Origin of the sequence: Actinoplanes hulinensis (assembly GCF_019429605.1) — a bacterium.
Classification (GTDB): domain Bacteria; phylum Actinomycetota; class Actinomycetes; order Mycobacteriales; family Micromonosporaceae; genus Actinoplanes; species Actinoplanes campanulatus.
On the sequence record NZ_JAHXZI010000009.1, the window covers coordinates 1 to 54,602 of the forward strand.

Here is a 54,602-nt window from a genome sequence, read left to right on the forward strand (position 1 = left end):
GCGTCGACGGCCAACGGTGCCCTGTTGCAGCAGTGGGGTTGCACCGTCAACTCCACGTGGCAGCAGTTCACGCTGGTCGCTTCGGGTTCGAATTACTTGATCAAGAACGTCAACAGTGGCAAGTGTGTTGACGTGCCGGGCTGGTCGACGACGTCCGGCACTCAACTGCAGCAGTACACGTGTGTATCCAGTCAAGCCAATCAACAGTGGCGTCTGGTGTTGAGTGGATCCAACACGTATCAGGTCGTCAATGTGAACAGTGGCCTGTGCATGTCGGACAAGGACGCCTCCACCTCGTCGGGTGGGGCGATCATCCAGGAGACGTGCACCGCCAACACCAACAAGCAGTGGGGCTTCGTCACCACCAGCACGGCCGGTGCGACGGTCGCGGCCGACGGCAGCGGTCAATACACGACCGTGCAGGCCGCCGTCGACGCCGTCCCGGCCAACAACACCACCCGTCGCGTCATCACGATCGCCCCGGGCACCTACCGCGAGATCGTCACCGTCCCGTCGAACAAGCCCTACGTCACCCTCCAGGGCCTCGGCGGCGCCCCCGGCCAGACGGTGATCGTCAACAACCACAGCTCGGCCGGCGGCTGGGGCACCTCGGGCAGCGCCACCGTCTTCGTCAACGGCGCGAACTTCGCCGCCATCAACCTGACCATCTCCAACGACTACGGTGAGGGCAGCCAGGCCGTCGCCGCCAACCTCAACGGCGACCGGTCGGTCTTCGACAACGTCCGCTTCCTCGGCGCCCAGGACACGCTGCTGGTCAACAACTACCGGCACTACGTGAGGAACAGTTACGTCGAGGGCACCGTCGACTTCATCTTCGGCAGCGGCACGGCCGTCTTCCAGAACACCGCCGTCTACCAGAAACGCAGCACCGGCGGCCCGATCACGGCGGCCCGGACCGACGCCGCCAACGCCTACGGATTCCTCTTCTACCGGTGCACGGTCACCGGCGCGACCAGCAACACCACGCAGCTCGGCCGCCCGTGGGGGCCGGACGCCCAGGTCCTCTACCGGGAGACCAGCCTGAGCGCCACCATCGCCACCGCCCAGCCGTGGATCAACATGTCCTCCAACGTGTGGACCAACGCCCGGTTCTTCGAATACAAGAACACCGGATCCGGCGCCACGGTCAACGGCAACCGGCCGCAGATGAGCGACGCCACCGCGGCCAACTACACCCCGCAGAAATACCTGGCCGGCACCGACGGCTGGAACCCGGTCGGATGAGAAGGGAGTGATCATGCGCAGGTTCTTCGCGACCGTGTTGATGGCGGCGTCCGTACTGATCGGTCTCGGCCCCTCGCCGGCCCAGGCCGCCCCGGCAACGGGTGTCGTCTACCAGCTCAAGGTGACCAAATCCGGCATGTGCCTGGATGTGCCGGGCGCGTCGACGGCCAACGGTGCCCTGTTGCAGCAGTGGGGTTGCACCGTCAACTCCACGTGGCAGCAGTTCACGCTGGTCGCTTCGGGTTCGAATTACTTGATCAAGAACGTCAACAGTGGCAAGTGTGTTGACGTGCCGGGCTGGTCGACGACGTCCGGCACTCAACTGCAGCAGTACACGTGTGTATCCAGTCAAGCCAATCAACAGTGGCGTCTGGTGTTGAGTGGATCCAACACGTATCAGGTCGTCAATGTGAACAGTGGCCTGTGCATGTCGGACAAGGACGCCTCCACCTCGTCGGGTGGGGCGATCATCCAGGAGACGTGCACCGCCAACACCAACAAGCAGTGGGGCTTCGTCTCCACGAGCGCACGCACCTGGCCGTCGGCCCCGGACGGCTTCGCCTCGACCGGCGGCGGCACCACCGGGGGAGCGGGCGGCACCACGGTCACCGTCTCCACCCAGGCCGACCTGAGCCGATATGCCGCCGCGTCCGGCTCCTACGTGATCCGGGTCGCCGCGGCCATCACTATCAGCCCGATCGGCACCGAGATCCCGGTGACCTCCGACAAGACGATCGTCGGCGTCGGCACGAGCGGACAGATCGTCGGCGGCGGCTTCTTCCTCGGCGCCGGCACCCGCAACGTGATCATCCGGAACCTGACCATCCGCGACACCCGGATGGCCGACGACGACCCGGGCGACGACGTCTACGACTACGACGGCATCCAGATGGACACCGCCGACCACATCTGGATCGACCACAACCTCATCACCCGCATGAACGACGGCCTGATCGACTCCCGCAAGGACACCAGCTACCTGACCGTGTCCTGGAACGTCCTCGCCGACGGCAACAAGGCCTTCGGCATCGGCTGGACCGACAACGTCACGGCCCGGATGACGATCCACCACAACTGGATCCACCACACCGGCCAGCGCAACCCCAGCACCGACAACGTCGCCTACGCCCACCTCTACAACAACTACCTGCAGACCGTCAGCGGCTACGGCAACTACTCACGCGGCGCCACCAAGATGGTCCTGGAGAACAGCTACTTCGAGGGGGTGAAGGACCCCTTCTACCCGGACTCCACGGCACAACTGCGCCAGTCCGGCAGCATCCTGGTCAACTGCACCGGCAAGCAGACCACCCTCGGGTCGGCCTTCACCCCGGCGAGCTTCTACTCCTACACCCTCGACGCCGCCGCCGACGTGCCCACCATGCTGCGGACCTACGCCGGCCCGCAGCCCAACATCGGAACCTGAACGACCCGGTCACCCGACCCTGGCCTACGGTCCCGCAGGTCCAGGTAGACCCCGGCCCTGGCCCGCGGACCTACGGTCCCGCTGGTCCAGGTAGACCCCGGCCCTGGCCCGCGGACCTACGGTCCCGCTGGTCCAGGTAGACCCCGGCCCTGGCCCGCGGACCTACGGTCCCGCTGGTCCAGGTAGACCCCGGCCCTGGCCCGCGGACCTACGGTCCCGCTGGTCCAGGTAGACCCCGGCCCTGGCCCGCGGACCTACGGTCCCGCTGGTCCAGGTAGACCCCGGCCCTGGCCCGCGGACCTACGGTCCCGCTGGTCCAGGTAGACCCCGGCCCTGGCCCGCGGACCTACGGTCCCGCTGGCCCAGGTAGACCCCGAGCCGGCCCACGGACCTACGAGCCATGGGCCGGCTCGTTCCAGAGCCGGCCCGTGGAACCCACGATCCGCGGGCCGGCTCGCTAATGCCGGGGCCCGTGGATCTCGCGATGCAGCCGCTCCATGCGCAGATCGAGCCGGGCCGCGTCCTCAGCCGCCGCGGTCAGCTCGTCACGCAGCCGCGGCGGCACCACGTCCGGATCGTGCTTGTAGTAGATCTTGTGTTCCAGGGTGGCCCAGAAATCCATCGCCACGGTCCGTAGCTGCACCTCGACCGGCACCGCCACCACCCGGTCCGACATGAAGACCGGGACCTCCACGATCAGGTGCAGGCTGCGGTACCCGTTGGGTTTCGGGTTGGCGATGTAGTCCTTCTCGACGACCAGGTGGACGTCCGGCTGACGGGTCAACATCTTCGCCACCGTGTAGACGTCCGACACGAAACTGCACACGATCCGGATTCCGGCGATGTCCCGGATCTTGTCACGTAGGTCGTCGAAGGTGAGCGAGCAGCCCAGCCGCCGGGCCTTCGCCGTGATGCTGGCCGGCGTCTTCAGCCGCGGCAGCACGTGCTCGATCGGGTTGCTGCTGCCGCGATGGGTGAGTTCCTCGGCCAGGATGGTGATCTTCGTGTTGATCTCGGCCAGCCCGAACTTGTACACCATGAGGAAGTGGTTGAGATCGGTGAGCTGCTCGTGCCACGTCTCGGGATGATGGACCCGGTGGGCGATCTGTCCGGGATGATCGGTCATCACGTCGCATCTCTCTCTACCGATAGCGGCACGTCAGCGCTGCCGCGCCACGGACTTCGCCCGGTACATGGCGGCGTCCGCCTCGCGGAGCAGATGGTCGGGGTCCGAGGTGCCGTCGCCGGAGATCGCCGCCCCGATGCTCAGACCCACCTCGACGACGTGCCCGTCGAGGGTGAACGGTTCTGTCACGGTGGCCTTGATCGCGGCGATGACCTCGTGAGTCCCACCCGACCCGGACACCCCGTCGATCAGTACGACGAACTCGTCCCCACCCAGCCGGGCCACCGTATCGGTGCGCCGCAACCGCCCGGTCAGCCGCCGCGCGACCTGTATCAGCAGCTGGTCGCCGATCGCGTGACCGTGGGTGTCGTTCACCGCCTTGAACCCGTCCAGGTCGAGCAGCAGGATAGCGAACCGGTATCCCGCCTCCCGGGCCGCCCGCCGTTCCGCCTGCGCCATCCGGTCCTCCAGCAGCACCCGGTTCGGCAGCCCGGTCAGATGATCACGCAGCGCCGCCTGCCGCAGCTTCTCCTGCATCACCCCGTAGTCCAGCGCCTTGGCCAGCAACGATCCGGAGTGGTTCATCATCTCCCGGCCCGGCGGGGTGGTCGACTGGATCCGGCCGACCGCCGCCAGCATGCCCCAGTCCTGTGCCGGGGTCCGGACCGGCACCACGAACACGATCTCCCCATTCGCGCCGTAGGCCCGTTCGAACAGGTCCGCGGGCGGGAATTCATCCACCGGGAGGACGCCGCCGGCCGGGAACCGGAATCCGCCTCGCACATGCAGCGTGTCCGGAAGGTCCGGATGCCACAGGCCGAGGCATCCGGCCGTCGCCGGGGTCAGTTCCAGCCAGGCCAGGTCCCGCGGGTCCCGGTCCTGGGGGCCGAGCAGCGCCACACCCAGCTCGTACTGGATGTTCAACGTCTCCTGGAGGTAGCTGACCTGCTGGAACAGTGCCCGGGTGTGGGCCTCGGACACCTGCAGACCGTCACCCGAGCAGCCGCACGACTCCCGCTTCACGAAAACCGTCGGCACTTCGCGGCGGGAGACCGGCTGATCCATCAGCTCGTACACCGCCCCGCCCAGCTCGTCGAGCGGCTGCCGCACGCTGCACAGCGCCGGCCGCAGGTAGGCCGCGTCGGCGATGTCGTCGAACCCGATCACCGACAGGTCACCGGGCACGGCGTATCCGGCCGCCCGCATCCGCCCGATCAACCCGATCGCGTTCCGGTCGGTGCCCAGCACGATCGCCGACACCGGCATCCCGGCCCGGATCAGCAGGTCGGCGACGGCCTCCCCGCCGCTCTCGTGGTTGTCGCCGGTGTCCATCACCAGCGGCTCCAGACCGTGTGCGGTGAGCGCCTCCGCGTACCCGGCATGCCGTTCCCGCAGGTCGAAGTGCGCCAGATAGCCGGCGAACGCGATCCGCTCGTGACCGTGTTCGATCAGATGCGTGACGGCGTCCCGTACCCCGCTGCGGTTATCGGCCAGGACCACCGACGACGCCGGCGCGTCCTGTGCCACGAAGACCACCGGAAGCCCGGCCTGCTGGGCGCGCTTGGCGTAGCCGGTCGCGACAGCGCCCGGCAGGACCACCAGCCCGGACAGGTGCCGCCACGCCAGCGGCCGATCGAAATCGGGCAGACCGCTGCGGTCGGCGCTGTGCGAACCCGGGTTGAGGGTCTGTATCGCCATCACCCGGTCGCCGGCGGCCACCGCAGCCGTGTTGACCCCCTCGATGATCGCACCGTAGTAGTCGCCGCCGACGAACGGCGAGAGAATCCCGAACACACGCCCACTCACACCGCCCATGATTCCGCAAACCGCGCGGGCTCATGACCAGGTCAGGACGATGGTCAGCGCAGACCGAGCGCCGACAGCACGGAACGCACCGCCGCACCCGCGGGTCGCAGGATCTCGTCGCGCACCCAGCGCCCGGCCGGGGCCACGATGGCGCGCCACACCCACGCCACGCCCTGGAACAGCAGCCCGAACGTCCAGCGCCAGACGAACCGGATCACGATCCCGATCGGTCGCAGCACGAATCGGTAGGCCCCGTCCCAGCCGGTCTTGAGGAACCACAGCAGCGCCCGGCCCACCGGGGCCAGCACCCACCGCCACACGAATTGCAGGCTCACCGTGATCGCGATCCCGATGGGCCGCAGCACCCAGCGGTAGAACGCCTCCGCGACCGGCACGATCACGGTGCGCCACAGCCACCGCAGCGGCACGGCCAGCACCGCGAGGATCCACGCGAAAACGGTCATCAGGCCGTTGCCCACCCAGCGCAGCACCGGCGCGAGCACGGCCCGCCACAGCCATGCCAGCGGAATCACCACGAGATGACGCCACAGCCACGCGAGCGGGATGACCACGAGATGACGCCACAGCCAGACGACCGGCGTCATCAGGTAGGCGAGCGCTTCGAACAGCAGGCGGAACGGCAGCACCACGATGATGGCGACCGCCCGGATCGGCCAGAGGAACCACGGAAGGTCGGACTCGCGGGACTGATCGACGTTCGGCACGTGCTCAAGGTAGCCGATGCCGCAAACGATTACGGTGTTCAAGTGATCAAGATCGAACAGCATGCCGTCACGGCCTGGCCCGCCATCGACACCGAGCGGACCGGCGGTTGGCTGCTGCGGCACACCCCCGGCGTGACCAGGCGCCGCAACAACGCCGCTCTTCCGCCGGCCGCCGACCGTCACCCGGAACGGTCCATCGACGCGGTCGAGTCCTACTACCGCTCCCGCGGCGCGGCGGTCACCGTCCAGGTGAGCCCCGCCGAGGAACACGCCGCGCTGGATGCCGCACTGGCGGATCGCGGTTACCGCCACGACGCGCCCACGCTGGTCATGACCGCCTCAGCGGCCACGATCACCGACCGCCTCACACCGGTGACACCGGTGGAGATCACGCCGGAACTGACCCCCGCGTGGCGCGCCGCCTACGGCTCCGCCGAGGTCAGCGACCTCGTCCTGTCCCGCATCACGGCCCCCACCGGCTTCGCGAGCATCACCGTCGATGGCGAGATCGCGGCGTTCGGCCTCTTCGTCGCCGGCGACGGCCTCACCGGCGTGTTCTGCATGGCCACCGCCCCGGCCCATCGCCGCCGCGGCTACGCCGCCGCCATCCTCCACGCCGGCGCCGCCTGGTCCACGACCCGCGGCGCCCGCACCCTCTACCTACAGGTCGAAACCGACAACGACCTGGCAAGACGCCTCTACGAGGCCGCCGGTTTCACACACTCCCACAGCTATCACTACCGCATCCTTTGAACCCTGTTTCGTACGGGCTACGCGAACCCGATCCGCAATACCCGCGAGCCCCTGCCACACCGGACCGTGCCGCGCCCGCCGGGCGTGAGTGGGTGGCCGGCCGAACAGCTGATCTCATCCAGCCGGTCCTCAGATTTGTGGGCTCAGGGCGGCCGCTTCGATGACGTCGCGGATCTCCCGGATACCGACCTCCACCCGGGGGCGGACGTGCGCGGCCATGGCGTGCGGCAGCACGTCGGTCTGCCACACCAGGCGGCTGCCGGCCTCGTCCTCGAACACCTGGAACGACGCGTGATGGTAGGTGAGCGGCATCCGCTGGCCCTCGACCACGGTGTACGCCATCCGCCGTAACTCGTGGTCGACGGCGACGATCAGCTCGCGGACCTCCACACCGTCCGGCATGGTCAGAATCCGATGGTCGCCGTCGAGCCGCGTGTTCAGCACCCGGCCCGGCAGCATCCGCCGGTGCACCGCACCGACGTCGGCGACCGCCTCCCACACCTGCTGAACCGGAACGGAAAGGACGGTGTCGACGCGTACGGTAGCCACCGGCCAACCCTAATCGGGCCGGGCGGCCGTCACAGCAACGCGTAGAGGCTCTTCGGCGCCCGCCCCGCATTGATCTTCCCGGGCACCGTGGTGGATCCGAAGCCGGAGTACTCCACCCGGTAGACGACACCGTCCGGCAGCGTCACGGTCATCCCGGACGCCACACCGCCGGTGACGGTCACCTCGAACGGCACCTCGGCGGCCCGCTCGCCCAGCCGGTCGACGACGTCACGCGGCACGATCGAGTCGGTGCGGTCCACGGTGCGCAGATCGACGGTGCCCGTGAACCGGCCCGGCGCCGCCTCCCGGACATCGGTCGCGAACTTCACCGTGTCCCGGATCTCCGCGACGTCTCCGCCGTCACTGTCCACCAGCACCGGGAAGAGCTTCTCGGCCGGCAGCCGGTTCTGGTCGATCGCCGTCCAGCCGGTGGGCACGCCGAGCCGGCGGTGCCACGACGCCGGCTCCAGCGCCACCCGCACCCACACCGGGGAGCCGACCCGGCGCGCGGTCACGGTCATCCGCAGGTCGCGTCCCGGTACGGTCCGCTGCTGCGTGACCTGCATGACGCTGTCCAGGTCGGAGAGCACCCCGGACACCGGAGCGCCGGGCCCACTGATCCGGAAGGCGTAGGCGCCGTCGGCCATGTCGGGGATCGCCGCCAGCAGTTCCTGGCGGACGGCCGGGTCCGGAACCGGCGAGGCGCCCACCCGCGGCTCGGGCGGGACCTGCGCCGTGCATCCGGCCAGCAGACCCACCATGGAAAGCGCGATCCCGATCCGCACGAGCACCCCCAGGCCCATCGGCAAAATCAAGATCATAATTGGGTACGGGGTGCAGCGCGCGAACCGGCCCGCGTCTCGACGGCGTGCTCGGCCGGCGACCACCGGCCCCGTATCGGTCTGGTCGCCGAACAGCCGGCGCGGCAGCCGACCGCCGCAGCCAGGAAGAGCGGGATCAGCGTGACCGCGAACGGTCAGCCGGGCGGCCTCACGAGCGCGCGGCCGGCTCCGGCTCGGTGCGCCGGGCACGGCGCAGGACCACCAGCGACCACACCGACGGCAGCAGGAACGTGACGGCGAACGGCACCCCGAACAGGAAGGTCAGGCCGACGCCGATGTTGGCGCCGATCACCCCGGCCGTCCAGATCCGCTCGGCCCAGCCGAGGTAGGCGCCGATCGCGAGGATCGACACCGCGACACCCCACCAGGCGTGGTGCATCCGCCCGGTGACCGTGCCGTGGATCAGGACGCCGAGCGCGGCCAGCGCCGTCAGGAACGCCACGACGCCGAGGATCACGTCGCCGGCCTCACCGAACGTGACCGGCTGGTAGGCGTAGTCCAGGACGATGTCGCCGGCGGTTTCGGTCAGGTCGCCGACCAGCCACCAGGTGGCGACGGGCACGGCGGGGACCAGTGGGACGAGAGCGAGCGGGTACGCCTTCAACAGTGTTCAGCCTCGATTTCGTGCACGTCAGGACGGTCAATGCTGCCCATGATCAACTCAACCGTCAAGTACGCTCAACACGTACGATCAAGCCTGGAACCAGAGATGGGGCCGCGGCTCCAAGGCCGGGGACAGCACCCGCCCGCGCAGTCCGAGCCCCGCGAGGGCGACGCGCGAGGCGTGCTCGCCCGGCAGGATCCGGAAGACGTGCGCCGGAAACGGCCACGCGGTGAGCAACCAGTCGTGGACCGCGCGGGCGACCGTCGCGGTGAGATCCTCGCGGTCCTGCCGGATCCAGAACGTGACCATCGGCGCGCCCTCCGGGAAACAGTCCCGCAGGCGCTCGCGCATCGGGTTCAGATAGAGGCAGCCCAGTGACACGGCGTGTGCCGGATCGAGCAGCGCGAACGCGTGCGCCCGCCCGGCCCGGTGATCCTCCTCGTGCCGGGCGAGCTGCGCGAGGTCCTGTTCGAGGGTGAACCCGTCGACCGGCCAGCGACCGTCACTGTGCCCACGGATCACGTCCGGGCTGGCCATGTAGGCGGCATAGTCCAGCTCCACCAGCGCCGTGGTCAGCGGCACCGCGTGAAAGTCGTCGTGCCGCAGCTCCATGGTCTACTCCCTACGTGACATTGCTGCTGGTGGATCTCGACAACACCCTGATCGACCGGGACGCCGCTTTCCGGGAGGCGGCTGGCGCGTTCCTGGCGGCACATGGGCTTCCCGCCGGTGATCTTTCCTGGCTGATGGGTGTGGACGCCAGCGGATACACGCCCCGCGGCGAGGTCGGCACCGCCATGGTCAACCGGTACGGCGTCCCCGGCGCCGCGGTCCGCGCCCTGCTGGACACCGGCGGCGCCGACCGTGTCGTTCTCGTCCCGGCCATCGCCGATGCCCTCACGGCCGTCCGGCCGCCGGCTGGACCTGCGTGATCGTCACCAACGGCCGCACCGGCCAGCAGGCGGCCAAGATCCGCAACGCCGGTCTGGACCGGCTGGTCGACGGCTGGGTCGTCTCCGAGGCGGCCGGCCACAAGAAGCCCGCCCCAGAGATCTTCCACGCCGCGGCCGCCGTCGCCGGGCTCCCGCTGGGCGACGCCTGGGTGATCGGCGATTCCCCGCACGCCGACATCGCCGGCGCCGCCGCCTGCGGCCTGCCCAGTGTCTGGATCTCGGCGGGCCGCCTGTGGACGGCGCCCGGCCACCGCCCCACCCACGTCGCCCACGACGCGGCGGGTGCTTTGAATCGGTTCACCGCCAAGAAGTGGCCAGCCACGCCGTGACCGCCCACGACGCGGCCGCCGCCCTCGATCGGTTCACCGCCAGGCGGTGGCCAGCCAGGCCGTGGCCACCGACGACGCCAGCAGGCCGATGTTCAGGCCGATCAGCCGGGCCTCACCCCGGCGCAGATGCGTGATGATCGCACCCACCTGCAAAAGCGTCAGCCCGACGGCCGCCGCCATGGCGAGGTACGGCGGCAGCAGCAGCCCGGCCGCCCCCAGCAGCTCCAGCGCCCCGATCACCCGGACCAGCCGCATCGGGATCTGATCCACCCACCCCATCATCGGCCGTAGCTGATCCTGACTCTGCGTGACCTTCTTGCCGCCCGAGTAGGCGTAGAACACCGCGAGCAGAACAGCGACGACCCAGTACGCGATACGCATGAGAGTTACCTTTCGTAAGTAGCCACATCATGCGGTACTAAAGTGAGGCGTACAAAAGGCACACGCATGTGCCCAAGGCACAGAGAGTTGTCACCGGTGGACTACGAACACACCTGCAAGATCCGCGGCGACGGCGGCCGCACGCTGCGCACCATCCTCGACCAGATCTGCAACAAGTGGACGCTGCTGGTCGTCGCCACCCTCGACCAGGGCACGCTCCGCTTCGGCGACCTCCACCAGCAGGTCCCCGGCATCTCCCAGCGCATGCTCACCCTCACCCTGCGCAACCTGGAACGCGACGGCCTGGTCACCCGCACCGTCTACGCCGAGGTGCCGCCGCGCGTCGAGTACGCCCTCACCCCGGTCGGCAGGAGCCTCATCCCACCGGCTCTCGCCCTGGCCGCGTGGGCCATCGAGCACGTGCCGGGCATCGAGGCCCGAAGAGCCGATCAAAACCCTTCGAGGGGTACGCCGTGAGCGCGCCCCTTCTCGCCGCGCCGTGCCGGTTACCTGCTCAGGGCAGGCCCGGACGCCGTGGCGGATCCGGTCGCAGCGCGTGGTCGAGGGCGGCCTCGCAGTGCAGCCGGGTGGTCGGGAAGACCGGGACCGCGCTGTCGTCCTCGCCGACCAGCAGCTCGATCTCGGTGCAGCCGTAGATGACGCCCTCGGCCCCGTCGTCGACCAGCCGGCCGATGATCCGGCGGTAGGCGTCGCGGGACTCCGGCTTGACGATGCCCAGGCAGAGCTCGTCGTAGATGATGTCGTTCACGATCCGCTGGTCCTCGGTGGACGGCACCACCACCGTGAGACCGTGCCCGGCCAGCCGGCCCCGGTAGAAGTCCTCTGCCATGGTGAAGCGGGTGCCCAGCAGCCCCACCGTGGTCACGCCCCGCCGCTTCACCGCCTCGGCCGTGGTGTCACCCAGGTGCAGCAGGGGGATGTCGACGGCGGCCGCCACCCGGTCGGCGACCTTGTGCATCGTGTTGGTGCACAGCACGACGAAGTCCGCCCCGGCCGCCTCCAGGGCGCGGGCCGCCTCGCCCAGCGCCGCCCCCGCCTCGTCCCAGCGGCCCTCGGCCTGCATGACCTCGATGGCGGCGAAGTCCACCGAGTACAGCACGCAGCGCGCCGAGTGCAGGCCACCGAGCCGCTCGTGGGTCAGCTCGTTGAGCAGCCGGTAGTACTCGGCGGTGGACTGCCAGCTCATGCCACCGAGGAGCCCGATCAGACGCATCCGCCGACCCTATCCGAGCACGTGCGTCTCCTCCGGCTCGGTCGTTGGTATCGGCCGCACCACATCTCCCGAAGCGACCTCCTGGCGCGTGACCTGGACCAGAACACCCCGGCCTGGGTCCATCGCGTCCTGACCGGCGGCCGCCAGGTCACCGGCATCGCCACCGAGATCATCACCTTGACCGGCTGGGCGACCGCTCAGGTGTAGAGGCAGAACGGATGCCCGGCCGGGTCCAGGAGAACCCGGACGTTCTCCTGTGGCTGATGCCCGGGGAGCTCGGCGCCGAGGCCGACGGCGTGCGCCACGGCCGCCTCCAGGTCGGTGACCTCGAAGTCGAGGTGCAGCATCATCTGCTGCCGGCCCGCAGCCGCCGGCCAGGTGGGCCGCACATGGTCCGGGTTGTACTGGATGCTCAGGTAGGCGACGCCCTCACCCAGGTCGAGGGCCGCCCCGGTGGCGTCCTGTTTCCAGATCGCCCAACCGCGCAGCTCGGAGTAGAAGCGGGCGAGGACGGCCACATCGGGCGCATCCAGCACGACGCCCCACCAGTCGTGACGGGCCCAGCGGTCGGCGGGCGGATTCTCCGGCATGCGGTCACGCTACCGATGATTCGGCGGCCCAGCGGAGCAGCCGATCCACATGCGGCCCGGTGTCGCCGGCGACCGTCGCGGCGACCCCGAGAACGATCTCACCCCCGGTCCCGTCGATGGTGATGACGGCCCCCTCCGGAATGGACCACCCGCCCACGACGACCTGATCATCATGGGGAGTGGGTTGCCGGTCCGTAGCCGTCTGGTCGGCGTCGGTGCCGTCCGGAATCGATCGCCCGCTCACGACCACGTCGTGGATGCGGACGGCGAGGCCCGCCGCGCCCACCACGGCTGGTTTGCCCATCGACCGGGCGACGACGGCGGCGTGGCTGGTCAGGCCGCCGGTCGTGGTGACGATCCCGGCGGCGGCGGCAAGCCCGTGCAGGTCGAGCGGCGACGTGTGCGGCCGCACCAGGATGACCGGCCCGCCGGCCGCCATCCGGACGGCACTGTCCGCGGTGACCGCCACCCGGCCGGTCGCGACCCCCGGCCCGGCCCCCAGCCCGCGAGCGAGAATCTCCGGCCCCGCACCGCACGATGGGGAATCCGCGGAAGGCGGTGGCGAGGCGGCGGCGCGGATTCGTGGGACGGCGGCCGCCCGCAGATGACCCGGTGTGATCCGGCGGACGGCCGTGGCCCGGTCGATCAACCCCTCGTCCACGAGGTCGACGGCGACCCGGACGGCCGCGCGCCCGCTCAACCCACCGGGCCGGACCTGCAGCAACCACAGGCGGCCGGACTCGACGGTGAACTCGACATGGCACACGTCCCGGTAGTGGCGTTCCACCCGGTCCAGCGCATCCATCAGCCCCGCCCACACCGTCGGCTCGCGGGTGGCCAGGGCGTCCAGCGGCAGGGTCGGAACCGTCCCGGAGACCACGGCGTCGCCCTGACTCCGGAACAGCACGTCACCGTAGGGCCGCCGCTCCCCGGTACTCGGATCACGGCTGAACGCCACCCCACTGCCGCTGTGCTCGTCCCGGTCGCCGAGGACCATCGCCTGCACCACCACCGCGGTTCCCTGATCGTGCGGGATGTCGTGCAGCTCCCGGTAGGTGACGGCGCGCGGCGCGTTCCACGAGGCGAACACCTCCCGCACCGCCCCGCGCAGGTCGCCGGTGGAACTCACGTCGAGCAGGGTGTCCATCATCCCGGGCATGGACACGGCGGCCCCGGAACGGACCGAGACCAGCAACGGCCGGGCCGGATCGCCGAGGCGGCGGCCGGTGACAGCCTCCAGGTCACGGACGGCTCCGGCCAGCTCCCCACGGGGGAGGTCGCCGTTCTCCAGGAAGACGCGGCAGGCGGCCGTGGGGATGACGAAGCCGGGCGGCACGGGCAGCCCGAGCCGCATCAGGGTGACCAGGCCGTGAGCCTTTCCGCCGATCACCGAGGCGTCCAGGGCCAGGTCCGGAGAGAGGACGTGGATCTCGCTCATCGGGGGATCCCGAGGGTGACCAGCAGATTCTCGTGGAGCTGGAACCACACGTTGTGGTACGACTCGGTGCTCTCCGCCAGATCGCCGCGGGCCAGGGCAGTGCTGAGCCGGGTCCGGTAGGAGCCGAACCGGGGCAGCGCCGCCGTCAGCGCCGCGCACACGGGGGAGACCCGCCGGTCCAGGTCGGCGAAGCGGGCCAGGACCCGGGCGTCATAGGCCGCGTCCGTGTGGTCGTTGACCGCCGCGACCCCGTCGACGGTTCGCAGGTGCCAGGCCGTGGACAGGTCCATCAACTCCGGATTCAGGACCATGAAATCGGTGTACGCGCTGGTCACAGCCGCATGAGCACCCGCCTTGTCCAGCTCCTCGGCGACCAGCCGGGCGTCCTCGGTCTTGCCGGCCTCGGTCAGGCCCCACCCACCGAAGGCCCCCGGCGTACGGGTGACGAGCCCTTCGACCGCAAGGTCGATCAACCGTGACTCGGCCTCCTCCGGCGGCAGCCCGGCGGCCGACGCCACCCGGGCGAGGTCGGTGAATCCCATGCACCGCAGCGTGTGCAGCACCGTCAGATCGGTCATGCCGTCACCGCCGCGTGCCCGGCGCCGCGGCCATCGGCGCGCGCGATGATGCGCCCGTCCCGGATCCGCACCGCGGCCTCCGTGTCGTCGGCCACCGGAACCCCGATGGCGTGGGCGAACCCCTCCGCCCCGTCGACGATGATCCGGACGGGTGGTCGCACCCCACCGGGGAAGATCTGCCGCAGCATGGCCATGATCCCGCTGACCCGCAGCCGCACGAGCGCCCCGATCTCGGCGGGATCGCTGGTCACGGCCGCGATGGTGACGTTGTCGGCGGCGGCGGAGGCGGCGTCCGCATCGGAGGAAGCGGCCCGGGACACGGCCCGCACCGCCTCCTCGGCCGCACCGAGCCGCCGGGCGCCGAGCACCACGAGCACCCCGTCGTCGACCTCCTCGGGTGGCTCCCACCGGTCGTCGCAGGCCCGCGCCGCCGGGATGAACGGCAGGTGCGGCGGATCCCACTCATCGTGCAGCGAGATCGATGTGAGGTGACCGCAGGCGCGCGCCAGGTCGAACGGGTCCCCGAACCCGGGCGCGGACTCGGCCAGGTGGTCGGCCCCGTGCAGCAGGGTGAGGATCATCTCGGCGAGCCGCACCCGCCGCCCTCCCGGCGGCAGGCAGGACTCCAGCGCCAGCCCGAGGAGGAGCCCCTCCAGGCGGGTGAGCTCACCGAGCACCCGTCGCCCCGGCTCGTCGTCGAACACCCCGGCCACCGATCGCGCCCGCAACCGCGCCCCGGCGGCCGTGTCCCCGGTCATCGGCAACCGCTCCAGCCAGACCCGTGCGAAAGCCTCAGCCGCCGCGGCGACACCGAATGCCGGTGCGGAGGACGGCGAGGCGCCGGTGATCGGCCGATGCGGCCACTCGTCGAGCAGCACCGCCAGATAGAGCGACCGCTTGCTGGCAAAGTTCGAATACACCGCCCCGCGGGTCAACTCGGCCCGCTCCGCGATCCGGTCGACCTTCGCCTCCGCATAACCGTGCTCCTCGAACTCCGACACCGCGGCGCTCAGCACCGCGGCCCGGGTGCGTGCCTGCTGCTGCGCCCGCGTCAACCGAACCATGCCATCAGCATACTCACGCCATCCCGATGATGGGAGCATCCGAAAAATGGTTGGCGGCCGGGCCCGGCGCCCCGCTAGCCTGGCCGCATGCACACAGGGATCGCTTTCATGAGGTTGCGGATCCGCCGCTGACGGCGGCGCGACCTGCACCATGCCCGCCGTCTCGGCGTCCTGCCGGGCGGCCCTCTCCGGCTACCCGGCTCCTCTTCGAGAGCTGCGGAGCAACCCCGTGTCCCTGGAAACCCGCACGGCCGCCCAACTGCGCGCCGGCGACATCACCGTCACCCTCGGCGCCCGCCGGATCCTCGACCACGTCTCGGTCACCGTCTCCACCCGGTCCCGCCTGGCGATCGTCGGCGAGAACGGCCGCGGCAAGACCACCCTGCTGCACGTCCTGGCCGGCCTGCTCACCCCGGACGCCGGCACCGTGCACCGGGTCGGCGCCATCGGCCTCGCGGCGCAGGCGCTGGCGTCCGGCCCCGGCCGGACGGTCGGCACCCTCACCGGCGAGGCCCTGCACGCGTCGCACGCCGCCCTGACCGCTCTCGATCAAGCCACCGACGCCCTGAGCGCGGGCCGCCCGGGCGCCGGCGACCGCTACGCGGCAGCGCTGGAGGCGGCCACCCGGCTGGACGCGTGGGACGCCGACCGCCGCGTCGACGTCGCACTGGAGGCGCTGAACGCCTGCGCCGACCGCGACCGCGAGCTGTCCACGCTCTCGGTGGGCCAGCGCTACCGGGTGCGGCTGGCCTGCCTGCTCGGCGTACACCACGACCTGCTGCTGCTGGACGAGCCGACCAACCACCTGGACGCCGGCGGCCTGGCCTTCCTGACCACCCGCCTGCGCGAGCACCCCGGCGGCCTGGCGCTCGTGAGCCACGACCGCCAGCTGCTGCGCGACGTGGCCCGGGAGTTCCTCGACCTGGACCCGGGCAGCGACGGCCGGCCACGGTGGTACGCCGGGGGCTACGACGCCTGGCAGGACGGCCGCCGCCGCGACCGGCAGCGCTGGGAGCAGGAGCACGAGGAGCAGCAGGCCGAGCACCGCCGTCTGGAGCAGGCGGTGGACCGGGCCCGGGCCCGGCTGACCACCGGCTGGCGCCCCGACAAGGGCGTCGACAAGCACAAACGCCAGTCCCACACACCCGGCGTGGTGCAGGCGCTGAACCGCGATCGCGCGGCCCTGGCCGCGCACCGGATCACCGTGCCGCCACCCCCGCCGGCTCTGCGGTGGCCCGAGCCGGAGACGCGGCCCGGCCTTCCGATCATTCACACCCGGGTGGTACGGGTGGGCGCCCGCCTGACGAAGCCGGTGACCCTGGAGCTCGCGGGCGGCCAACGGCTCGTGGTCACCGGCGCGAACGGCGCCGGCAAGTCCACCCTCCTGGCCGTCCTGGCCGGCCGCCTCGCCCCGACCGCCGGCACGGTCCACCGGTCGCCCGCCGCGAGCATCGCCCTGGTCGCACAGGAGGTCCCGGACTGGCCACCGGGCGCCACGGCCCGCCAGATCTGCCCCACCGACGCGACCGGCCTGCTCGACGCCGAGGCCTGGCGGACCCCGGTGTCGCGTCTGTCGCTGGGCCAGCAGCGCCGCCTCGACCTGGCGGCGAGACTGACCCCACGACCGGATCTGATCATCTTCGACGAGCCGACCAACCACCTGTCCGCGGCCCTGGTCGACGAACTCACCGCGGCACTACAGCGCACCTCGGCCGCGGTCGTGGTCGCCACCCACGACCGCCGCCTGCTCGCCGACCTGTCCGGCTGGCCAAGGTTGAGCCTCGATTGAATTGCGGTGAGACACCCGGGGTCAGCCGATCAGATGCAGCCCGGCGGCCGCGTACCGGGCCAGGAGGAAGCCCACGATTCCGACCACCCAGCCCATCATGTCGCTGCGGGCCAGCCACTCACTGAACCTGGTCAGCACCGGCAGGAGCCGCTTGCCGGTGGCCAGGCGCAACCCCAGCAGCGCCACCGCCGGCATGATCATCACGAGGCAGTAGCCGGCCATCGTCAGCGTGATCTGCGCGGCGTTCATCGACGACGTGGTGATCAGGCCGATCGCCGCGATGTACGGCAGCATCGTCGTCACCTCGGCGGCGGCCGCCGCCAGCGCCAGCCCGGCCAGCGGCAGCAGGCTCCCCTCCAGCGGGGGAGTGGGCAGCGGCTTCTTCCGGCCGTCCATCCGGAAGCTGTAGAAGAACATGCCGGCACCGATCGCCAGCAGCACCCACAGCACCGGGCGGCTGTCCAGCAGCCGGGTCAGCTGCGGCAGGAACCGGTCGGCGCCCAGCGCCGCCGCCACCCCGATGCCGAAGTAGAACAGCGCCACCGTGCCCAGGAAGAGCAGGACCCGGCCGGCGCGCACCGGTCCCGGCTGGATCAGGAACCAGATCGGGATGAGCAGTGTGCCGAAGCTGGTCGAGTCGATGAGAGCGAGCACGGCCAGTGATGCGAGATCCATGCCCTTGACTCTCGATCAGGAAGCCCGGTCGCGCGTCCGTCGAAGGATGTACGGACATCGGCGGCCGCCGTGATGGGATGGGACCGTGCGGGTGACAGAACGGTGGCGTAACGACATGCGGTTCCAGGACCGTGTCACCGCGGCGGCCACGTTCGCGGCCGGCGTCCTGCTGAACCTGGTCGGCCTCACCGGCCTGTGGCGGATCCCGACCGACTTCTCCCCGGCGTGGCACCACCTCACCCTGTTCGCCGGCTGCCTGGTCATGCTGGGCAAACGCCGCCACCCGATGCTCGCCCTCGGCGCCGGCACCGTGATCCTGGGCGTGGACGCGCTCCTCGGCGGCAGCGTCGGGGTCATCCTCGTCCAGTTCGACCTGCTGTTCTCGGCCGGACTGTTCGCCTCCGACCGGGCCCGCAAGGCGCTCACCACCGCCGTGTTCGTGATCACCGGCACGGCGACCGTCGTCGGTGGGCTCGCCTCCGGGGAGTTCCGGGTCGCCGTCTTCATCTGCTTCCAGCTGGTGACGCTGCTGCACGTACCACTGTGGTGGGCCGGGAACATCCGCCAGCAGCGGCGGCTCGGCGAACTCGCGGCCCGCGAGGCGGTCGTCGCCGAACGCGCCGCCATGGCCCGTGACCTGCACGACGTCATCGCGGCCCACCTCACCACCACGGCCATGCACTCCGGGGCGGCACTGGCCCGGGCGCCCGACACCGACCGGGACCGGGCCGCGCTCCGGGCGGTACGCACCAGCAGCCTGGCCGCCCTCGAGGAGATGCGGTCGATGATCCTGCTGCTGCGGGCCGACGACCCGGCACCCCGAGACCCGGCCCTGCCCGGCGACCTCGACCGGCTGCCCGACCTGGTCGCCGCCGCGGGCCCGCGCGTCGAGACCCACATCGCGGCCCTCCCGCAGGTGCCCGCCGTGGTGGCGCAGACCGTCTACCGGATCGTCGGCGAAGCGCTCACCAACGCCGGCAAACACGCCCCCGGATCGCCGGTGACCCTCGACGTGCGGCCCGACGGCGACCGGCTGACGGTCACCATCACCAACACGCTGACCAGTGGGAACGGTGTCGACCACCACGCGCTGAGCGCCGGCACCGGGCTCGTCTCGATCCGGGAGCGGGCCACCCTGCTCGGCGGCGACCTGACCGCCGCCCGCGACGGCGACCACTGGCGGGTCCGGGCCACCCTGCCGCTGCGAGGAGACCCATGATCCGGGTGCTGCCGGCCTTCCGTTCCCGGGGCCGCTCATGATCCGCGTGCTCTTGGCCGACGACCACGCCGCCGTACGGGCCGGCATGCGGCTCATGCTGGAGGAGGCCACCGACATCGAGATCGTCGGGGAGGCCGCCGACGGGGCGGTGGCCGTCCGGCAGGCGTCGGCGCTGCGGCCCGACGTGGTGCTCATGGACATCCGCATGCCCGGCACCGACGGCATCCGGGCCACCCGCGAGATCACCACGGCCGGGCACGCCGACGTCCTCGTCCTCACCACCTTCGACCTCGACGACTACCTGTTCGGCGCGCTCCGGGCCGGGGCCGCCGGATTCCTCCTCAAATCCGTCGAACCGGCCACCCTGATCGACGCCGTCCGCCGCATCGCCGCCGGTGACGGCATCCTCGCGCCGGAGGTGACCCGCCGCCTGCTCAGCGCCTTCGCCGAGACCCCGGCGCCGACCACCGCCCCGGCCGCCCTCGACCACCTGACCGGCCGGGAACGCGACGTCCTGGCCGCCCTCGGGCGTGGGCTGTCCAACGCCGACCTCGCCACCGAACTCGCCATCACCGAGGCCACCGCCAAGACCCACGTCTCCCGGGTCCTGGCGAAACTCGGCTGCACCTCGCGCGTACAGGCCGCGATCCTCGCCAAGGAGGCCGGCATAGCCTGATCCCATGAGGATCGTCGTCGCCGGACTGGGTGGGACCATCGCGATGACCGGGCATCGGGACGGGGGAGTGGCTCCCACACTCTCCGCGCCCGAGCTGGTCGAGGCCGTGCCGGGGCTGTCGGAGACCGGCATCGAGCTGGACGTGCGGTCGTTCCGCAACCGGCCGGGCGCCGCGCTGACGCTCGGCGACCTCGGCGAGCTTCTCTCGCTGCTCCGGGAGAGCTTCGCGGCGGGCGCGGCCGGCGCGGTGGTCACCCAGGGCACGGACACGATCGAGGAGACGGCGTACGCGCTGAGCCTGCTCCACACCGGCGACGAACCGAGCCCACCTGCTCAACCGTCCGGCCCGCCGCCACACCGTGCCGGTCGAGTCGCTCGCCGCACCCGCCCGGGTCACCCTCTGCACGGCCACCCTCGGCGACGACGGCAGCCTGCTCCCGCTGCTCGCCGAACGCTCCGACGGGCTGGTGATCGCCGCGCTCGGGGTCGGGCACGTGCCCGAGTCGTGGGTGCCCCACCTGGAAGCGGCCGCCCGCCACATCCCCGTGGTCCTGGCCTCCCGCACCGGCGGCGGCCGCGTCGCGACCAGCACCTACGGCTACCCCGGCGCGGAACGCGACCTGATCGCCCGTGGGCTGATCCCGGCCGGGTTCCTCGACCCGTACAAGGCCCGGCTTCTCCTCCAGATCCTGCTCACCGCTGGCCATCCCGACATCCCGGCGGCCTTCACTCACTCGTAGCAGTTCTGGTCGTCGTGTTCGAGAGCCAGCTCGGCGACCTTGCTGTCCTTGAAGGCGAACCGGTAGTGAACGCCGTCGTGCCCGTCCTTCTCCCCGGCAAAGGCGGTCCCGTTGCCGTTGAAGCCGCCCTCGGCGTCGATGGCGCGCAGGACGAAGTCGGAGTAGGCCCGGTCCACCTGCTCATATGTGCTGCCGATCCGGATGCCCTCGGGGGTGGCGATCCGGCCGTACGCGGGAATGTGGAGCAGGCCCTTGTCCGAGTAGACGACGGTGACATCCGCGTCGTTCGCGGACTTCAACGGTGCCGATCCACAACCGGTTCCGGTGGCGTCGACCTCGCCGGTCGCCGCGGCCGCCTTGATCGACATGCCGATCCGCAGCTTCCCGAAGCCGGTGGGACCGAACACCGGCGTCGTGGGCGTGCGGGAAGCCTTCGACGGTTTCGGTGACGCCGACGACGGCGTGACACTCGGGGAGACCGCCGGGGCCGCTGTGGTGGCCGACGGCGGCGCCGGGGTGGCCGCGCCCGCCGGTGAGGCCTGGCCGTCCAACCGCTGCGGTGAGCCTGCGCAACCGGCGGAGGCGGCCACACCGGCGGCCGTCGCGAGAACCAGGATCGTGCGTCGCATCTCCGTCAACCTCTCTGTCTGTTCGTCATGAGGTGCGATGCCGCCACCTGCGACCCGGTTCGCGATCCTGAGTCACAGGTCGGTAACGGCGCCGGACGCGATGCCGTACATCGATCTTCCACCGCTGCCCGGGCGTGTTGAGGGAGGGGTTCTGATTCAGTTCTTCTCGACGATGATGCCGAGGGCTCCGGCCAGCGTGTAGGAGAGGGCCAAAAGGTCGCCGGGGTGGATGATGGCGCCCTGCCAGCTGGTGATGCCGCCGATGCCGGACAGGTCGCAGTGCTGGAAGCGGGCGCCGCGCATGGTCGCGCCGCTGAACTGGGCGCCGGTCAGGTCGCAGTCGGTGAAGTGGGCGCCACGCAGGTCGGTGCCGGTGAAGTCGGCACCGGACAGGTTGCAGCCGGTGAACGCGGCCGCGTCCAGGCGGGCGGCACGCCAGTTGGTCAGGTCGAGTTTGCAGTCGGTGAACGTGACGTCCCGCAGGACGGCGCCGTTGCAGGCCAGGCCGGTCATCCGGCAGTCGCGGGCGGCCACGCGCTCGGCCGAGCCGTTCTCGATGCGCAGGTTCGAGAAGTCGGAGCGTTCGATCAGGCAGTCGGTGAACCGGGCCCTCGGAAGGGCCGATCCCGCCAGACGGGCCGCCCGGAAGCGGCACTGCGCGAACTCCACCGACTGGGCGAACCGGCCGATCAGGTCGGCGTCGTCGAAGACCAGGCGCTCGTAGAGGCCCTCGGACTCCAGATCGGGCCCGGCCGCGGCCGTCTCGGCGGGTGGGACCGGTGGGCGTGGCGGTGAGGTGCGGGGCACCCCGAAACCCTACGAGCAGCCGGAATCCGGCACCCACACAGGTGGAAGTTCTTCGGGTGCCGGTCCGGTGGCCGCGGGTCGTGATCGGGTCGATCCTGTGCTGACGACGACCATGGCCCTGATCGGGACCCTGACCCTGCTGGCGGCGACGGTGGCACCGGCCACCGGCCCGGGACCGGACGGCCCCGCCCGGCTGGCCGCGGGGAACGCCCACACGTGCATGCTGGACGCCGCGGGGAGGGCCTACTGCTGGGGCTACAACTACGAGGGTCAGCTGGGGCACAGTGGCACCGCCAACCGGTCCCGCCCGATCGCCGTGAAGACGCCCGCCGGGATCGTCTTCACCCAGATCACCGCGGGTGACGGGCACACGTGCGCGCTGGCCCGCGACTCGCGGGCCTACTGCTGGGGCGACGGCCGCCTCGGCCAGCTGGGCTACGGCGGCACGGCGGACCGGCGGGTTCCGACGGCGGTGAAGGGGCCCACGTTCACGTACCTCACCGCCGGCGACGACCACACGTGCGGGCTGGGCGTCGACGGCCGGGCCTACTGCTGGGGCAACGGCGAGTACGGCCAGCTGGGCGACGGGCGGCTCGGCCGGCGGTCCGTGCCCGGGGTGGTGCCGGCTCCGGTCCGGTTCACACAGCTCAGCGCCGGTGCCGCCGACACGTGCGGGCTGGGCGTCGACGGCCGGGTCTTCTGCTGGGGCAACGGCGTCTACGGCCAGCTGGGTGACGGCGGCACGGTCAACCGGCCCCGGCCGGTGGTGGTGCGGGCCCCTACCGGGGTGACCTTCACCCTGATCGCCGCCGGCGGCTACCACACCTGTGGGCTGGGCAGGGACACCAAGGCGTACTGCTGGGGCCAGGACACGTCCGGCCAACTCGGCGACGGCGGGACGGCGAACCGGTCCCGGCCGGTGCCGGTGAAGTCCCCCGCCGGGGTGAGATTCACCCGGCTCGCGGCCGGCAGCGGACACACCTGCGGGCTGGGCGGCGACACCCGGACCTACTGCTGGGGGCAGGGCGGGTCCGGCGAACTGGGCGACGGCGGCCGGGCCGTCCGGTTGACGCCGGTCGCGGTGAAGGCCCCGGCCGGGGTCACCTTCACCCAGCTCACGGCCGGGGAGAGCCACACGTGCGGGCTGGCCGGCGGAACTCGGGTCTACTGCTGGGGCGAGGGGCTGAACGGGCGACTCGGTGACAGCACCAACGCGTACCGGCTGGTGCCGGTGGCGGTGACCACCCCGTAATCCCGGCGGCCGCGTCGCGGCCGTGACCCGGCAGCGCCCGGTGCGAACCGGCGGAACGGCCACGTTTCGGCGAGGACGGGCACTTCCGTACGAGAAATGGGTCTTCTCGGGTGACCCGCACCTCGTGCCGCCGCCCTGACGGGACAGGGGTCGGCAAGATCGGGATAGGTTTCTAGACTTCGGTGGCCGTGGCCGCCGGCCCGACGACCCTGAGGAAGGACGCCTCGACGTGACGCTGACCCAGCAGGCTCCCGCGCCGCACATCCACCCGCGGGCGGAGTCGCCGCAGACCGCCGACCAGGCCGTGCTGATCGTGCACGGACGGGACCGGACCGGTATCGTGGCGGCGATCAGCGCGGTGCTCGGGAGGCACGGGGCGAACATCGTCTCGCTGGACCAGTACTCGGACAATCCGCACGGTGGGGCGTTCTTCCAGCGGACCGTCTTCGGGCGCGCCGACCTCAAGGCGGCGCTCCCGGCGATCGAGGCGGATCTGCGCGCCGAGCTGGCCGGCGGGTTCGAACTGGAGTACACGCTGCGGGACCTGTCGGCGCCGAAGCGGGTGGCGATCTTCGCCTCCAAGACCGACCACTGCCTGCTCGACCTGCTGTGGCGGCACCGGCGCGGCGAGCTGCCGATCAACATCGCGATGGTGATCTCGAACCACGCGCACTCGGCCGACGAGGTCCGCTCGTTCGGCATCCCGTTCTTCCACGTGCCGTCGCAGGGCGCGGACAAGTCGGCCGCCGAGGCGCAGCACCTCCAGCTGCTCACCGGCAACGTCGACTTCATCGTGCTGGCCCGCTACATGCAGATCCTGTCCGCCGACTTCATCGAGCGGGTCGGGGTGCCGATCATCAACATCCACCACAGCTTCCTGCCGGCGTTCATCGGCGCCGACCCGTACGCGAAGGCCGCGCACCGTGGCGTGAAGCTGGTCGGGGCGACCGCGCACTACGTGACCGAGGATCTGGACGAGGGCCCGATCATCGAGCAGGACGTGGTCCGGGTGAACCACGCGCACACCGTCGCCGAGCTGCGCCGCCGGGGTGCGGACGTGGAGCGGGACGTGCTGTCGCGGGCGGTGCTGTGGCACGCCGAGGACCGGGTCATCCGGCACGGCAACCACACCATCGTCTTCCAGTAGCCGGTCACCGCCGCCACCAGGGACGCCGTGGCGCCTGGGCGGCGCCGCGGACGGCGGCGTGCGGGTCGGTGACCGTGATCGGCGCGGGCAGGCCGGCCCCGCGCAGCGCCGTCGCCAGCCCGGTCTCCGCACCGGCCAGCACCACGGCGCCGACCTCGGCCGGGGTGACCTCGGCGTCGGCCAGCACCTGCTTGATCACCTCGGGCAGCCGGTCCACGTGGGCGGCGACCGCGATGGCCAGGTCGTCGCGGGACAGCACGACCGCCTGATGCGGCTCGGGCAGCAGCATCGGCGCCCGCGGCTGCACCGCCAGCAGGGCCCGGGTCTGCTCGACCTCGCGGGTCAGCCGCCAGTCGTCGGGGTCGGCCTCGAAGCCGGCGCGGGCCGCGGCTATCCGTAGCAGCGCCTCGTCGACGGCCGGGGCGCCCGGGGCGCGGACCGGGGCGGCGGCCAGCTGCCGGTAGCCGTCGTCGGCCGTGGCCAGCACGGACAGCTCCGGCCAGGCCGTGCCGGTGAGGGCGACCAGCGCGATGCGGGTGCCGGCCAGGGCGGCGAGGGCGGCGCCCGCGGTGGTCACCCGCGGCCGGGGCAGGCAGGCCGTGGCCGCGGCCCGGGACAGCCGTTGCAGGGCCGGCTGGCCCCAGGCCTGGGCGGTCACCACGGTCAGGGCGGTGATCCGGCCGGCGGCGTGGTCGGCCACATGGGCCAGGACCGCGGCCACGGCGGTCACCGGGTCGAAACTCGGGTCCGAGGTGCCGCCGTGCCGCAGCAGGGTCATCGGGTCGGGCCGGTAGCCGTCCGGGCGGAAGGCGCCGGCGGTCAGCGCCGCGGTGCCGGCCGTGAACGCGCCGCCGTCCTGGAAGACCCCGCTGGGGGAGCGGCCGCGGCCGTCGACGACCAGCGGCTGGATCGTGCCGGCCGACTCGAACACCGCGGTGATCCACCAGGCGCCGATGTCGACGACGAGGTGAAGATCTGTCGCGGCCATGCCGGAAAGTGTCCCAAATGGACTGACGTTTAACGGCTACGGTCCGGATTTTTCCCCAGATGCTGAGAGATCGACTCTTTCGTCACTACTCGGCAATTGTTTGTTCACTTATGAACTCCGCGCCGCGAGTCGAACCACAACCCCAGGCCGGTGGCGACCGCGCCGACCGCCTCCCACACCGCCACCCCGAGGAACGCCCCCGGCGCCACATCGGTCACCACCAGGCCGGTGAACACCGTGAACGTGAGCAACCGGAACGGCACCGTGAACAGGAAGAACGGCCGCCACTCGGTCGCCGTCGCCACCAGGTAGTAGACACCCATGTTCAGCGACGCCATCGACGAGGCCGTCGCGAACGTGCGGCCGGCGCCGTCCAGGTCGTCGAAGCCGGCGCCGGCCGCCACCGTCCCCGGCGAGATCAACCCGGCCACACCGAAGACCACGGCCATCGCCCCGAAGACGGCGATCGTCCACCCCGCGACCGAGCGCGGCACCAAGATCCGGAACATATCGAAGACTGTAGAGTGCCCGGGTGGATCAACAGAGTCATCCCCCGGCACAGTTCGGATACGCGCCACCGTCACCGCCACCCGGACCGCAGTGGAACGGCAAGACGAACGGCTTCTCCATCGCGGCGCTCGCCATGTCGCTCATCGGCTGCGCCGGGATCTTCACCATCGTCTTCGGCGTCGTCGGTCTCAATCAGAGCCGCCGCAACGGCGACAAGCGAGGCAAGGTCTTCGCCGTCATCGCGCTGAGCATCACCGGGCTGTGGCTGCTCGTCATCGCCGTGGCCATCGGTGTCGCCGTCGCTCGTGACGTCGCCGACGGGCCCGACCGGGACGCGTCCGGCGCCATCCGCGGCGAACGCTCCATCTCGCTCAGTGACCTGCGCGCCGGCGACTGCGTCAAGGACCTCGACGACCAGACCGGCACGTCCATCGACGTGCTGCCCTGCTCGTCGCCGCACAGCAGCGAGGTGGTCGCGGTCTACGACCTGCCGGCCACCGGCGTCACCGACCCGGAGGCCTCGGCCGAGGCCGGGTGCGAGAAGGCCTACCAGACCTACACCGGTCAGAAGGTGCCGGAGGACGCGAAGCTCTTCCTCTTCACCGCCCGGATGGCCGAGCTCGGCACGACGAACGACCCGACCGTGCTGTGCTTCGCCCACCAGCTGACCGGCACCACCACCGGCTCGCTCAAGCGCTAACAGGCCGGTTCGTAGGGCAGGGACGGCACGTGGGCCGGCCACTCGGCGGGGTCGAGGCCACCCGCCCGTTCGCAGGCGGCGGCCAGCGGAGAGGCCAGCACCGCCCGCAGCCCGGCCAGGTCGAAGATCTGGATCCCGTCCACATCGGCGGCCACCAACTCGGGCCGCACCGGGCTGAACGCCGACCCGGTGTGCGCGCCCGGCAACACCGCCACCAGGAGCGGATCCTCCTCCTCCGGCAGCGCCCACAACTCGGTGCCGCTGCCGGAGGTGAGGGCCAGCAGCGACCGGTCCCCGCTGAGCGACAACGTGGTGACCATGGTGCCCGGCGTACGCTCGCGCGGGGCGGACCGCATCACCGGCACGCCGTTGCGCGACGACCAGGTCAGCACGTCCCGGTGCACCCCCACGACCAGCCCGTCGCGGGCGGTGACCTGGAGGAAGCCGCCCTGCCCGCCGAGCGACGCCATCCGCCGCGGGCCGGCCGGGCCGGAAAGGTCCCAGACGGTCAGGGCCGACTCGGTGCCGCCGTTGTCGTCCGCCACCACCAGCGCCCCGGTACGCGGATCGAAAGCCGCCACCGCGTTCGGTGACGCGGGCACCGCTCCGAGGATCTCCTGGCCGGGCGTCACCCGGTAGATCAGCACCCGCGACCCCCGGTCCAGCACCGCGGCCAGCCCTCGCTCCGGATCGAGGTCGAGCACCGGGAGCACCCCGTCCAGCAGCACCCGCGGCCGGTCCCCGGACAGGTCGATCACCGCGCCGCCGGCCAGCACCAGTGTCCCGTCGCGCCCGAGCCGCAGCCGGGACGCCCCGCGCACCACGAGCGGGGCCCGCGCCTGCACCGGGTGGGCCGGATCCCGTACGTCCAGAAAGGTGGTCCGCGCCGCCGTGGACACCGCCACCACCCCGTCCGCCGCCACCGTGACCTGCCGGAACCGGTCCACCTCCCCGGGCAGCCCGGCCAGCCGCGGCGGCGTGAGCGGGTCCAGCCGCCACAGCGCCGCCGACGTCCGCGCCCCCTCCCATCCGGCGGTCAGCACCCGGCTGCCGTCCGGCGCGAAGTCGATCGACGCCGCCCAGCCGCCGTCGCGGCGCAGCATCCGGATCGGCACCGCCTGCCCGGGCCGGCCCACACTCCACAGCGCGACGGTGCGTTCGGTGTTCCCGACCGCGAGCACCGTCCCGGTGCGGTCGAACGCCACCGCCGTGGGCGGCTCGTCCTCCTCGCCGAGCGCCCCCAGATAGCGGGGCCGTGCTGGATCGCCCACGTCGTAGAACCGGATTCCGTCGGTGACCGTCGCCACCGCCAGGGTCTTCCCGTCCGGGCTGAACGCCAGGTGCAGGACCGCGTTCGCGTCCTCGATCACCGCGATCTGCCGGGCCGGCCCGTCCGGCGGCGTCGACCACACGGTCAGCAGCTCTCCGGCCGCGACCGCCGCGAGCACCTTGCCGTCCGGTCGCAGCCGCGCCCCGCCCCGGGTGACCGCGCCCGCGTCCATCCGCCACACCGCGCGCGGCCGCGCCGGCTCCCGAACGTCCCACAGCTCGATCCGGTCGGAGGCGGTCAGCAGGCGCCCACCGTCCCCACTGAACTGCACGCTGTCCCAGGCCCCGCCCGGAATCTCGGACAGCACCCGCGCACCGGCGGTGTCCCAGATCCGCAGCCGCCCACCGGCCGTGGCCAGCAGCTTCCCGTCCGGGCTGAACGACAGATCGGTGGTCTCCCCACCGCCGGCCGGCAGCGAGGCGGCCGGGGTGAACCGGTGATCGGCGACCGTCCACAGGTCCACCCGGTCGGCGCCGCCGGTCGCGACCATCGCCCCGTCCGGCCGGTACTCCACCGTGTAGACCGCCGACCCGCCCACCTCGCCGTCGTACCCGGTGGCCAGCGCCCGGGTCACGGCGGCCCGGCCGCGCGCCGACGGGCTGATCGCCTCCGCGCTGACCGCCAGCCGCACGGCCAGCCCCGGATCGGCGTCCAGCACCTCCGCCGACCGGTTCAGCAGGTCCCGCTGCACCAGCGCCCGGTCCTGCCGTTCGGCCCGGTCGTAGGAGCGGGCCAGCGCCACCCCCGACCCGGCCACCAGCGCGGCGACCAGGCCGGCCGCCAGCGACCAGGCGATCCACCGGCGGGCCGGGCGCCCGGCGGCCTGCGCGGCCAGCGCCACCTTCCGCAGCTCCGGCGTCATGTCCGGCCCCGGCCGCCCGGCGGTCAGCAACGCGTCCAGCAGCTCGTGGGCGGCGGGCCGGCGCTCCGGATCCTTGGCGAGCGCCCGCTCGACCAGGTGCCGCAGCGGACCGGTCAGTCCGTCCAGGCTCGGCGGCTGGGTGAGGATCCGGCCGATCGTGGCCAGTGGCGAGTCCCCGTCGAACGGTGTCCGGCCGGCCGCCGCGTATCCGACCAGCACACCCCACGCCCACACGTCGGCGGCCGGACCGACCCGTCCGCGATCACCGGTGTCCAGACACTCCGGCGCCAGATAGCCGATCGTCCCGACCACCTGATCCGGACCGGTCAGATCCGCGCTCAGGTCGGCGCCCCGCGCGATCCCGAAGTCGATCACCTTGGGCAGGCCGACGGCGAGCAGCACGTTCGCCGGCTTCAGATCCCGGTGCACCACGCCCGCGCCGTGGATGGCGACCAGCGCGGTGGCCACGCCGACAGCCACCGCGTACAGCTCGGTGGGGGTCAGCGCGCCCCGGTCCCGGACCACCTCCGCCAGGCTCGGCCCGTCCACGAACTCGACCACCAGATAGGGCGGATCGTGTTCCAGATCCGAGTGCAGCACCGCGGCCGTGCAGAACGGCGGCACCTGCCGGGCCCGTTTCACCTCACTGCGGAACCGGGCCAGGAACCTCGGATCCGCCGACACCTCGGGCCGCACCACCTTGACGGCCACCTGCCGCCCGTCCGGATCCCGTCCCAGGTAGACGGTCCCCATGCCGCCCGACCCGAGCCGCCCGAGCAGCACGACGTCACCGAGCCGGGCCGGGTCGCCGGCCACCAGCGGGGTCACCGGCACGCGTCTGCCCTCATACCAGAAGTCTCGGCAGCCACCGCCGCCCGGTCAACGCCGAACCGCACAGATGCGCGGATCGCCTGGTTCCGCTGGGACGCCCTCCCACCCGGGACCCACCCCTGTTCCGCGGCCTGCGGCGCTCGGCGGCGCCGCTTCGGCTCAGCGGTTGGTGACAAACCAGGATCTCGTACGCGCTACGCGTACCCGATCGTGCATTTCCGCGAGCCGGTGCCGGGTCCGGACCGTGCCGCGCCCGCCGGGCGTGAGTGGGTGGTCTCGGTCAGGCGCTCCACCAGCGTTCCGTGCCGCGGGTCACCTCGAAATGCCACCAGCCGGGCCCGCCACCCCGCCGCCGGGTCTCAGGTCACGTGGCCGCACACGTAGAAGGTCACGTGTGCGGCGGCCAGGGCTGTCGGCCGCGTGGGCGCACACGCACCCTCGACCGTGTGCGCGAGTGTCGTGGGTCTGGCGGCGGGATCCGGCAGCGCTTGTGTGTGATGGCCGGGCACATCGGCCGATCGGCCACCTCAGCCCGGCGGGGCGCCGGTCCTGGGAGCGGCAGTGGCTTGCGGGGGCAGGGTGGGACGGTCCGCATGAGGCGGGATGGATTCACGCGTACCGGATAGAGTGTCCGGCCATGAGGTCAGTCCGGCGGGTGGTCCTGGCAGCGCACGCGTTCGTGGTGGGGGTGCTCCCGCACGCCGGGATCGTGGCCCTCCGGCCGGACCGGGACCGTTCGATCATTGCGGCGGAGGGCTGAGCGGTGGCGTCCAACCGGTTCGTGATCCTGGGAGTGGCGGTGGCCGTGGTTGCCGGCGGCGGCGGCCTTATCGTGACCCGGTTGGACAGCGGGGCGAAACCGGCGACGACGACCGTGGCGGCCGTGGTGGTGGCCCCGGCCATGGCGCCGATCCCCACCCCGGCCGGGCCCACCGCGGCCGAACTGGCGGCCGCCGACCGGGCGAAACGCGTCAAGCGGCTGGACGCCGCGCTGAAGAAGCTGGCCGGCGCCACCCCCGACTTCTCGGTGTCGGTGCTCGACCGCAAGACCGGGCAGTCCTACCACTACCGGGGCAAGGTCAGGTTCGACACGGCCAGCATCGTCAAGGTGCAGATCCTCACCTGCATGCTGCTCAAGGCGCAGGACGCCGGCCGTGGGCCCACGTCGGCCGAGATGGCGCTGGCCAAGCCGATGATCCGGCTCAGCGACAACAACGCCACGACGAGCCTCTACAACAGGCTGGGTGGCCGGACCGCGGTCGGGAGATGCAACAAGCGGCTCGGCCTGACGAGCACCGTCATGAACAGCCGGTGGGGTCTCACCCGGACCACCGCGGCCGATCAGGTGCGGCTGCTGTCCGAGCTGGTCGACACCAAGGGGCCGCTCGGCGCGTCGTCCCGCAAGACCGCGTTCACCCTGATGAACACCGTCGACAAGGCGCAGGACTGGGGTGTCCCGGCGGTCGCCCGCAAGGGTGAGAACTTCACGGTCAAGAACGGCTGGGACACCCGCTCGGCCGACGGCGGCCTGTGGGCGGTCAACACGATCGGCCGGATCACCACGAAGAACGGCGCCGTGGACGTGTCGGTCGCCGTCCTCTCCCACAACAACCGGACGATGACCGCCGGCGTCACCCTGGTCGAGAAGATCGCCAAGCTGACCCGGACCCACCTGGGGTACTGAGATCCTCGCGGGCCGCCGCCCGGCGCGGCCGGCGAACAGAACGGCGATCGCGCGGCGGATCCTCACGTGGTCGATGGTCCCGGCCATGCGGGTCATGCCATCCGTGCCGATGGTCATGCCCCAGGTCATGATCCATGAAAGTGTCGTAGGCGGGTGAGAGCATCCTCGCGTGACGCTGAACTTCGTGGAGCACGGAAGCGGTGTGCCGGTGGTCGCCATCCACGGGTGGACGGCTGATCACCGGCTGATGTCGGGTTGTCTGGAGCCGGTGTTCGCGAAGCGGCCCGGCTACCGGCGGATCTACCTTGATCTGCCGGGGATGGGCCGCTCGCCCGCGCCGCCCGCACTGACCGGTTCCGATGGTCAGCTGGCGGCGGTGCACGAGTTCATCGGTGAGGTGCTCGGCGATGAGCCGTTCCTGCTGGTGGGGGAGTCGTACGGCGGCTATCTGAGCCGGGCCGTCACCCGGGACCGTAGTGATCAGGTGCTCGGCCTGGCGCTGATCTGCCCGATCGGCACCGAGGTGCAGCGGTCCCGCCGCACGCTGCCCGGCCTGGAGGTGCTGCGGCCCGACCCGGCCGCGGTCGCCGGGCTGGACGAGGCGACGGCCACGGCCTTCACCGAGATGGCGGTGGTGCAGAGCCCGGAGGCGGCCGCCCGGTTCCGCGACGAGATCATGGTCGGCCTGCGCATCGGCGATCAGGAGGCGATCGCCCGCGTCGAGCAACGGTGGGCGTTGAGCTTCCCACCCGAGTCCGGCCCGCCGTTCACCCGGCCCACCCTGATCCTGACCGGCCGGCAGGACCAGGTCGTCGGGTTCGCGGACCACATCGCGCTGCTGCCGCACTACCCACATGCCACCTTTGCGATCCTCGACGTGGCCGGCCACAACCTTCAGATCGACCAGCCGGCTCTGTTCGAGGCGCTGACGCACGAGTGGCTGGACCGGGCCGGCCACGGCTGAGGTCGTTGATCAGGCGGCGGGCACCCAGCCCCGGGTGTTGCACATCGGGCAGTAGACCCAGTGGCCGTTGGCGAGCATCATCCGCGTCGTGCCTTTGCACGCGGGGCACGTGCGGGTGCTCGCGGGACGGGCCGGGACGAGACACCGCAGCTCCCGGTGACGGGTGGCCGCCCGTAGGTGGATGAACTCCCGCTCCTCGATCAGCCGCGCGATGATCTCCACTCTGGGCACGGTAGCGACCGGGTTCTACCGGGTGAGGCCGCGCAGCGGCCGGAGGGGCAGCTCAGCCCGGCGCGGGCGGCACGGGCTGGAGATGCGGCCGGGTCGCCGTGCGCTACGGGGCCGGGGCGATGTGGTCGGGGGCCGGCTCGCCCGTACCGATGAAGAAGTCTTTGTTGTGATGAATGAGAGGGTGATCCGGTTCGCCCAGGACGACCGCGACGACCTCGGCGATGACCAGGGTGGATTCGCCGACCGGGATGCGGTGCAGGGGGGTGGCGCGCAGCGCGGCGACCGCGTCCGGCAGGTAGGGCTCGCCGGTCGGGAGGTCGGCCCAGCCCTGGCCGGGGGTGAAACGGGCGCCGCCGGAGGAGGCGAAGTCGCGGGCCAGCGTGGCGTGCCCGGGGCCGAGCAGGTTGATCACCAGGCTGGGCGCGCCGAGGATCGCGTGGCCGGAGCGGGAGCCCATCACCGAGAAGGACAGCGCGGGCGGGTCGGCGGAGACGGACGCCAGGCTGGAGACGGTGAGACCGGCCGGGCCGGCCGTGGTGATCACCGCCACTCCCGCGGCGTGGCGGCGGAAGGCGGCGCGGAACAATTCGCTGACCTGGGACTCCGGGGGACGCACCGTGATACTTGACACGGGGCAACGGTAGAACCTCAAGCCCGGTTGAGGTCAACTGGCGTGTTACGGTCCGACGCGGGAGGACGTCAACAATGCAGACGCGTACGGATCTCGTTGAAGATCTCATGGGGCGGTTCCCGCACGTGCCGCGCGAGGCGGTGATCAAGGAAGACCTGCTGCGGGGCGGGCTGGCGTTCGACGACTCGGCGCTCACCGACAACGAGAACGGTGACGTGAAGCCGAAGTCGTACTTCATCTTCTCGTTCGACCACCGGACCCTGCCCGAGCTGGGTGAGGCGGCGCTGCGCCGGCCGCCGGAGGAGATCGTGCTCACCGGCGGGCCCTACGACCTGCGCCGCACGGTGGTGTCGGTGCGGATCAACCCCACCTCGCCGTACCGGGTGAAGCCGGGCGACGACGGGCAGCTCAAGCTGTTCCTGGACGGGCGGGAGATCGCCGAGGTCGGGCTGCCGCCGATGCCGGACTACTACCGGCACACGCTCGCCAACGGCAAGCAGGTGATGGAGGTCGCCCCGACGATCCAGTGGGGCTACCTGGTCTATCTGACGGTCTTCCGGGTGTGTCAGTACTTCGGCGCCAAGGAGGAGTGCCAGTACTGCGACATCAACCACAACTGGCGCCAGCACAAGGCGGCCGGCCGCCCCTACACGGGTGTGAAGCCGGTCGACGAGGTGCTCGAAGCGCTCGCGATCATCGACAAGTACGACGCCGCCAAGACGTCGCACGCCTACACGCTGACCGGCGGCAGTGTCACCAGCAAGGTCGACGGGCTGGCCGAGGCCGACTTCTACGGGCGGTATGCGCAGGCCATCGAGGAGCGCTTCCCCGGCCGGTGGATCGGGAAGGTCGTCGCCCAGGCGCTGCCGAAGGAGGATGTGCAGCGCTTCTACGACTACGGCATCCGGATCTACCACCCGAACTACGAGGTGTGGGACAAATACCTCTTCGAGCGCTACTGCCCCGGTAAGGAGCGGTATGTCGGCCGGGAGGAGTGGCACCGCCGCATCCTCACCTCGGCCGAGGTCTTCGGGCCGCGCAACGTGATCCCGAACTTCGTCGCCGGCATCGAGATGGCCGCGCCGTTCGGCTTCACCACCGTCGACGAGGCGATCAAGTCGACCACCGAGGGCCTGCAATATTTCATGTCCCGGGGGATCACGCCGCGGTTCACCACCTGGTGCCCGGAGCCGACCACGCCGCTGGGCAAGATGAACCCGGAAGGCGCCCCGCTGGAGTACCACATTCGGCTCCTGGAGGCGTACCGGGCGACCATGGAGGCCAACGGGCTGTCCAGCCCGCCCGGCTACGGTCCGCCCGGCGCCGGCAACGCGGTCTTCTCGGTCAGCTCGTTCATGGACAGCCTGCCCGCCGAGTGACACCGATCGCATCGCTCCAGGCCCTGCTCCGCATCCCGACCGTCTCCACCCGGGATGCGGGGGCCTGGGACCACTCGGCGTTCGACGCGTTCCACCGGACGTTGCGCGAACAGTTCCCGCTGCTCCACAAGCGTCTTTCCGTGACGCGCGTGGGCAGCCACGGCCTGCTCTTCCACTGGGCGGGCACGTCGAGGGACCGGCCGGTCGTGCTGATGGCCCACATCGACGTCGTGCCGGTCGAAGGCGAGTGGACCCATCCGCCGTTCGATGCGGTCGTCGAGGACGGGATCATCTGGGGCCGCGGCACCCTCGACTGCAAGGGCAGCCTCGCCGCGATCTGCCAGGCCGTCGAGGACCTGCTCGCCGACGGGCACACCCCGGCGCAGGACGTGTGGCTGTCGTTCGGCTGCAACGAGGAGGTCGCCGGGGACGCGGCCCCGCTCGCCGTCGAGGAGCTGCGGCGGCGCGGGGTGATCCCGTGGTTCGTGCTCGACGAGGGCGGCGCGGTCGCGTTCGACGCCTTCCCCGGCGTCGAGAAGCCGATCGCGGTCATCGGCGTCACCGAGAAGGGCATCACCTCCCTCGAACTGCGCGTCGACGGCCGCGGCGGGCACGCCTCCACCCCGGCCCCGCTCGGGCCGACCGCCCGGCTCGCGCGGGCCATCACCCGGCTCGACCGGTCGCCCATGCGGGCTTCCGCGCCGGACGCCACCGTCGAACTCTTCCGCCGGGCGGCACCCCATGCCAAGACCCCGATGCGGTACGCGCTGAGCGCCGCCGTCCGCAGCCGGGCGCTGCTGACCCGGCTGCTGCTCCTGGCCGGACCCGAGCCGGCGGCGATGGCCCGCACCACGATCGCGGTCACGACGCTCAGCGGCTCGCCGGCGCTCAACGTGGTCGCCGCCCGGGCCACCGCCGGGGTGAACATCCGGATCCTGGTCGGCGACACGATGTCCGAGGCGATCGCGCACGTCCGCAAGGTGATCGACGACCCGGAGGTGGGGATCCGGGTGGTCGACGCGGGCGAGCCGTCGCCGTCGTCGCCGCTGGACGAGGCGTTCGACCTGATCGCGGCCACCACCGAGGAGCACTTCCCGCACGCGGTGACCTCGCCGTACGTGATGATGGCCGCGACCGACGCCCGCCACTTCACCAGGATCAGCGACCGGGTGTACCGGTTCACGCCGTTCGAGATGACGAAGGCGCAGCGCGAGTCGATCCACACCCACGACGAGCACATCACGGTCGACGCCTACCTGAAGGGCATCGCCTGGTACCGGACCTTGATCGAACGCCTGTGACCCCGGGAACCGTGGCGACACTGCCCGGCGGCTGGCGGTGGGAGTCGTACGGCGGCGTCCAGGTCGGGGTCCCCGGCGACTGGCTGCGGGACCCCGGCCGGCGGCGGCCCTGACCGCCCGGACCAGTGCCTGCCCGAGGTCTCCTACGGCGATGACACGATCGTGCCGCGGGTGGGCTCGGCCGGCGGCATCTCGGAGATCGTGGTCCGCTGCTCCGGCTGCGACCACCGGGGCTTCGGCGGCGGCGTGACCGTGCGGACCCTCACCCCGCCCGCGCCGGCCCTCTTCGTCTGCGGCCCGAACGCGACGCTCCTCCCGTCGGAACTCTCCGGAGAACCCGAGCCGTCCAGCGCGGGCGTCGAGCCCTCCCGCTGATCAGCGTGGGCCGAGGCCGGTGACGCCGTCGATCAGCTCGCGGGCCGCGTCCAGGTGGCCCGCGTGCCGGGCGGTCTCCTCGATCATGTGCAGGATGATCCGGCGCAGGTCGGTGGTCTGGCCGGCGAGCGTCTCGTCCTCGTGGCGGCCGACCGGCTTGGCGTCCAGGTCGGTGGCCTCGATGTTGCGGTCGGCTATCGCGCACTGCTCCCGGTAGAACGCGAACACCGGGCCGGTCGGCTGGTCGATGGCGAACGGTGGCGCGCTTGCCCACGGAACGGGCACGGCGGTGCCGGTCAGCACCTCTTGAAACCAGTGGCGCTCGGCGTGGCCCAAGTGCTCGATCAGGCCCAGCGGCGTCCAGCCGGATGGCAGGACCGCCGTTCGCAAGGCCTGCTCGTCGAGGCCCTCGACGATCGCGAGGACGCTGGACCGCTGATACCCGAGAAACTCATGCAACGCAGTCTCCGTCATGCGCGGGACGCTAGCAGTCACCTACGACATAGTTAGCCCTTGCGCTAACTATGCGGTCGGGCAATACTTAGCCGCGTGGCACAGTATTCGGCTCAGCTGGACGGGCTGTTCGACGCCCTCGCCGATTCGACGCGGCGTGGGGTCATCCGGCGGCTCGGGCGTGGCCCGGCCAGCGTGGGTGACCTCGCCGGCGAGTTCCCGATGACGCTCCCGTCGTTCCTGAAACACGTGCGGGCGCTCGAATCCGCCGGGATCATTCGGACGAGCAAGACCGGCCGGGTCCGCACCTGCGTGCTCAACCGGGAGCGTCTCGCGCTCGCCGAGGACTGGCTGGCCGAACAGCGCCGCATCTGGGAAGAACGCACCGACCGGCTCGAACAGTTCGTCGCCGGCACCGAGGAGGATCCGTCATGAACCCCGACCTGGACCTGACCCTGCAACGGACCATCCGCGCCCCGCGCGCCGCCGTGTGGAGCGCCTGGACCGACCCGGACCGCTTCGCGAAGTGGTTCATCCCGGCGCCCATGGTCTGCCGCGTCGACCGGCTGGAGGCGCGGCCCGGCGGCGCCCTGGTGACCCGGATGAGCGAGGACGGCGTGGCGTTCGTCCCGCACGTCGACGCGGTCTTCCTGGTCGTCGACGACCTGGAGCGGATCGTCTTCACCAACGCGCTCGACAGCGCCTGGCGGCCCGCCCTGCCCGCGCCGGTGGCGATGACCGCCGAGATCGTGCTGGCCGACCATCCGGAGGGCACCGACTACCGGGTCGTGGTCCGGCACGGTGACCCGTCCGCCCGTGAGCAGCACGAGAAGCTCGGCTTCTTCGAGGGCTGGGGCATGGTCACCACGCAGCTCGCCCAGTCCGTCGAGTAGCGGGTCAGAACTCCCAGTAGGCCCGCAGTGCCGCGATCCTGCCCGCGCCGTCGCCCCGGTAGGTGAAGACGCCGTTCACCCGGGCGGCCTGCCCGCCGGGCAGGGTGATGTGGATGCTGCCGACATCGGCGACCTCCTCGCCGCACAGGTAGGAGCGCTCGATCTCGAAGCGCATCCCGTCGACCATCCCGATCACGGTGTCGTAGAACCGGGCGATGGCCTCGGCGCCACGGTGCCCGCGGCCGTCCGGGGAGAGCGGCGACGGCCCGACCGGGTCCTCGACGATCGCATCGTCGGCGAACAGCCCGAGCCAGCCCTCGCGGTCCTTCGCGCCGGCCGCCGCCTGCGATCGTCGTGCCAGGTCACGGATGGTCATGGCGCATCCTTTCGGGGTAGAACACGTTCTACTTTCTGGTCATCCTGCCCCGTTGCGGCGCTGGAGGACAATCCTCCGGTGAATGGGCCGTCCTCAGCTTTCTCACCTACTGTCACGGCATCTCGGTCCGGCGCGGCTCGGGCGGCTGCGCCGCCTGCTGCCGTCGGAGGCGGCCCGAACCCTGGTCGGCGACGCCGAGCCGTTCAGCGTCTTCGCCCGCGGCGTGACGTCCCGCTTCGACAGCGAACAGCACGACCGCCTCCCGCACCGGCCGCGAGGTATCTTCTCTGCGTGAGAACGCGCAGGTTTCCCCTGGTGCGGGCGGATCTGGATCAGGCCGTGTGCCCGCTGCCCGACGATCTCGGCGAGACGCTGCCGGAGACGGTCGCCGTGGTGCTCGACCATCGGGTGCTGGGGATGACCCCCGGCCGGGAGACGTACGAGGCCGGGGTCGTCCAGGACCCGGGGTGGCGGCTCACCGGGATCGCCTGGCCCGGCGACCTGCGCGCTGGGGTGCTGGTCACCATCGGCGTGAGGGATCAGCAGGTGCATCTGCGGACGGTCACGCTGGACGAGCCGATGCGGGTGGACGGGGTCGACTACTTCCATGAGTACGACCCTCGGGTGATCACCCGCGAGTTCGACCCGGGAGTGTCCAATCGCGGTCAGGTGCTCAATGCGGTGCGGCGGCTCGGCCGGGTCTTCGAGGACGGCAGCGCCGTCTTCGCCGAGGCCGAACTGCCGGCGCACTGCGGGCTGGGGCGTGGCAAGAAGGGGCAGTTCCTGCTCCGCAACGCCGTCGACCAGCTGCTGCGGGAGGGCTATGTCACCCGGGTGACCGGCAGCACCGGGCCGGACGGGGAGCTCAACTATCCGGCCGTCGACGGTGAGCAGACCCTCGACCTGCTCTTCTACGCGCCGCTGGTCGAGCCGGCATCGCTGCCGGGGGAGTCCGGCGAGCACGGCGACGGCTCCGGCGGGGAGCACCGGGCGCACTGGGTCACCGGGTTCGTCCGGCGGCTGCCGGCCGGCGCCCACGCGTCGAAGAAGCAGCTCAACCTGCATCAGCAGGCCATGGAGACCGAGGAGATCGACGGGTTCACGCTGGAGCCCGGCTACACCTTCGTGAAGAAACACCACCGCGGCGGGTGAAGCTCCGACCGACAGGACGATCAAAATCGGGCTTCTGGTACGCGTGACGGCGTCCCCTTTCTGTCGGACCGTTCCGCCCTGCCACGCGATCGGGCTGCCCCGTGGCAGGGCGGAACGGTCCCAAGGATTCGGGACGGCGTCGGGCGTACCGAATGAACTGGTTCTAAGAGCCGACGCCCAGGCTCATGGTCTTGCCGATCGGGTCGAGATCGAACGTGAGGAGGCCCTGCCGGACGGCGGTGAGGCCGGCCAGGACGGCGGTGGCCTCGTCGGCCGACTCCGTCTCGAGGAACAGCACGATGCCGGGGACGTCGCCCACCTTGAGGGCATATTCGGTCACCACACGGTGACGTACCAGGTTCCAGGCGGCCGCCGAGAATCCGTGCTCGTCGAAGAATTCGGCGAGCTGGCCCGCCGTGATGCCGTCCGCCGGACGGGAGTTCGCCATGAACCGCATGCACCCATGGTCGGCCGCCCGGGTGGACCGATCCTCATCCGCCGGGGGTGGAATGTCGTTCCGTCCATGTCGGACGTGCTACACACGGTCCAGGTCCCGTAGGGCGAAGCGGAGGTGTTCCCACTCCTCGGCGAGGATCACGTGCAGGCAGTGCAGGACCGGCTCCTCGTGGTCGGGGGACCAGGGGACGACGCGGGGCTCGGCGAGCAGGTCCGCGGTGGCGGTGGCGAGGAAGTCGCGGACCATCGCCTGGCGTTCGGCGCGGAAGGCGAGGGTTTCCGGGTAGGTCGGCGGCTCCTTCACGAAGATGGACAGGTCGTAGCCGTCCGATTCGTACTCGACGTGCGGCTGGCCGAACCGGTGGAACGGCTCGGTACGGCGCAGGATGCCCTTGCCGAGCCACGCGTCGGTGGCGAACGCCAGGTGACGCAGCGTCTGCGCGAACGACCACTCGCCGCCGACCGGCACGTCCGCGGCGCCGGGCGGCATCGCCTCGACCCGGTCGACCGCGGACCGCCAGGCCGCCTCGACCGCCGCCCACGCCGCCCGCAAACCGTCCGGATCGGTCGCCGTGCGCAGGTCACGGCCCGGGAACCGGCGGTTCAGCTCGGCCTCGACCAGCGGCGCGACGTCCACGCCGTTGACGAGCAGCGGGCCGTCGGCGAGCCACGGGGCGTCGATGTCCAGCCCGCGGACGTCGACGCCGCGCATCACGGCGCCCGCCAGCGTCGAGCGTTCGAACCGGGCGCCCCGCAAATCCTGTTCGGCGAATTCGGTCACCATGTGTCCCCGTCTCGTCGGTGGTGCCAGCACTGCCTCCGGGGGGAGGTGTGCACCATGGTTCAGAGTCTCTCCGATGCGGGCGTTCTCGTGGGGCCGGTGGGAGGCCGTGCGACGGTCAGGGCGGCGGGCGGGATGTGTGGCGCGAACTCCAGGAACAGCGAATCCACCCGGTCCATCACCCGGGCGTCCACCTCGGGGTGGTCGGTGGCCAGCAGTGCGACCATGGTGGGCGCCGCGTCGACGGCGGTCACCACGCATCCGCGGGCGAGCGCGGCCGCGGTGAGGGCGCCCCGACCGGCGCCGAGATCGAGGAACCGGCTGCCCGCGGCCGGGCCGAGCACGTCGACGATGGCCGCGCCGTACTCCGCGAAGAACGGCACCACGCTGTCGTAGTCGGCCGCCACCCGATCGAAGATCCGCCACGTCGACGCCATGCCGCCATCCGACAACGCCGCCGCCACGGTGGCAACCCTGAGACGGGCCGGCGCACCCGAAACCACGTATTCCGGGCCGGCGACCCGGTAGGCGGGGTCCGGGACCACTTGGTGGACGTACTGATCGCCATAGCTATGCTGCGCCGTGGCCGCCTCTGCCTGCCAGTGCCCGGACGATCCGGAAACCGGCCCACGAAACGTGAGGAGGCCCCCGATCAGTGCCAACAGCGGCCGTATGGCCAAGGGCTGTCCCGACGTGGGATGCGAATCGGCGCGGATCACGGCAGGATGCCGGGGTTGACATCTCCCCGTCCTGTTGTCTCGCAGCGGCTCTTTTCCTCTCCGGCCCGAAGGCCGGAGTGTCCACGGAAGGACTTCGATGAAAGATCCCGGCGGTGCACCGGAGAACGGTGCGCGAGCAGGACTGGTGCTGGGCGGCCGGTACCGTCTGCTGGCGCCGATCGGGACCGGTGGGATGGCGGTGGTCTGGCAGGCGCACGACTCGGTGCTGGCCCGGTCCGTCGCCGTGAAGATGGTCAAACCAGGACAGGCCGCGGACGTCCGGTCGCGGGAACGGATCCGTCTCGAGGCCCGGGCGGCCGGCGGGCTGTCGCATCCGAACATCGCCCACGTGCACGACTACGGTGAGGTGGAGATCGCCGGGCAGGTGCTGCCCTACGTGGTGATGGAGCTGGTCACCGGCGGGACGCTGCTGCAGCGCCTGTCCGCCGGGCCGGTGGTGGCGGGGTTCGCCATGCGCGTCGGGGCGGAGATCGCGGCGGCGCTGGCGGCGGCACACGCCGAGGGGCTGGTGCACCGCGACATCAAGCCGGGCAACGTGATCCTGTCGCCGACCGGGGCGAAGGTGGTCGACTTCGGGATCGCCGCGGCGGCGCGGGCCGAGTGGCCGGCGCCGCGCGTGGCGGGGGACGAGGCGGACGACGGCGCCCTGGGTGAGCTGCTGGGGACGCCCGCCTATCTGGCGCCCGAGCGGCTCGTCGGCGACGCCGTGGTGCCGGCCTCGGACGTCTACGCGCTCGGTGTCGTCCTCTATCTCATGTTGTCCGGGCGGTCGCCGTGGAACAGCGAGAACACCCGGCAGATGCTGGAGGCGCATCTCTACGTGCCGCCGCTGCCGTTGCCTCCGGTGGACGGGGTGCCGGACCGGGTGGTCGACCTGTGCAACCGGTGTCTCGCGAAGGACCCGGACGAGCGGCCGAGCGCTGAGGAGGTGGCCGAGGTCCTCTCGCAGAGCGCCGGATTGCGCCCGTTGCCCGAGGATCGTCCGGTGTTCCCGATCAACCCGGTCGGCCCGATCGATGCGGTCAATGCAGTTGGTCTGGCCGACTCGGCCCACTCGCTCAAGCCGTTCAAGGCCGTGGTGGAGCCGGGGGAGGACGGCCTGGCTGGACCGCCCGCACCGGCATCGCAAGCGGAGAAGCCGGAGCCCCGCGACCGCTCTCGGGTGACCCGCTGGGCGGCCGCGGCGGCGCTGCTGATCGCCGCGGGTGCCGGGGGCTGGTTGTTTCTGCGAGAGGACGGCGCGGACGGTGGGGCCGGAACCGTGGTCGCGGCGGAATCCGCCGATGCCGCGCAACCGTCAGCGGTGAACCCCGGCAGCAGCCGTGCGCCCCGCGCCACCGCGACCGGCACGCGGACCATCTCGACCCGGGAGGTGACGCCGGGCGCCGGAACTCCGCAACCGCCGCCGCCGGCCGGTGTCGCCCCGACGGTGACGGCCCCGCCGACGGCGCTGCCCACGGCCACCACCACCACTGCTCCGACGCCGACCGTCGAGGTCACCACCACCACGACCACCACGGCGGCGCCGGTGCAGCGCACCCTCTCGTCGGCGGGCGGCACCGTGGTGGCCACCTGCCACCCCGGAGGGGATGCGGAGATCCTTTCCTGGAAGGCGGCCGGCTCGTACAAGGTGCAGTCCACCGATCCCGGTCCGTCGGCGGCCCCATCGGTCACCTTCAAGCACGGCAACCGGCGGGTCACGATGACGGTGAGCTGCGATTCCGGAGCCCCTACTCTGGCGTGACCGATCGACAGCGGCAATAATCGCACCCACAGTGCAATAATCACCGCTGTCTATCGGTAGAATCGATGGGGATTACCCGCCGAACGCTGATCGCGCTGCCCGCCGGAGCCGCGCTCGCCGCCGGAACAGGAACACCAGCGAACGCGGCCGCCGCGGCCGGAGCAGGCGCGCCCGCGCACCCGGCCGCACCACGGCCGGTCGTCTTCATCCACGGCAGCGCCGGCTCCGCGATGCAGTTCCGGGTGCAGGCCAAACGCCTGGCTGGCAACGGCTACCCGGCGGGGATCATCGAGGCGCACGAGTACGACTCCCCGAACATCGTCGCGATCCTCGCCGACGTGTGGGCCGGGCTCGACGCCCGCATCGACCGCCTGCTCGCCGCCAGCGGCGCCGACCGGGTCGACCTGCTCGCCCACTCGCTCGGCACCTACGTCACCCAGGGCTACCTCAACAGCTCACCCGGGCGGGCCGCCCGCGTCGCGCACTACGTCAACCTGGACGGACGGCCCGCGGCGGCGCTGCCCGGCGGGGTGCCGACGCTGGCCGTCTGGGGCGAGGGCGACCCGGCCCGTACCGTGGCCGGCGCCACCAACGTCTCCTTCCCGGAGCAGTCACACACCCAGACCGTGTCGTCGGCCGAGTCCTTCACGGCGATCCACCGTTTCCTGCGGGGCTGCGATCCCCGTACCACCGAGGTCCGGCCCACCCGGACCGCGTACGTCTCCGGCCGCGCCGTGCTGTTCCCCAGCAACGCCGGGGTCACCGACGCCGAGCTGGAGATCTACCCGGTCCACCACGCGACCGGACGGCGGCTCCGCGGGCGGCCGGTGGCCCGGATCGCGGTCGGCGCCGGGGGAGAGTTCGGCCCGGTGCCGCTCGACCCGCACACACGGTACGAGTTCGCCCTGCTCCGGGCCGGGCAGTCGGTGCACCACTTCTATTTCGAGCCGTTCCGCCGTACGGACACGTTCGTCCGCCTGCTCACCAGCCGGCCCGGCGAGGGCCTGGGCGCCCTGGTCGACACCAGCGACCGGCACACCGCGCTGACGTTCCAGCGGCAGAAGGAGTGGTGGGGCGGCGAGGGCGACCATCTGTGGATCAATGGGCAGGACATCCTCAACCCGGCTACCGCCCCGCACAACCGGCGGGTGATCGGCGTCTTCGCCTTCGACGACGGCAGCGACGGCGTCACCGACCTGACCGCGCCGTTGCCGGAGTTCATCGCCCAGCCGTTCATCTCCGGCGTCGACCTGTTCATCCCGGCGGACACCGGGCGGGCGGGAAGGGCGCACGCGGGGAGGACCGTGGAGGTGGTCACGCGGGAGCGCGGCGCCGGGCGGACCCGGTTGAGCGTGCCCGCCTGGCCGTCCAGCGGACATCGGGTCAGCCTGGAATTCGGCTGAGCCGCTCCACCACCGGCACCACCTCGGGGAACGCGTCGATCGCCGCGGTCACGTGACGGTCGTCGAAGTCCTCGAGGCGGCGCACCCCGCTCTGCATGCAGGCGATGAACGCCATCCCGGCGCCACCGGCCGCCACCGCGTCACCGGGCGAGTCGCCGACGTAGACACACTGCGCCGGCGACAGCCCGGTGTGCGCCAGCAACTCGTCGAAGGCGCGCGGGTCGGGTTTGCCGTACCGGGTGTTGCCCCGGTGGTAGGCGCCGGACACCCGGCTCGCGACGGCGTGGCCGGGCTCCAGCATGTGCCGGACCTCCGACTCGGCCCGCGAGGTGAGCAGCAGCACCGACCGGTCGGCCTCGATCAGCGCGTCCAGCGCCCGCAGGTTCTCCTCCGGGATGACGTCGAGGCGGCCCTCCGCCACATACCGCTCCATGGTGGTCTGGAACAGCGGGCCGAACACGTCCAGGTCGAGGCCGGGGGAGCGTTTCGGCATGGCCTCCAGCAGCGGGTCACCCCAGGTGGCCAGGTGCAGCTCGCGGGTCATCGGCGGACGGCCCATGGCCGCCAGGACCTCGTTCTCCAGTACGAACGACGCCGCCTCGGTCATGCACAGCGTGTCGTCGACGTCGATGATGACGGCCCGGATCACCGGCGTGCCGCCTCGAGCAGGGTCCGCAGCTCGTCGTGCGGGAACCTGTCCGGCCCCTGACGGGTGCTGTAGAAGTCCTTCTCCTGGTGCCAGTCCTTCTGACGGGCCCAGTGCCGGCCCTCCCCGTCGGTGTGCCAGGTGACCGCCTGCCCGCGCAGGTCGTTGCGCTCCAGCCAGTCGGCGGCGCTGGGCCAGTAGCCGGTCCAGCCCTCCGGGCGCAGCGACGCGTAGGCGGCGTCCACCGCGGCCGCGGCGGCGTCCACGTCGTCGTCCTCGAACACCGCGGCGAACCGGCACAGCAGCGCCAGCGCCGGGCCGGGCTCCGGGTCGACGGCGCGGCAGATCAGGTCGAGCTCGGACCAGCGCAGCGCGTACGGATGCCACTGTGCCATGTCGTCCCAGCCCAGCTCGGCGGGCTTGGCGAGGCCGGGCACGATCAGCTCCAGGGAGTGGTGGTCGAGGTCGAGGGCGACGTCGAGGATCAGGCGGCAGCCGGCACCGACGTCGAAGACCACCTCGACGCCCTCGTCGTCATCGAGGTCGACGTCCTCGATCTGGTCCGCCAGCTCGCCGACGCGGTCCTCGTCCTCGTAGGCGAACGTGTACCGCGCCCAGAACAGCGGATCGTGCAGGGGAAGATCCATGTATGAATCATGCACGAGCGTCGACCTGAAGCCGACTACGTGACCACGCCGCGCGTGCTGCAGAAAATGATCAGCAACGTGCGGTGATCAGCACGGACCAGGCCCGATCCGCGCTCATCGATCAAGATCAAGACCTTTCCCGGTACGCCGGAGCGCCGCGATTCCGGCCGCCCTGTGGGCATCGCTTCCTCCGTACCAGAGTGATCGTTGTCTCTCGATCCTCGGAGTGAGGCGCTGTGATCGGCCTGAGCCGCGCTCAGGTCGCGCTCAGCCGCTCGGTGATCGCCGCGGTGGTGGTCAGGGTGACGCCGATCCCGGCCAGGTCGGCGAGGCGTTCGGCGCTGGTCTGCGACACCGCGTCGGTGGCGAGAACGGTACGGAAGTCGCGCTCGCTCGCCTCGAACAGCGTCGCCCGCGGGCAGTTCGGCAGATTACAACCGCACACCACCAGCGTGTCCGACCCTCGGTCGCGCAGCCACTGCTCGAGAACGGTCCGGTAGAAGGCGCCCCATCGTGGCTTGAACAGCACGATCTCGTGGTCGCCGATCTCCTGCGGACGTCCGCTCAGCAGCAGCCCGGCGTCCAGATCCACCGGTGCGGCCGGTCCGGCGAGCAGTCCGGCGCCCGGCGTGCCCGGCGCCACGATCGTGGCCGTCCCGCGGCGGGGCAGATCGACATCGGACGAGCCCGGCGGGTACAGCCGCACGATGTGCACGATCGGCCGCCCCGCCCGACGGAACGCGGCCGCCAGGTCGTCCACCCGGGGCGCCACCTCGACAGTGCCGCCGATCGTGGTGAAATCGGCCTGCATGTCGATGACGACGAGGGCCGAGGATCCCCAGCGTGGCGCGACGTGATCGGTCACCGGTACAACCTAAACGGTGCGAACCGCTCTCGTCATCGGCGGCACCTGCCTGATCGGCCGTGCCGTCGCCCGCCACCCGCTCCGCGACGGCTGGCGCGCACCGATTTCGCATGCGGCCATCAGCGACGGTAGGTGCGGAAGTCGAAGAAGCGGAGGCCGTCGACGGTTGTTCCGTCCTGGATCTCCGCCAGGGTCCATGCGTGCGTGGTGTAGTCGTCGAATGCCACGCCTCCGTCGGCCAGCAATACGTCGAGCAGGTCGTGGACCTCTGCTGTGCCGTCGATGCGGCCGGAGATGTCGATCTGCACCGCCCAGCCCGGGCGATGCCCTACGGCCTTTTCCAGGGCCGCGAGTTCGTCCTGGTTCCAGTCGACGTAGAGGGTGCCGTCTCCCTCGTCCTCGATGCTGATGTAGAGGCCGTTGTGGTGGCCGGCCAGCAACGCGACGGTGTCGGCACGTTCTCCGGCCGGGAACGCGAAAACGGTGCGCATGCTGTCATCCGTGCCAGAAGTCGGTGGGGAGGGACTCGACCTCGGTGGCGGAGCGGGCGAGGTTGTCGGCCACCGGGAGGAGGGCGGTGGCGGCCGGGTCGCCGGAGGCGGCCATCTGGCGGATCACCTCGGACTGGCGACGGGCGCGCTGGACCACCACCGTGCCGAAGTCCGCGCGGTCGCCGGTGTAGCCGTAGGCGTCCAGCAGCAGGTGCAGTCGGCGGGAACGGTCCTCCGGGTGGTGGAAGCCCAGGTGGTGGGCGGCGCCCGGGGAGTACAGCGGCACCCAGGACAGGGCGGTGAACGCCAGGTCGAACTCGCGCGACGACGGGCCCGCGGTGTCCCAGTCGAAGAAGCCCGCCAGCCGGTCGCCGTCCATCACCGCGTTGTACGGCGCCGCGTCCTGATGGCCGACCACCATGCCGGGGCGCATCTCGGCGCCGGCGAACCAGGTCGCGCCCTCGGGCGGGCGGAAGTCCTCGGTCAGGTCGTGGAGGCGGCGCAGCCACTGCCCGACCTGGGTGAGGGTCTCGTCGGCGAACGCCCAGTCCGGCCACGGGACGCGGTCGCCGATCACCTCGCCGGGCAGGTAGGTCAGCATCTCGCGGCCCTCGCCGTCGACACCGAGAGCCCGCGGGGCGCCGTCGAAGCCGGCGGCCTCCAGATGGCGCAGCACCGCGTGCACCGTCGGTGTCCACGGTGCCGCCCGCTTGTGCACCACGTCGCCGATCCGTGCCGCCCCGACGGTGTTCCCACCACGCAGTTCCGTTTCGCTCACCGCCCCTTCATACGCGACGCCGGGCGGCGGCGACACCGAATTGCGTAGCTTGCCGAGGGGCGACTTCGGGCGGCCGGGGCACCGGATTCGCGGCTAGGCGAGCAGGCCGTCGGTGTGCAGGTGGTCGAGGATCAGCCGGTCGACCGGGGAGACGCGGGGGCGGTCGGTGTGGGTCAGCCAGACGATCTCCTCGATCTCGCTGTCGGGGTGCAGGGTGCCGGCGAATTCGGCGGTGTAGCAGGTCATCCGGACCGTGACGCCGGCCGCGTGCCCGTGCGCCTGGGCCCGGAAGGTGCCCAGGTGGCGGGCGCTGGCCGGGTCGATCGTGACGCTCAGCTCCTCCCGGATCTCGCGGACCAGGGTGTCCACGTCGGTCTCGCCGGGGTCGCGTTTGCCGCCGGGCAGGTAGTAGACGTCCCTGCCGCGGGAGCGGGTGCTCAGCACCCGGCCGTCGGCCAGGTGGATCCAGGCGACCTTGTCGATCTCGGTCACGGGGCGGCCGCCGTGAAGGTGGGCTGCGGGCCGTCCAGGCCGCGGACCAGGTAGTTGGTCACGGCCGCGCCGGTCTTCCGTTCGTCGTCGGGGTCGGTGGGCAGCGGCCAGCGCAACTGCCGGTAGAGGGCGGCGCGGTGCAGGTCGAAGGCCGCCTCCAGCAGGTCGGCGTAGCGGGCGGCACGGTACGGCGCCCACAGCAGGACCGCCCAGGCCGTCAGGGCCAGGCCGATCGGCAGCGCCCAGATGCTCCAGCCGGTGAACGACACGAACGCCAGTGACCAGACGGCGGCCGCGACGGCCCGGTCCAGGCCGGTACGGGCGGCGCCGATGTCCGTGCGGGCCGTCTCCGGCAGGGTCATCCACAGGTGCGGCCAGACGGCGGGGGTGTCCAGGCGGTACTTCTCGTACGGCCGGGTCTCGGCGGCCCGCAGCATGTTGCCGAGCCGGGTCGGCAACATCCACCGGGGACTGGGCAGCCGCCGCAGCCGCTGCTCACAGCGGGCGTAGTCGGCGTGGACCTGATCGAGGTCGGTGCCGGCGGCCGGCGGGGCCTGCCGCTTGGCCTCCAGTTCGCTCAGCCGGTCGGTGAGGGCCTTGTGGTGCTTCACCTTGCGGTTGACCAGCGACCGGCGCAGCGGCTGGGGCCAGTAGCCCTCCAGCAGGCGCAGGACCGGGCGGGTCAGCAGGGTGACCAGCGCGGTGGAGGCGTAGGCGCCGGCCAGCACCAGCGCCACCACGGCCAGCACGGCCAGGACGGGCAGCTCGGCGGCGCCGGCGCCGAGGGCGAGCAGCCTCTCCCAGCCGCCGTTGGTGGACAGCCACGCCAGGGCGCCGCCGGTCCAGAAGATCAGGGCGGGACCGATTCTGGTCAGTGCCCGCTCGACCACGTGCCCGGCCACGGCCTCGCCGATCGCGTCGATCATCGGCCGGGGACCAGCCGCAGCGGGATCTGGTGCTCGGCGCAGAGCGGCACCTCTTGCGAGAGCGAGCTGCGGAACCAGGTCGAATGCGGGCCGTACGGGCACTCGTACCGCTGGAGGGACGATCCGGCTCCGTCACCGGCGAGCGGTTCGTAGGGCGTCTTGTCCGGGGCCTGGGGGCCGGCCAGGGAGCCGGCGATGAAGCGCCGCACCTCGGGCACGGAATCGAGCAGCCTCTCCAGGCGGGCGTCGACGTCCGCCCCGTTGTCGTGCTCGCGCAGGAGCCGCTCGATGGCATCGTTCAGCCGGGTGGCCTCGGCATGGTCCACCAGGAGGCCCAGGCGGGGAAGCAGCTTCCGGGCAAGATCGGTCAATTCGCTCACAGGCCCTCCCGTCCGTGCGGCGGCAAGCGGAGCTCCACTGTAAACGCCGTGAGCGCGGCGGCGCGCTCACGCCCGGCGGGCGCGGCACGGCCGCGCCGGCGCTGTCGGCTCGCGGTGTCCGGCGGCTCGTCCTCCCCCACGTACGAGAATGGGGTTCCAGGATTTGTGAATGACACCGCGCTGAACGCCCCGGACTCCCCACCGGTCCCTGCCGCGATGATCCTTCTCGGACTTATGGGTGAGGCCCCGGTGCTCGTGGCGGCGGCGGAAATCTAGGTTGGAGCCATGACGGCACACGGGGACCGGCTGCGGGAACTGCGGCACCATGCGGGACTGACGATGGAACAGCTCGCCGAGGCGTCCGGGGTGAGCGTCCGGACGATCAGCGACATGGAACGCGGCCACAGCCGGATGCCGCAACCACGGACCGTCGCCGCCCTGGCCGCGGCCCTCGGCGCCGACCCGCGCGGCCTCGCCGGCCTGCGACCACGACGACCGCACCGCCACCCCGGCCGGGCTGAACCACCCCGGGTGACGACCGGCTTCGTGGGCCGCGCCGCCGAGACCGAGCAGATCCTGCGGCACGCCACCGGCCCGGCGCCGGTCGTGCTGCTGCACGGCCAGCCCGGCATCGGCAAGACGGCCCTCGCCGTGCACCTGGCCGGGCGGCTGCCACTGCCCGGCGGCCGCGTCTTCCTCGACCTGCGCGGTCTCGACCCGGTCCCGATGCGCCCCGGGGAGGCGGCCCGGCAGCTGCTGAGCGCCCTCGGTGTCGCGCCCCGCCGGATCGCCGGCACCACCGGAGAACGGTGCGGCCAACTGCGCGCCGAACTGGCCGGCCGCCGCTGCCTGCTGATCCTCGACAACGCCGCCGACGAGGCCCAGGTGCGCCCGCTGCTGCCCGGCGCCGGCGACGGGCTGATCCTGATCACCAGCCGCCGCATGCTGGGCGGCCTCGACGACGTTCGGCGTACCGGCCTCGGCCCGCTCACCCCCGACGAGTCGGCCGCCCTGCTGGCCGCCGTCACCGACCGCGCCACCGGCCCGGCCGCCGCCCGGATCGCCGACCTGTGCGGGCACCTGCCGCTCGCGCTGCGGATCGCCGGCACCCGGCTGGCCACCCGCCCCGACTGGACGGCCGCGCACCTGGCCGCCCGGCTCGCCGACCCGGCCCGGCGGCTGGCCCTGCTCAGCAGCGGCGACACCGGTGTGGCGGCCGCGATCGGCCACTCCCACGCCCAGCTGTCCGGCGAGGGCCGCGCCCTGTTCCGGCGGATCGCCCACCTGCCCGGCCCCGGGTTCGCCGCCCCGTCCGTCGCCGCCCTCACCGGCGCCGAACCCGACGACGCCACCGACCGGCTCGACGAACTGGTCGAGATCGGCCTGCTGGAGACCGTCGGCCACGACCGCTACCGGATGCCCGACCTGATCCGCCTCTACGCCGCCGAACGCCTGCACGCCGAGGAGACCGCCGCCGCCCGGGCGGCCACCCGGCGGCGGATCTCCGCCGGTCGTCCTGCCTGGTCGGTGGCCGCCGAGGTGGGCTGCATCGACGTACCGGCGTACGGATGAAGACCCTCTTCCGATATCTCCCGTTTCCCGCGGCCGCGACCGGCCTGGTCAAGGGCGCCGAGCTGATCGTCCACCCGGGCGCGGGAACAGCTCGGCGACGATCTGCCCGGCATTCTCAACACCTGTTTTCGTACGCGACTGATCAGTCCCGCCCTACCGCACGGCCTCCCTGCCGGGTCCGGCCCGCGGGCCGCCGCCGGGCTGAGCTGCCCACTCACCCGGTGGTCAGCTCCGTCCGGCGGCGGTGTCCATCGAGCCGCGCGCCCGGCTCGCCGGGTGCCGTGGCATCCGGGTCACCTCCCGCTCGGCGTCGGCCGGCTTCTCCCGCCGGAACGCGGCGGCCAGCTTGTCCCCGTGAATCTTCAGTGATTCCCCTTGGGGCCTTGGTTCGTCCATACCCCCATCGTCATCCCGCCTGGCCGCCGGCGACCCGGATTCGCGCAGAGTGCCGGCGGGTCCACTCATACGCGGCCCGCACCTGATCGGCGGCCCCCAGCTCACACAGCCGGATCATCGCGGGCTGCCCGGCCTGCGCCCCGGTGAGAATGCCCCGCCAGCAGCGTTCCTGCCACCACAGGATGGTGTCGACCAGCGCCGCGCGGTCGGCGTCTCCCAGCCCGTAGCCGTCCGCCACCACCCACACCTTCCGCGCCGTCTGCTCCTCCGCTTCCGCCCACACCGCCGGCGTGGTTCCGGTCTGTTCCGCCCGCGCCTGGCGAGTCGCCTCGTCCCGGCCGGGGATGGCGGATCCGAGGCCCACGAACTGCCAGCACACGTGCGCCACATCCTCGACCCGGCGGCCCGGGGCGGCGATGTCCCAGTCGATGAATCCGACCGGCTCCAGCCCGGAGCCGCGATCCCGGTAGACGGTGTTCTTCGGCGACAGGTCGTTGTGGCAGACCACCTCGTGTGCCCCGGCCGGCGCTGTCCCGGCGGTCAGATCGTGGAACTCCCGCAGCAGCCGCGCCACCGCCCTGAGGTTGCGATCCGACCGGACATACCCGGGCGGTACGCCGCGCTCCCACGGCACCACCCCGTCGAGGTACCCGAGTACCGCCCGGCCCTGCCCGTCGCTCCCGAGAAACCGGGGCGCGCCACCCCATCCCTCGAGGTGCCGAAGCAGCCCGTGCACGAAGCCGGGATCCGCGGGCGGCGCCTTGTGGACGGTGTCACCCACCCGCACCGCCCCGGCGATGAACCCGCCCGGCAGCATCTCCTCATCCATGAGCACCAGCTCCACAAGATCGGCCAATGACCGGGCGGGCCACCTCCCGCGGGCGCCTGCGTATGCGAAACGGCTGGTGGACCTGACGAAAGTCAGGGGTGCGGGGGTATCGATCGGGTCCTGTGCCGGACCGCCCGGATTCCTAGCGTCTACCGGCATGTGGCTGAACAGGATACTCGTGATCGCCGCCGTCACGCTGGCCGTCCCCGCGGCGCCGGCCCCGGCCGCCCAGGACCTGGACACCGGGGCGGTGGAACGGCTCGTGACCGGGTTCGCGGCCCGGTCCGGCTACCCGGGTGTGGCGGTCGCCGTCACCAAGGGTGATCGGGTGCTGCACACGGCCGGCTACGGTGACGTCACCGACCGAACCCTGATGCCGATCGCCTCGCTCAGCAAGTCGTTCACCGCCCTCGCCGTCATGCGGCTGGTGGAGGCGGGGCGGCTCACCCTGGACACGCCGGTCGGCGAGCACCTTCCCGGGCTTCCGGAGCGCATCACCGTACGCCATCTGTTGCATCAGACGTCCGGGATCACCGACCGCACGCTGCGGGAGAAGAGCCTGCCGCAGCCGTCGTCGCCGGCCGAGGCCGCGGAGCGGGCGAAAGTCGCGACGCCGGCGAGCGAGCCGGGCACCGACTACTCCTACACGAACACGAACTACCACCTCCTGGCCCGTCTCGTGGAGGTCGTCACGGGGGAGCGGTTCGGCGACCACCTGACACGCAACGTGTTCACACCACTTGACATGACCGAAACCATCAACATTGATCAGACGCCGCGTGACTTGCCGAATCAAGTCAAGACAGGACATGTGTACGCCGTGGGCGTGTCAATGCGTGCGGTCGAGCCGACCCGGTTCGTCGGCGGATCGGACGGCGTGATCACCACAGCACGTGACATGGGGCGGTGGCTGGCCGCACAGCACGGGACGCGGGTGCTGTCGGCGGCCGGGATGACGGCGATGCGCACGCCGTCCGGGCCGGACCACTCGTACGCGATGGGCTGGGACACCGACGACGACGGCACGATCAAGCACGACGGCATCTGGTTCACCTACACGGCCAGTGCCCTGATCAGGCCGTCCGGCTACGGTGTCGCGGTCCTGGGAGACAGCGGGTTCAGCCTGGCCACCGAGGGCACCCCGGCCCTCGCCCGCGACCTGGCCCGGTTGCTCGAAGGCGGCGATCCGGGCACCCCCGCGCCGACCCGGCTGATCACCGACCTGGTGCTGCTCGCCCTCACCACCGGGACCGTGCTGCTCGGGATCCGCCGCCTGCGCGGCGCCGCGACCTGGCCGGACCGCCGCCTGCCCCTGCTGCGCCTGGTGCCGCGGGCACTGCCGGTGGCCCTGTTCGTGAGCCTGCCGTACATCCTGGGAGCCGGTGTCGGCGGCGGGCGGGACATCACGTTCCTCCAGGTGGTGTACGTGGTCCCGATGCTGGTGCTGTGGAGTGCGGCGGCCGCCGGCATGAACGCCGCCACGATCGTCGCCCGGGGTGTGGCCGTGTTCCGCCGGCGCCGGGTGGCCCGGGCCGAGGAGAACGTGAAAGCATGACGCGTGTGTGGCGGGATAGGCGGGGTACGGCGCCCGCCTGGGTGATCGGCCTGCTCGCCGTGCTGCTGGTCGCCGTCGCCACCGGGTTCGGGGTGCTGCCGTGGCCGGTCGCGAGCGGTGCGCTGCTCGGGCCGGTGGTGAGTTTCGCCGTGCTTCGCGCGTACCCTCTCGTGTCCTTGATCCTGGGAGCGGCAGCGAGTGTGACCCTGCCGCTCGCCCTGACCACCGCGGTGCCGTTGTGGGCCGCCGCGCTCGGCGCGGCGACCGTGGTGATCAGCGTGCTCGCCGGGCAGCGGATGCCGCACGCCCGGCCCGCGCCGGCCGTCTTCGTGGTCGCCCTGGTCGCGGGCCTCTTCGTGGAACCGGCCACCGGCGCCCTGCTGCTCACCGTAACCGTGGTCCTGCCGTGGACGGCCGGCCGCTCGCTGTGCCAGCAGGCCCGGCTGGCCGCCGCCGCCATCGAACAGGCCCGCCTGCACGAGCGCAACCGCATCGCCCACGACATGCACGACACCCTGGGACACGAATTGAGCCTGCTCGCGCTCCGTGCCGGCGCCCTCGAACTGACCGTCGCGGAACCGTACCGAGAGGCGGCCGCTGACCTGCGGGAACGGGCGGCCGCGGCGATCGCGCGGCTGGCCGGGATCGTCACCGTGCTGCGTGA

Annotated in this window: 65 protein-coding genes and 1 pseudogene (1 of these 66 running past the window's edge); 30 read left to right on the forward strand and 36 right to left on the reverse strand. The window is 71.7% G+C overall.

What is annotated here, in order from left to right; translation table 11 throughout:
• Together KZ829_RS17705 and KZ829_RS17710 are read left to right on the forward strand one after the other, a co-directional pair.
• On the forward strand, positions 1-1,245 hold a 1,245-nt coding region (locus KZ829_RS17705), incomplete at its 5' end, for a pectinesterase family protein (protein ID WP_220145023.1).
• Between the two features lie 13 nt (positions 1,246-1,258).
• A complete protein-coding gene (locus KZ829_RS17710; RefSeq protein ID WP_220145024.1) occupies positions 1,259-2,671 on the forward strand; it encodes an RICIN domain-containing protein in 1,413 nt (470 codons plus the stop codon).
• Positions 2,672-3,128: 457 nt separating this feature from the next.
• On the opposite strand, the gene KZ829_RS17715 is transcribed toward KZ829_RS17710, so the two are convergent.
• Genes KZ829_RS17715 through KZ829_RS17725 form a run of 3 tightly spaced genes read right to left on the reverse strand, consistent with a single transcriptional unit; the run spans position 3,129 to position 6,328 of the window.
• Entirely contained in the window at positions 3,129-3,797 is a 669-nt protein-coding gene (locus KZ829_RS17715) for a GTP pyrophosphokinase (protein WP_220145025.1), read from the reverse strand.
• Between the two features lie 33 nt (positions 3,798-3,830).
• Positions 3,831-5,603 (reverse strand): substrate-binding and GGDEF domain-containing protein, encoded by a 1,773-nt coding sequence (locus KZ829_RS17720; RefSeq protein WP_220145026.1) that lies wholly within the window; start codon positions 5,601-5,603, stop codon positions 3,831-3,833.
• Between the two features lie 53 nt (positions 5,604-5,656).
• Entirely contained in the window at positions 5,657-6,328 is a 672-nt protein-coding gene (locus tag KZ829_RS17725) for a hypothetical protein (RefSeq protein ID WP_220145027.1), read from the reverse strand.
• A 42-nt stretch (positions 6,329-6,370) separates the two neighbouring features.
• Here KZ829_RS17725 and KZ829_RS44545 point away from each other — a divergent pair, with 42 nt between their 5' ends.
• On the forward strand, positions 6,371-7,081 hold the full coding sequence (locus KZ829_RS44545) for a GNAT family N-acetyltransferase (RefSeq protein ID WP_220145028.1): 711 nt from the start codon (positions 6,371-6,373) through the stop codon (positions 7,079-7,081).
• Positions 7,082-7,210: 129 nt separating this feature from the next.
• Here KZ829_RS44545 and KZ829_RS17735 read toward each other — a convergent pair whose 3' ends face one another.
• From KZ829_RS17735 to KZ829_RS17750, 4 genes are all read right to left on the reverse strand, one after another.
• Entirely contained in the window at positions 7,211-7,630 is a 420-nt protein-coding gene (locus KZ829_RS17735) for an SRPBCC family protein (protein ID WP_220145029.1), read from the reverse strand.
• Between the two features lie 29 nt (positions 7,631-7,659).
• The gene (locus KZ829_RS17740) at positions 7,660-8,439 is read right to left on the reverse strand and encodes a hypothetical protein (RefSeq protein WP_220145030.1); all 780 of its coding nucleotides are present in this window, start codon (positions 8,437-8,439) and stop codon (positions 7,660-7,662) included.
• Positions 8,440-8,620: 181 nt separating this feature from the next.
• A complete protein-coding gene (locus KZ829_RS17745) occupies positions 8,621-9,076 on the reverse strand; it encodes a hypothetical protein (protein ID WP_220145031.1) in 456 nt (151 codons plus the stop codon).
• Between the two features lie 87 nt (positions 9,077-9,163).
• Positions 9,164-9,688, reverse strand: a complete 525-nt coding sequence (locus KZ829_RS17750) for a hypothetical protein (RefSeq protein WP_220145032.1) — start codon at positions 9,686-9,688, stop codon at positions 9,164-9,166.
• A gap of 14 nt (positions 9,689-9,702) precedes the next feature.
• Between KZ829_RS17750 and KZ829_RS17755 the strand changes: the two genes are divergently transcribed.
• Both KZ829_RS17755 and KZ829_RS17760 read left to right on the forward strand, forming a co-directional pair.
• A complete protein-coding gene (locus KZ829_RS17755) occupies positions 9,703-10,008 on the forward strand; it encodes a hypothetical protein (protein WP_220145033.1) in 306 nt (101 codons plus the stop codon).
• The gene (locus KZ829_RS17760) at positions 10,005-10,358 is read left to right on the forward strand and encodes an HAD family hydrolase (protein ID WP_220145034.1); all 354 of its coding nucleotides are present in this window, start codon (positions 10,005-10,007) and stop codon (positions 10,356-10,358) included. Before KZ829_RS17755 ends, KZ829_RS17760 begins: the two co-directional genes overlap by 4 nt.
• Positions 10,359-10,391: 33 nt before the next feature.
• Here KZ829_RS17760 and KZ829_RS17765 read toward each other — a convergent pair whose 3' ends face one another.
• Positions 10,392-10,739: a DoxX family protein gene (locus tag KZ829_RS17765; RefSeq protein ID WP_220145035.1), complete on the reverse strand. Its 348-nt coding sequence runs from the start codon at positions 10,737-10,739 to the stop codon at positions 10,392-10,394.
• A gap of 96 nt (positions 10,740-10,835) precedes the next feature.
• On the opposite strand from KZ829_RS17765, the gene KZ829_RS17770 reads away from it, so the two are divergent.
• A complete protein-coding gene (locus tag KZ829_RS17770) occupies positions 10,836-11,216 on the forward strand; it encodes a winged helix-turn-helix transcriptional regulator (RefSeq protein WP_308285538.1) in 381 nt (126 codons plus the stop codon).
• A gap of 37 nt (positions 11,217-11,253) precedes the next feature.
• Here the strand turns inward: KZ829_RS17770 and KZ829_RS17775 are convergent, their stop codons facing one another.
• Positions 11,254-11,973 carry an aspartate/glutamate racemase family protein gene (locus KZ829_RS17775; protein ID WP_220145037.1) on the reverse strand — a complete coding sequence of 240 codons (720 nt, stop codon included), beginning with the start codon at positions 11,971-11,973 and terminating at the stop codon, positions 11,254-11,256.
• A gap of 21 nt (positions 11,974-11,994) precedes the next feature.
• Between KZ829_RS17775 and KZ829_RS17780 the strand changes: the two genes are divergently transcribed.
• The gene (locus tag KZ829_RS17780) at positions 11,995-12,180 is read left to right on the forward strand and encodes a hypothetical protein (RefSeq protein ID WP_220145038.1); all 186 of its coding nucleotides are present in this window, start codon (positions 11,995-11,997) and stop codon (positions 12,178-12,180) included.
• On the opposite strand, the gene KZ829_RS17785 is transcribed toward KZ829_RS17780, so the two are convergent.
• Genes KZ829_RS17785 through KZ829_RS17800 form a run of 4 tightly spaced genes read right to left on the reverse strand, consistent with a single transcriptional unit; the run spans position 12,171 to position 15,643 of the window.
• Entirely contained in the window at positions 12,171-12,563 is a 393-nt protein-coding gene (locus KZ829_RS17785; protein WP_220145039.1) for a VOC family protein, read from the reverse strand. The genes KZ829_RS17780 and KZ829_RS17785 overlap by 10 nt on opposite strands.
• Before the next feature lie 4 nt (positions 12,564-12,567).
• On the reverse strand, positions 12,568-14,001 hold the full coding sequence (locus tag KZ829_RS17790) for a PEP/pyruvate-binding domain-containing protein (protein WP_220145040.1): 1,434 nt from the start codon (positions 13,999-14,001) through the stop codon (positions 12,568-12,570).
• Positions 13,998-14,579 carry a transcriptional regulator gene (locus KZ829_RS17795; RefSeq protein ID WP_220145041.1) on the reverse strand — a complete coding sequence of 194 codons (582 nt, stop codon included), beginning with the start codon at positions 14,577-14,579 and terminating at the stop codon, positions 13,998-14,000. The genes KZ829_RS17790 and KZ829_RS17795 overlap by 4 nt, the downstream gene beginning before the upstream one ends.
• Positions 14,576-15,643, reverse strand: coding sequence for a TetR family transcriptional regulator (locus KZ829_RS17800; RefSeq protein WP_220145042.1), 1,068 nt, complete (start codon positions 15,641-15,643; stop codon positions 14,576-14,578). Before KZ829_RS17800 ends, KZ829_RS17795 begins: the two co-directional genes overlap by 4 nt.
• Positions 15,644-15,872: 229 nt before the next feature.
• On the opposite strand from KZ829_RS17800, the gene KZ829_RS17805 reads away from it, so the two are divergent.
• Positions 15,873-17,432, forward strand: coding sequence for an ATP-binding cassette domain-containing protein (locus tag KZ829_RS17805; RefSeq protein ID WP_308285539.1), 1,560 nt, complete (start codon positions 15,873-15,875; stop codon positions 17,430-17,432).
• Between the two features lie 21 nt (positions 17,433-17,453).
• Here KZ829_RS17805 and KZ829_RS17810 read toward each other — a convergent pair whose 3' ends face one another.
• Positions 17,454-18,107 (reverse strand): GAP family protein, encoded by a 654-nt coding sequence (locus KZ829_RS17810; protein ID WP_220145043.1) that lies wholly within the window; start codon positions 18,105-18,107, stop codon positions 17,454-17,456.
• 85 nt (positions 18,108-18,192) lie between these two features.
• On the opposite strand from KZ829_RS17810, the gene KZ829_RS44550 reads away from it, so the two are divergent.
• The 4 genes and pseudogenes from KZ829_RS44550 (at position 18,193) to KZ829_RS43040 (ending at position 20,742) form a co-directional block, all read left to right on the forward strand.
• Positions 18,193-19,326, forward strand: a complete 1,134-nt coding sequence (locus KZ829_RS44550; protein ID WP_220145044.1) for a sensor histidine kinase — start codon at positions 18,193-18,195, stop codon at positions 19,324-19,326.
• Positions 19,327-19,363: 37 nt separating this feature from the next.
• Positions 19,364-20,002 (forward strand): response regulator, encoded by a 639-nt coding sequence (locus tag KZ829_RS17820; protein ID WP_220145045.1) that lies wholly within the window; start codon positions 19,364-19,366, stop codon positions 20,000-20,002.
• A gap of 43 nt (positions 20,003-20,045) precedes the next feature.
• Positions 20,046-20,258: pseudogene (locus KZ829_RS44895) on the forward strand (asparaginase); the annotation flags it as partial.
• A 103-nt stretch (positions 20,259-20,361) separates the two neighbouring features.
• Entirely contained in the window at positions 20,362-20,742 is a 381-nt protein-coding gene (locus tag KZ829_RS43040) for an L-asparaginase family protein (protein ID WP_308285540.1), read from the forward strand.
• Here KZ829_RS43040 and KZ829_RS43045 read toward each other — a convergent pair.
• Both KZ829_RS43045 and KZ829_RS17830 read right to left on the reverse strand, forming a co-directional pair.
• Positions 20,733-21,371: a hypothetical protein gene (locus KZ829_RS43045; protein ID WP_246635831.1), complete on the reverse strand. Its 639-nt coding sequence runs from the start codon at positions 21,369-21,371 to the stop codon at positions 20,733-20,735. The two genes, KZ829_RS43040 and KZ829_RS43045, sit on opposite strands and share 10 nt — an antisense overlap.
• Before the next feature lie 156 nt (positions 21,372-21,527).
• Complete coding sequence (locus tag KZ829_RS17830) at positions 21,528-22,178, reverse strand: pentapeptide repeat-containing protein (protein WP_220145046.1); 651 nt, start codon at positions 22,176-22,178, stop codon at positions 21,528-21,530.
• A 97-nt stretch (positions 22,179-22,275) separates the two neighbouring features.
• Between KZ829_RS17830 and KZ829_RS17835 the strand changes: the two genes are divergently transcribed.
• Both KZ829_RS17835 and purU read left to right on the forward strand, forming a co-directional pair.
• The gene (locus tag KZ829_RS17835; protein WP_220145047.1) at positions 22,276-23,430 is read left to right on the forward strand and encodes an RCC1 domain-containing protein; all 1,155 of its coding nucleotides are present in this window, start codon (positions 22,276-22,278) and stop codon (positions 23,428-23,430) included.
• A 229-nt stretch (positions 23,431-23,659) separates the two neighbouring features.
• Entirely contained in the window at positions 23,660-24,577 is a 918-nt protein-coding gene (gene purU, locus KZ829_RS17840) for a formyltetrahydrofolate deformylase (protein WP_220145048.1), read from the forward strand.
• Positions 24,578-24,581: 4 nt separating this feature from the next.
• On the opposite strand, the gene KZ829_RS17845 is transcribed toward purU, so the two are convergent.
• Together KZ829_RS17845 and KZ829_RS17850 are read right to left on the reverse strand one after the other, a co-directional pair.
• A complete protein-coding gene (locus KZ829_RS17845) occupies positions 24,582-25,565 on the reverse strand; it encodes a hypothetical protein (protein WP_220145049.1) in 984 nt (327 codons plus the stop codon).
• Positions 25,566-25,669: 104 nt separating this feature from the next.
• On the reverse strand, positions 25,670-26,074 hold the full coding sequence (locus tag KZ829_RS17850; RefSeq protein WP_246635832.1) for a hypothetical protein: 405 nt from the start codon (positions 26,072-26,074) through the stop codon (positions 25,670-25,672).
• Positions 26,075-26,097: 23 nt separating this feature from the next.
• On the opposite strand from KZ829_RS17850, the gene KZ829_RS17855 reads away from it, so the two are divergent.
• The gene (locus KZ829_RS17855) at positions 26,098-26,775 is read left to right on the forward strand and encodes a DUF4190 domain-containing protein (protein ID WP_220145050.1); all 678 of its coding nucleotides are present in this window, start codon (positions 26,098-26,100) and stop codon (positions 26,773-26,775) included.
• Here the strand turns inward: KZ829_RS17855 and KZ829_RS43050 are convergent.
• Positions 26,772-29,801, reverse strand: coding sequence for a protein kinase domain-containing protein (locus tag KZ829_RS43050; protein ID WP_308285541.1), 3,030 nt, complete (start codon positions 29,799-29,801; stop codon positions 26,772-26,774). The two genes, KZ829_RS17855 and KZ829_RS43050, sit on opposite strands and share 4 nt — an antisense overlap.
• Before the next feature lie 634 nt (positions 29,802-30,435).
• On the opposite strand from KZ829_RS43050, the gene KZ829_RS44010 reads away from it, so the two are divergent.
• The 3 genes from KZ829_RS44010 to KZ829_RS17870 all read left to right on the forward strand — a co-directional run bounded on the left by KZ829_RS44010 (position 30,436) and on the right by KZ829_RS17870 (position 32,446).
• Positions 30,436-30,558, forward strand: a complete 123-nt coding sequence (locus KZ829_RS44010) for a hypothetical protein (RefSeq protein ID WP_281428162.1) — start codon at positions 30,436-30,438, stop codon at positions 30,556-30,558.
• Positions 30,559-30,561: 3 nt separating this feature from the next.
• Positions 30,562-31,482 carry a serine hydrolase gene (locus tag KZ829_RS17865; protein ID WP_308285542.1) on the forward strand — a complete coding sequence of 307 codons (921 nt, stop codon included), beginning with the start codon at positions 30,562-30,564 and terminating at the stop codon, positions 31,480-31,482.
• Positions 31,483-31,651: 169 nt separating this feature from the next.
• Positions 31,652-32,446 carry an alpha/beta fold hydrolase gene (locus KZ829_RS17870; RefSeq protein WP_220145051.1) on the forward strand — a complete coding sequence of 265 codons (795 nt, stop codon included), beginning with the start codon at positions 31,652-31,654 and terminating at the stop codon, positions 32,444-32,446.
• Positions 32,447-32,455: 9 nt separating this feature from the next.
• Here KZ829_RS17870 and KZ829_RS17875 read toward each other — a convergent pair whose 3' ends face one another.
• Together KZ829_RS17875 and KZ829_RS17880 are read right to left on the reverse strand one after the other, a co-directional pair.
• Complete coding sequence (locus KZ829_RS17875) at positions 32,456-32,668, reverse strand: hypothetical protein (protein WP_220145052.1); 213 nt, start codon at positions 32,666-32,668, stop codon at positions 32,456-32,458.
• A 112-nt stretch (positions 32,669-32,780) separates the two neighbouring features.
• Entirely contained in the window at positions 32,781-33,308 is a 528-nt protein-coding gene (locus tag KZ829_RS17880) for a flavin reductase family protein (protein ID WP_308285543.1), read from the reverse strand.
• A gap of 74 nt (positions 33,309-33,382) precedes the next feature.
• Between KZ829_RS17880 and KZ829_RS17885 the strand changes: the two genes are divergently transcribed.
• The 3 genes from KZ829_RS17885 to KZ829_RS17895 all read left to right on the forward strand — a co-directional run bounded on the left by KZ829_RS17885 (position 33,383) and on the right by KZ829_RS17895 (position 36,363).
• Positions 33,383-34,687 (forward strand): radical SAM protein, encoded by a 1,305-nt coding sequence (locus KZ829_RS17885; protein ID WP_220145053.1) that lies wholly within the window; start codon positions 33,383-33,385, stop codon positions 34,685-34,687.
• Positions 34,684-35,988: a M20/M25/M40 family metallo-hydrolase gene (locus KZ829_RS17890; RefSeq protein WP_220145054.1), complete on the forward strand. Its 1,305-nt coding sequence runs from the start codon at positions 34,684-34,686 to the stop codon at positions 35,986-35,988. Before KZ829_RS17885 ends, KZ829_RS17890 begins: the two co-directional genes overlap by 4 nt.
• Before the next feature lie 171 nt (positions 35,989-36,159).
• The gene (locus KZ829_RS17895) at positions 36,160-36,363 is read left to right on the forward strand and encodes a hypothetical protein (RefSeq protein WP_220145055.1); all 204 of its coding nucleotides are present in this window, start codon (positions 36,160-36,162) and stop codon (positions 36,361-36,363) included.
• Here KZ829_RS17895 and KZ829_RS17900 read toward each other — a convergent pair whose 3' ends face one another.
• Positions 36,364-36,837: a DinB family protein gene (locus KZ829_RS17900; RefSeq protein WP_220145056.1), complete on the reverse strand. Its 474-nt coding sequence runs from the start codon at positions 36,835-36,837 to the stop codon at positions 36,364-36,366.
• A 75-nt stretch (positions 36,838-36,912) separates the two neighbouring features.
• Here KZ829_RS17900 and KZ829_RS17905 point away from each other — a divergent pair, with 75 nt between their 5' ends.
• Together KZ829_RS17905 and KZ829_RS17910 are read left to right on the forward strand one after the other, a co-directional pair.
• Complete coding sequence (locus tag KZ829_RS17905) at positions 36,913-37,251, forward strand: ArsR/SmtB family transcription factor (RefSeq protein WP_308285544.1); 339 nt, start codon at positions 36,913-36,915, stop codon at positions 37,249-37,251.
• Entirely contained in the window at positions 37,248-37,709 is a 462-nt protein-coding gene (locus tag KZ829_RS17910) for an SRPBCC domain-containing protein (RefSeq protein WP_220145057.1), read from the forward strand. Before KZ829_RS17905 ends, KZ829_RS17910 begins: the two co-directional genes overlap by 4 nt.
• Before the next feature lie 4 nt (positions 37,710-37,713).
• Here KZ829_RS17910 and KZ829_RS17915 read toward each other — a convergent pair whose 3' ends face one another.
• Entirely contained in the window at positions 37,714-38,085 is a 372-nt protein-coding gene (locus KZ829_RS17915; RefSeq protein ID WP_220145058.1) for a nuclear transport factor 2 family protein, read from the reverse strand.
• An 82-nt stretch (positions 38,086-38,167) separates the two neighbouring features.
• On the opposite strand from KZ829_RS17915, the gene KZ829_RS17920 reads away from it, so the two are divergent.
• On the forward strand, positions 38,168-38,380 hold the full coding sequence (locus KZ829_RS17920; protein ID WP_220145059.1) for a hypothetical protein: 213 nt from the start codon (positions 38,168-38,170) through the stop codon (positions 38,378-38,380).
• On the forward strand, positions 38,377-39,237 hold the full coding sequence (locus KZ829_RS17925) for a hypothetical protein (RefSeq protein WP_220145060.1): 861 nt from the start codon (positions 38,377-38,379) through the stop codon (positions 39,235-39,237). Before KZ829_RS17920 ends, KZ829_RS17925 begins: the two co-directional genes overlap by 4 nt.
• A 163-nt stretch (positions 39,238-39,400) precedes the next feature.
• On the opposite strand, the gene KZ829_RS17930 is transcribed toward KZ829_RS17925, so the two are convergent.
• The 3 genes from KZ829_RS17930 to KZ829_RS17940 all read right to left on the reverse strand — a co-directional run bounded on the left by KZ829_RS17930 (position 39,401) and on the right by KZ829_RS17940 (position 40,911).
• A complete protein-coding gene (locus KZ829_RS17930; protein WP_220145061.1) occupies positions 39,401-39,694 on the reverse strand; it encodes a hypothetical protein in 294 nt (97 codons plus the stop codon).
• 78 nt (positions 39,695-39,772) lie between these two features.
• Positions 39,773-40,474: a DinB family protein gene (locus tag KZ829_RS44015; RefSeq protein ID WP_220145062.1), complete on the reverse strand. Its 702-nt coding sequence runs from the start codon at positions 40,472-40,474 to the stop codon at positions 39,773-39,775.
• 62 nt (positions 40,475-40,536) lie between these two features.
• Positions 40,537-40,911, reverse strand: a complete 375-nt coding sequence (locus tag KZ829_RS17940) for a class I SAM-dependent methyltransferase (RefSeq protein ID WP_220145063.1) — start codon at positions 40,909-40,911, stop codon at positions 40,537-40,539.
• A gap of 379 nt (positions 40,912-41,290) precedes the next feature.
• Between KZ829_RS17940 and KZ829_RS17945 the strand changes: the two genes are divergently transcribed.
• Together KZ829_RS17945 and KZ829_RS17950 are read left to right on the forward strand one after the other, a co-directional pair.
• Positions 41,291-42,958: a serine/threonine-protein kinase gene (locus tag KZ829_RS17945; RefSeq protein ID WP_220145064.1), complete on the forward strand. Its 1,668-nt coding sequence runs from the start codon at positions 41,291-41,293 to the stop codon at positions 42,956-42,958.
• 65 nt (positions 42,959-43,023) lie between these two features.
• Positions 43,024-44,361 carry an alpha/beta hydrolase gene (locus tag KZ829_RS17950; RefSeq protein ID WP_220145065.1) on the forward strand — a complete coding sequence of 446 codons (1,338 nt, stop codon included), beginning with the start codon at positions 43,024-43,026 and terminating at the stop codon, positions 44,359-44,361.
• Here the strand turns inward: KZ829_RS17950 and KZ829_RS17955 are convergent.
• From KZ829_RS17955 to KZ829_RS17990, 8 genes are all read right to left on the reverse strand, one after another.
• Positions 44,342-45,010 (reverse strand): HAD family hydrolase, encoded by a 669-nt coding sequence (locus KZ829_RS17955; RefSeq protein ID WP_308285545.1) that lies wholly within the window; start codon positions 45,008-45,010, stop codon positions 44,342-44,344. The genes KZ829_RS17950 and KZ829_RS17955 overlap by 20 nt on opposite strands.
• Positions 45,007-45,654, reverse strand: coding sequence for a hypothetical protein (locus KZ829_RS17960; protein ID WP_220145066.1), 648 nt, complete (start codon positions 45,652-45,654; stop codon positions 45,007-45,009). Before KZ829_RS17960 ends, KZ829_RS17955 begins: the two co-directional genes overlap by 4 nt.
• Positions 45,655-45,910: 256 nt before the next feature.
• Positions 45,911-46,519 (reverse strand): cysteine hydrolase family protein, encoded by a 609-nt coding sequence (locus tag KZ829_RS17965; RefSeq protein WP_308285546.1) that lies wholly within the window; start codon positions 46,517-46,519, stop codon positions 45,911-45,913.
• A gap of 119 nt (positions 46,520-46,638) precedes the next feature.
• A complete protein-coding gene (locus KZ829_RS17970; RefSeq protein ID WP_220145067.1) occupies positions 46,639-47,010 on the reverse strand; it encodes a hypothetical protein in 372 nt (123 codons plus the stop codon).
• A gap of 4 nt (positions 47,011-47,014) precedes the next feature.
• On the reverse strand, positions 47,015-47,788 hold the full coding sequence (locus KZ829_RS17975; RefSeq protein WP_220145068.1) for a phosphotransferase: 774 nt from the start codon (positions 47,786-47,788) through the stop codon (positions 47,015-47,017).
• Positions 47,789-47,881: 93 nt separating this feature from the next.
• Complete coding sequence (locus KZ829_RS17980; RefSeq protein ID WP_220145069.1) at positions 47,882-48,280, reverse strand: NUDIX hydrolase; 399 nt, start codon at positions 48,278-48,280, stop codon at positions 47,882-47,884.
• Positions 48,277-49,206: a hypothetical protein gene (locus KZ829_RS17985; protein WP_220145070.1), complete on the reverse strand. Its 930-nt coding sequence runs from the start codon at positions 49,204-49,206 to the stop codon at positions 48,277-48,279. Before KZ829_RS17985 ends, KZ829_RS17980 begins: the two co-directional genes overlap by 4 nt.
• A complete protein-coding gene (locus tag KZ829_RS17990) occupies positions 49,203-49,586 on the reverse strand; it encodes a hypothetical protein (protein ID WP_220145071.1) in 384 nt (127 codons plus the stop codon). Before KZ829_RS17990 ends, KZ829_RS17985 begins: the two co-directional genes overlap by 4 nt.
• Positions 49,587-49,871: 285 nt before the next feature.
• Between KZ829_RS17990 and KZ829_RS17995 the strand changes: the two genes are divergently transcribed.
• On the forward strand, positions 49,872-51,158 hold the full coding sequence (locus KZ829_RS17995) for a helix-turn-helix domain-containing protein (protein WP_220145072.1): 1,287 nt from the start codon (positions 49,872-49,874) through the stop codon (positions 51,156-51,158).
• Between the two features lie 225 nt (positions 51,159-51,383).
• Here the strand turns inward: KZ829_RS17995 and KZ829_RS18000 are convergent, their stop codons facing one another.
• Both KZ829_RS18000 and KZ829_RS18005 read right to left on the reverse strand, forming a co-directional pair.
• Positions 51,384-51,554 carry a hypothetical protein gene (locus tag KZ829_RS18000; protein ID WP_220145073.1) on the reverse strand — a complete coding sequence of 57 codons (171 nt, stop codon included), beginning with the start codon at positions 51,552-51,554 and terminating at the stop codon, positions 51,384-51,386.
• A gap of 10 nt (positions 51,555-51,564) precedes the next feature.
• The gene (locus tag KZ829_RS18005) at positions 51,565-52,383 is read right to left on the reverse strand and encodes a phosphotransferase (RefSeq protein WP_220145074.1); all 819 of its coding nucleotides are present in this window, start codon (positions 52,381-52,383) and stop codon (positions 51,565-51,567) included.
• 157 nt (positions 52,384-52,540) lie between these two features.
• Here KZ829_RS18005 and KZ829_RS18010 point away from each other — a divergent pair, with 157 nt between their 5' ends.
• The gene (locus KZ829_RS18010; protein WP_220145075.1) at positions 52,541-53,938 is read left to right on the forward strand and encodes a serine hydrolase domain-containing protein; all 1,398 of its coding nucleotides are present in this window, start codon (positions 52,541-52,543) and stop codon (positions 53,936-53,938) included.
• Positions 53,935-54,602: the 5' portion of a sensor histidine kinase gene (locus tag KZ829_RS18015; protein WP_220145076.1), read on the forward strand. 397 nt of this gene lie beyond the right edge of the window; 668 of the gene's 1,065 nt are visible here — the first part of the coding sequence; its start codon is at positions 53,935-53,937; the stop codon falls past the right edge of the window. The genes KZ829_RS18010 and KZ829_RS18015 overlap by 4 nt, the downstream gene beginning before the upstream one ends.

Excerpts from the sequence above, each read along its gene's own strand:
- KZ829_RS17710 (WP_220145024.1), top strand. The coding sequence starts at position 1,259 with ATGCGCAGGTTCTTCGCGACCGTGTTGATGGCGGCGTCCGTACTGATC.
- KZ829_RS17715 (WP_220145025.1), bottom strand. The coding sequence starts at position 3,797 with ATGACCGATCATCCCGGACAGATCGCCCACCGGGTCCATCATCCCGAG.
- KZ829_RS17750 (WP_220145032.1), bottom strand. The coding sequence starts at position 9,688 with ATGGAGCTGCGGCACGACGACTTTCACGCGGTGCCGCTGACCACGGCG.
- KZ829_RS17765 (WP_220145035.1), bottom strand. The coding sequence starts at position 10,739 with ATGCGTATCGCGTACTGGGTCGTCGCTGTTCTGCTCGCGGTGTTCTAC.
- KZ829_RS17775 (WP_220145037.1), bottom strand. The coding sequence starts at position 11,973 with ATGCGTCTGATCGGGCTCCTCGGTGGCATGAGCTGGCAGTCCACCGCC.
- KZ829_RS17785 (WP_220145039.1), bottom strand. The coding sequence starts at position 12,563 with ATGCCGGAGAATCCGCCCGCCGACCGCTGGGCCCGTCACGACTGGTGG.
- KZ829_RS17790 (WP_220145040.1), bottom strand. The coding sequence starts at position 14,001 with ATGAGCGAGATCCACGTCCTCTCTCCGGACCTGGCCCTGGACGCCTCG.
- KZ829_RS17795 (WP_220145041.1), bottom strand. The coding sequence starts at position 14,579 with ATGACCGATCTGACGGTGCTGCACACGCTGCGGTGCATGGGATTCACC.
- KZ829_RS17800 (WP_220145042.1), bottom strand. The coding sequence starts at position 15,643 with ATGGTTCGGTTGACGCGGGCGCAGCAGCAGGCACGCACCCGGGCCGCG.
- KZ829_RS17810 (WP_220145043.1), bottom strand. The coding sequence starts at position 18,107 with ATGGATCTCGCATCACTGGCCGTGCTCGCTCTCATCGACTCGACCAGC.
- KZ829_RS17820 (WP_220145045.1), top strand. The coding sequence starts at position 19,364 with ATGATCCGCGTGCTCTTGGCCGACGACCACGCCGCCGTACGGGCCGGC.
- KZ829_RS43045 (WP_246635831.1), bottom strand. The coding sequence starts at position 21,371 with ATGCGACGCACGATCCTGGTTCTCGCGACGGCCGCCGGTGTGGCCGCC.
- KZ829_RS17845 (WP_220145049.1), bottom strand. The coding sequence starts at position 25,565 with ATGGCCGCGACAGATCTTCACCTCGTCGTCGACATCGGCGCCTGGTGG.
- KZ829_RS17850 (WP_246635832.1), bottom strand. The coding sequence starts at position 26,074 with ATGTTCCGGATCTTGGTGCCGCGCTCGGTCGCGGGGTGGACGATCGCC.
- KZ829_RS44010 (WP_281428162.1), top strand. The coding sequence starts at position 30,436 with ATGAGGTCAGTCCGGCGGGTGGTCCTGGCAGCGCACGCGTTCGTGGTG.
- KZ829_RS17885 (WP_220145053.1), top strand. The coding sequence starts at position 33,383 with ATGCAGACGCGTACGGATCTCGTTGAAGATCTCATGGGGCGGTTCCCG.
- KZ829_RS17900 (WP_220145056.1), bottom strand. The coding sequence starts at position 36,837 with ATGACGGAGACTGCGTTGCATGAGTTTCTCGGGTATCAGCGGTCCAGC.
- KZ829_RS17910 (WP_220145057.1), top strand. The coding sequence starts at position 37,248 with ATGAACCCCGACCTGGACCTGACCCTGCAACGGACCATCCGCGCCCCG.
- KZ829_RS17915 (WP_220145058.1), bottom strand. The coding sequence starts at position 38,085 with ATGACCATCCGTGACCTGGCACGACGATCGCAGGCGGCGGCCGGCGCG.
- KZ829_RS17920 (WP_220145059.1), top strand. The coding sequence starts at position 38,168 with ATGGGCCGTCCTCAGCTTTCTCACCTACTGTCACGGCATCTCGGTCCG.
- KZ829_RS17930 (WP_220145061.1), bottom strand. The coding sequence starts at position 39,694 with ATGCGGTTCATGGCGAACTCCCGTCCGGCGGACGGCATCACGGCGGGC.
- KZ829_RS17940 (WP_220145063.1), bottom strand. The coding sequence starts at position 40,911 with ATGGCGTCGACGTGGCGGATCTTCGATCGGGTGGCGGCCGACTACGAC.
- KZ829_RS17945 (WP_220145064.1), top strand. The coding sequence starts at position 41,291 with ATGAAAGATCCCGGCGGTGCACCGGAGAACGGTGCGCGAGCAGGACTG.
- KZ829_RS17950 (WP_220145065.1), top strand. The coding sequence starts at position 43,024 with ATGGGGATTACCCGCCGAACGCTGATCGCGCTGCCCGCCGGAGCCGCG.
- KZ829_RS17960 (WP_220145066.1), bottom strand. The coding sequence starts at position 45,654 with ATGGATCTTCCCCTGCACGATCCGCTGTTCTGGGCGCGGTACACGTTC.
- KZ829_RS17970 (WP_220145067.1), bottom strand. The coding sequence starts at position 47,010 with ATGCGCACCGTTTTCGCGTTCCCGGCCGGAGAACGTGCCGACACCGTC.
- KZ829_RS17985 (WP_220145070.1), bottom strand. The coding sequence starts at position 49,206 with ATGATCGACGCGATCGGCGAGGCCGTGGCCGGGCACGTGGTCGAGCGG.
- KZ829_RS17995 (WP_220145072.1), top strand. The coding sequence starts at position 49,872 with ATGACGGCACACGGGGACCGGCTGCGGGAACTGCGGCACCATGCGGGA.
- KZ829_RS18000 (WP_220145073.1), bottom strand. The coding sequence starts at position 51,554 with ATGGACGAACCAAGGCCCCAAGGGGAATCACTGAAGATTCACGGGGAC.
- KZ829_RS18005 (WP_220145074.1), bottom strand. The coding sequence starts at position 52,383 with ATGGATGAGGAGATGCTGCCGGGCGGGTTCATCGCCGGGGCGGTGCGG.
- KZ829_RS18010 (WP_220145075.1), top strand. The coding sequence starts at position 52,541 with ATGTGGCTGAACAGGATACTCGTGATCGCCGCCGTCACGCTGGCCGTC.